The sequence below is a fragment of the Phenylobacterium sp. P4_E10 genome (assembly GCF_056401675.1).
In genome coordinates this window covers 55196-107064 of sequence record NZ_JBFUIW010000014.1, presented here as the reverse complement: position 1 = coordinate 107064, position 51869 = coordinate 55196, and the positions used below count along the sequence as shown (strand labels likewise).

Here is a 51869-nt window from a genome sequence, read left to right as displayed (position 1 = left end):
GCTCCAGGCCGATCTTGTAGAAGCTGACCGCGTCGCCCAGCGCCTCGACCGCGGCGCGCGCCTCGGCGACGGTGGGCAGGTCCAGCGGGACGATCAGGCGCGGATCGGCGGGGGCTTGCACGGCGCTCATGGCGGCATCCTTCCAGGCAGGCGCGCGGCCACCATCGCAGGTGGTCGGCGGTCGCAGCGAATTGGGCTAAGACCGCTGCATGAGCCAGTGGGACTTCGCCGTCAACTTCTTCGTCGCCCTGTTCGCCCTGATCGATCCGATCGGCAACGTGCCGCTGTTCGCGGCGGCGACCAACGGGGTGAAGAGCCGCGATAGCCGCTGGATCTCGGTCTACATCGCCCTCTTCATGCTCGGCTTCCTGACCTTCTTCTACTTCTCGGGTCTGGCGCTGCTGGAGTTCTTCGGCATCTCGCTGGCGGCGTTCCGCATCGCCGGCGGGGTGATCCTGTTCCTGCTCGGCCTGGAGATGGCCCGCGACGACTTCACCGCGACCTTCGCCGACGCGGCCGACGCGGACTCGCCGCCCGGCGAGGGCCGCGCCCACGCCCGTCGCCGCTTCGAGCGGATGATCGTCCCGTTCGGCATGCCGCTGCTGATCGGCCCGGGGGCGATCTCGACGGTGGTGATCTACGCCAGCGAAGCCAAGAAGTTCGGCCTCGGCGGCGCGGCGGTCGGCTTGGTGGTGATCGCCGGCATCTCGCTGGTCACCATGCTGATCTTCTGGGCCACCCCGCTGATCAGCAAGCTGCTCGGCCGCATCGGCCTGACCATCGTGGTGCGGGTGCTGGGCCTGATCCTCTGCGCCCTGGCGGTGCAGTTCATTCTCTCAGGCATCGGCGAGTCCACCGCCGGGGTGATCCTGCGCGAAGCGGCTGCGCCGTACACGAAGTAGGTCCACCTCAGTTCCTCCCCCGCTGGGGGAGGTGGATCGGCGCGCAGCGCCGAGACGGAGGGGGCCGACAACAGGAGGCAATTCCCCCTCAGTCAGCCATGCGGCTGACAGCTCCCCCAACCGGGGAGCATCGGCAAGGCCAGCCACCGGCAGCTTCCTGCGAGTCCGCGACCGGAAACCTGCCGACACCCCGCCCTATCGGCAGGATCCGCGGCGTTTTATCGGCAGAAACCGGCCTTATCGGCAGCGTCTCCGAGGCGCTCGGCCGATCAGACCTTGCCGCGGATCCGCGGTCCCTGCGAGGCCATCAGCGCCAGGGCCCACTCGTCCGGCAGCAGCTTGGCGGCGGCGGCGATGGCCTTGTTCGGCGCGCCGGGGACGCATATCGGCCGGTTTGCCTCGGCCGCCTCATAGCCGGCGGCGGCGACCTCGTCGGCTCCCAGCCACAGCCAGGGCGGCGCGGCGCGACTGATCTGGTCGCGGGTGTCGTTGACGTCGTGGAATTCCGAATAGGTGAAGCCGGGGCACAGCGCGGTGACGTGCACGCCCTTTTCGAGGTTCTCCAGGTGCAGGCTCTGCGAGGCCTTCACCAGATAGCTCTTCACCGCCCCGTAGAGCGTCGCGCCCGGCGAGCCGGGGATCAGTCCGGCCAGCGAGGCGACGTTGACGATGCGGCCGAACCGGCGCTCGGCCATGCCCGGCAGGACCCGATAGGCCAGCTGCGTCGGTGCGGTCAGCATCACGCGCAGGAGGGCCTCGTGGGTCTCCCAAGGGGAGTCGGAGAAGGCGCCGGGGACGCCGTAGCCGGCGTTGTTGACCAGGGCGTCGGCCGAGCGGCCATGAGCGGTCAGGTGATCGAGGATCTGGCCCGGCGCTTCGGGATCGGCCAGGTCGGCGGCGATCACCAGGGTCTCGACCCCGTGCTTGAGGCGAATCTCCTCGGCCACCTTTTCCAGGCGCTCGGCGCGACGGGCGGTGAGGGCCACGTCGTAGCCGTGGCTGGCGTAGATCTTCGCGAACGCCGCGCCGATCCCGGCCGAGGCCCCGGTCACCAACGCCAATCTGCGGTCCATTTAAGCCCCTTGCCCTGCAACCTGAGCCGAAGGTGGCGAAAGACTGGCGAAGGTCAAGCTGCGCGCCTTGGACGTGTCGCGGCGGCGTGACGCGGGCACGTGGCGATTGTACGTTGGTCGGATTGGGTGTACTCGCGCCCGCCGTTGCGGCATCGGGCCGCGTTTGGGAGCCGCATGGGTTCCCGGAGACCTTGAATGGCTGACTCAGCCGCCGTCGCTCAAGAAGCGACCGAGGAATCTCATTCTCACAAGCGGGAAAGCTTCGCAGCCCTGGCGCTCGGCGCCCTCGGCGTGGTGTTCGGCGACATCGGCACCAGCCCGCTCTATGCGATGAAGGAAGCCTTGCACCACTCGCGTTCGGGCGGGGCCAGCCAACTGGCCGTGCTGGGCGTGGTGTCCCTGGTGCTGTGGGCCTTGGTGTTGATCGTCACCATCAAATACGTCGTCTTCCTGATGCGGGCCGACAACAAGGGCGAGGGCGGCACCCTGGCGCTGATGGCCCTGGCCCAGCGCCATCTGCCCAAGCGCTCCACCGCCGTCTTCTTCCTGGGCGTGATCGGCGCGGCGCTGTTCTACGGCGACGGGGTCATCACCCCGGCCATCTCGGTGCTCTCGGCGGTCGAGGGCCTGAAGGACGCGCCGGGCATCGGCCGCGGCATCGAGCCGTATCTGGTCCCGATCGCCGCCGGGGTGCTGGTCGCGCTGTTCATGGTCCAGGCGCGCGGAACCCATCGCGTGGCCTTCTTCTTCGGGCCGATCATGGCCCTGTGGTTCCTGGTCCTAGGCGGGCTGGGCGTGCTGCACATCACCGACGACTGGTCGATCCTGCGGGCGCTGAACCCCTGGTATGGCGTGCGCTTCCTGCTGCACGACGGCCTGGTCGGCTTCGTCATCCTCGGCAGCGTCTTCCTGGCGGTCACCGGGGCCGAGGCGCTCTACGCCGACATGGGCCACTTCGGCCGCGGCCCGATCCGCGTGTCGTGGCTGACCTTCGCCCTGCCCTGCCTGGCGCTGAACTATCTGGGCCAAGGCGCCAATGTGCTGGCCCATCCCGAGTCGCGCTTCAATCCGTTCTGGGCGATGGTGCCGGAGCTGGCCTACTGGCCGGTGCTGGTGTTCGCCACCGCCGCCACCGTCATCGCCAGCCAGGCGGTGATCACCGGGGCGTTCTCGATGACCCAGCAGGCCGTGCAACTGGGCCTGCTGCCGCGCATCGACATCCGCCGCACCTCCGAGACCCAGGCCGGCCAGATCTACGTGCCGCAGGTGAACACCTATCTGATGATCGGCGTGCTGGTGCTGCTGTTCACCTTCCGCAACTCCTCCTCGCTGGCCGCCGCCTACGGCATCGCGGTCACCGGCTCGATGTTCGTCGACACTCTGCTGTTCTTCGTGATCATTCGGCACATGTGGAAGCGCCCGGTCTGGCAGGCGGCGCTGGGCGCAGGCGTGTTCGGCGTCATCGACGTGGTGTTTATCGGCTCGAACCTGTTGAAGATCCCGGATGGGGCCTGGCTGCCGCTGGTGATGGGCGCGCTGCTGGTGGTCATCATGTGGACCTGGACGCGGGGCGCTCAGATCCTCTCGGAGAAGACCCGGCGCGACTCCGTGCCGCTGATCGAGCTGTCCGAGATCCTCAAGGCCCGGGCGCCGCACCGCGCGCCCGGCACGGCGATCTTCCTGACCTCCGACCCCGACATCGCCCCGGTCGCCCTGATGCACAACCTCAAGCACAACAAGGTTTTGCACGAGAAGAACATCATCCTGACCATCGTCACCACCGAGACCCCGCGTGTGCGCGAGGACGACCGCATCCGCATCGAACCGGTCAACGACGACTTCAAAAAAGTCTTCATCTCCTATGGTTTCATGGAGAGCCCTAACCTGCCGAAAGCGCTGGGCCTGTGCCGCAAGCTCGGCCTGAAGTTCGACATCATGGCCACCAGCTTCTTCCTAGGCCGGCGCTCGATCATCCCGTCGGCCCAGTCGGGCATGCCGCTCTGGCAGGATAAGATCTTCATCTTCCTGATGAAAAACGCCGCCAATCCCACCGACTTCTACAAGATTCCCCCCGGCCGCGTGGTGGAGCTGGGCACCCAGGTAAGCGTCTAGATGAGTTTCCTAAGCATCGCCGCCGACGTCCTATGGATCATCGCGCTGTCGATAATGGCCGGCGGCGCGCGAGCGGCCTGGCGGCGGATCGACCCGCAGACCAAGGTGCCGATGCAGGGCAATTGGCGGCTGCCCCGCGACATCGCCCTGACCCTGCCGGTGGCCATCGCCTTCCTGTTCGGATTGGCCCTTCTCTGGGGCCACCGCAGCGCCCCGGACCTGACATACAGCGTCATCCTGTTCGGGCTACGCGCCACCTTGGCGGCGATGATCGCCGTCATGCATCTGCAGTGGCTGAAGGGTGCGCTGGAGACGCTGGAGTCGGAAGGCGCGCTTAAGCCCTGACGCTCAGGGCAGCGGGATCTCAAAGCTCCGCTTCACGGTCTCCATCGGTACGTCGGTCTTGACGCTCTGGACGCTCGGGATCCGCGTCAGGTGGTCGGCCTGGAAGCGCCAGTAGCTGTTCAGATCCGCGGTGACGATGCGCAGCAGGGCGTCGCACTCGCCGGTCGTCAGATAGCACTCGACCACTTCGGGAAAGCGCCGCACCGCCTCGGCGAACTGCTGGGTCACCTCGGCGTCCTGGGTCTTGAACCAGACCCGCGCGAAGACGGTAAGCCCCACCCCCAGCTTGGCTCCGTCGAGCACCGCCACATAGCGCTCGATGACTCCCGCATCCTCGAGCAGGCGAACCCTGCGCAGGCACGGCGAGGGCGAGAGCCCCACCTCTCTGGCGAGGTCGATGTTCTGCATGCGGCCGTCGCGCTGCAGGGCGCGCAGGATGCGCCGATCGATGGCGTCGAGTTTCATTGGCGCTGAATGCCTTCAGACAGACCCCACGTGGAATCTGGCGCCAATATCGCGCGGATTGTTGGCCAATTTGCAATCCAATTGTTTTGATCTTGGCGTAGTTTGCCGGCCATGAGCACGAGCAAGCCCCCCGTCAAAAAAGTCGTCCTGGCCTATTCCGGCGGGCTCGACACCTCGATCATCCTCAAGTGGCTGCAGACCGAGTACGGGGCGGAGGTCGTGACCTTCACCGCCGATCTCGGCCAGGGCGAAGAGATCGAACCGGCCCGCGCCAAGGCGATCGCTGCCGGCGTGAAGCCCGAGAACGTGTTCATCGAGGACGTGCGTGAGGAGTTCGTGCGCGACTTCGTGTTCCCGATGTTCCGCGCCAACACCGTATATGAGGGCCAGTACCTGCTCGGCACCTCGATCGCGCGGCCGCTGATCGCCAAGAAGCAGATCGAAATCGCCCGCAAGACCGGCGCTGACGCGGTCAGCCACGGCGCCACGGGCAAGGGCAACGACCAGGTCCGCTTCGAGCTCGGCTACTACGCCCTGGAGCCGGACATTCACGTGATCGCCCCCTGGCGCGAGTGGGACTTCAAGTCCCGCGAAGCGCTGCTGGACTTCGCTGAAAAGCACCAGATCCAGATCACCAAGGACAAGCGCGGCGAGGCGCCGTTCAGCGTCGACGCCAACCTGCTGCACTCCTCGTCCGAAGGTAAGGTGCTGGAAGACCCGGCGGTGGAAGCCCCCGAGTTCGTCCACATGCGCACCATCGCGCCGGAAGACGCCCCCGACGCGCCGACCGTCTTCACGATGGACTTCGAGGCCGGCGACCCCGTCGCCATCGACGGCGTGAAGATGAGCCCGGCCACCCTGCTGGCCAAGCTCAACCAGCTGGGCCACGACAACGGCGTCGGCCGCCTCGATCTGGTCGAGAACCGCTTCGTCGGCATGAAGTCGCGCGGCGTCTATGAGACCCCCGGCGGCACCATCCTGCTGGCCGCCCACCGCGGCATCGAATCGATCACCCTCGACCGCGGCTCCATGCACCTGAAGGACGAGCTGATGCCGAAGTACGCATCGCTCATCTACAACGGCTTCTGGTTCGCCCCGGAGCGCGAGATGCTGCAGGCCGCCATCGACCACAGCCAGAAGATGGTCACCGGCCAGGTTCGCGTGAAGCTCTACAAGGGCAACGTCGCCGTCATCGGCCGCACCAGCCCTTACTCGCTCTACGACCAGGACCTGGTCACGTTCGAGGAAGGCAAGGTTGCCTACGACCACCGCGACGCCGCCGGCTTCATCAAGCTCAACGCGCTGCGTCTGCGGGTGGCCGCCAAACGCGACCGTCGCGGTTAGGCGTCAAGCTTGTTGTAGGGATACTGGTCGCGGATTTCGTAGGCGAAGAACTGGCCTTTCGAGTCCGCGTCCAAGAAGCTGCGGTGCACCTCGCCCGGGACGCCGACATAGACGTAGAGATCGCCGTCATGGAACGTTACGAACAGCTTCGACTTCTCGGCATCGTAAGTGATCTCGCGGATAGCTTCGGAGTCGACCTGCATGGCGGGCCTCCTTTTCCGTGGGCCGCTAGATAGCGCCAACCGGCGGCAGGAGTTCCCCAGCACTGCGGCGCATGCCAAGCTGCGCCATAACCGCCGCGCAACGCGCAGGCGGGCAATTCAGGGGGAAACATGCAACCGCACAGCTACGTGGCGTTGGTCACCATTGCCGCTCTGCTCACCTATTTCTGGATGGGGATCCGGGTCGGCCAGGCCCGCACAAAGACGGGCATCGCCGCGCCCGCCATGTCCGGCGACCCAACGCTCGAGCGCGCCATCCGCATCCATTACAACACGCTCGAAGCCCTGCCGCTGTTCCTGGCCGGCCTGTGGCTGTTCGCCATCTATTGGAACGACCTGTTCGCTGCGGCCATGGGCCTGGTCTGGATCGTCGGACGGGTGGTCTACGCGCTCGGCTACGCCGCCGATCCTAAGAAGCGTGAAGTCGGCTTCCTGATCCAACTGGTCGCCACGGCGGTGCTGGTGTTTGGGGCCGCCGGGCGGATCATCTGGACCCTGGCCACCGTCGGAGCCTAGAGCCTGCCCCGGCCGCTGCCCCCGGCTGTCGCGCTCTAGCCGAACAGCACCAGGGCCTGCCAGGCGGCCAGCGCCGTCACCACCAGGCCGACGACCCAGGTCAGAGCCCGGATCGGCATGACCTTGGTCATCCAGCCAGCAATCGGGGCGGCGACCACGCCGCCCCCGATCAGCCCCAGCACAGACCACATGTGATCGCGTAGGCCCTCGGTCTCCCAATGGCCGGAGACCAGGGTAGCCAGGAACGCCGCCGACACCGCGGCGGCCACGAACGCCTCGGCGGCGTTGGTGGTGCCGATCGCCTTGCGGGGATCGGCGCCCGTGCCGAGCAGGGTCGAGGTCACCACCGGGCCCCAGCCGCCGCCGCCGACCGCGTCGAAGAAGCCACCGGTCAGGCCGAGCGGGAACGGCGACTTCCAGGAGAATGGCTTGGGCCGCGCGCCCTTCCAGGCGCGGTAGAGGATCACCAGGCCCATCAGGCCGAGCCAGGCGACCACGAACGGCTTGATCACCTCGCCGTCGATCGAGGTCAGCAGATAGGTCCCGGCCACGCCGCCCAGAACGCCGCCGAACGAAAGCAGCATCAGCAGCCGCCAGTCGATGTTGCGGTGGGCGATGTGTGAAGCGGCCGACGCAGCGCCGGTGAACACCTTGGCCGCATGCACGCTCGCCGAGGCGCTGGCCGGCGGCACGCCGTTGGCCAGCAGCACTGTGGTCGAGACCACGCCATAGGCCATGCCAAGCGCGCCATCGACGATTTGGGCGGCGAAGCCCACCGTGGCATACAGCCAGAACTCAGGCGGCATGGCCCCTCCAAAAAAGCGAAATCGCAGGTCGCAGAGCTATCCTGTTCGGGCAACGGGGATTAACTCGGGGCGGAGTCAGCATTTCTGCTTCGCCCAACCAAAGGCCGCCGATGGACCTGCCGGTCGATCCCGCACGCTACATCACGTTCCTTGGAGTCATGGCGGTCATGGCCGTCACTCCCGGCCCCGCCAACCTGTTCGCCATCGCGACCGGGGCGCAGCGGGGCAAGGGCGCGGCCTTGGTCGGCGTGGTCGGCATGAACAGCGCCACCTTGGTCTGGTTCGGCGCCGCGGCCCTGGGGCTGGGCGCCCTGGTGCTGGCCTTTCCGCAGGTGTTCCACCTGCTGGCCTTCGCCGGCGCGGCCTATATCGCCTGGCTGGGCCTGAAGTCGATAATTGGAGCCGCGCAGCACGACGCCGAGCCCAGCCACGGAGCCTTCCGGATGGGTCGATCGGCCTACCTTGACGGGTTCGCGGTGCAGATCGCCAATCCGAAGGCGATCTTGTTCTTCACCGCCGTGCTGCCGCCGTTCCTGGATCCGCGTCGGCCGCTGCCGGCGCAGCTGGCGATGTTCGCCTGCGCCACCATCCTGCTCGACGTGCTGGCCATGAGCGCCTACGGGCTCGGCGGGGCCGCCCTGGCTGCGAAGATGGCCGAACCGCGGTTCCGGCAAGGGTTTGCGATCGCCGTCGGCCTGTTGCTGCTAACTGCGGCGACGCTCATGGCGGCCAAGGCGAGCGGCGCCTGAACATTCGGCTATCCAGCCGCAACAAGCGCAACCATAATTGGTCCCAGGTGTTTTTTACTCGTGCGCCAACTTCCTCGGGGGACGAGGGATTTCAGGTCGAAAGCCATGTCACGTAAAACCGCAGCCATCGTCGCCAGCCTGGCCCTGTCAGGTCTGCTGGCCGCCTGCACGACCGCCACCCCCTACCAGCCCAACATTCAAGGCCAAAAGGTCTCCGGCGGTTATTCCGATCAACGGATCGAACCCAATCGCTTCCGGGTCAGCTTCGCCGGCAACAGCCTGACCTCGCGCCAGACGGTCGAGGGCTACCTGCTGTACCGCGCCGCCGAGCTGACCATTCAGGAAGGCTTCGACTGGTTCACGATCGTCGACCGCAACACCGAGGCCGACCGCCGAACCTACGTCGATTCTTTCGGCAGCCCCTGGTACGGGCCGGGCTACGGCTACTGGCGGCCATACTGGAGCTATTACGGCGCAGGCTATGGCTGGCGCGGCTGGGACCCCTATTGGGGTTCACCTTTCTGGGGCGACAGCATCGACGTGCGCACGGTCACCAAGTTCGAAGCCGCCGCCGAGATCGTCACCCAGCACGGCCCCAAGCCCGCAGACGATCCGCGCGCCTTCGACGCCAGGGCGGTGGTCGAGAACCTCGGCCCGCGGCTGATGCGGCCCGTCCCCTAGCCCGTCGCGGACTTGCGGTCGGCCTGCTCGGTCCAGTCTTCCAGTGACTCCAGCGGCGTCGGGCGGCCGATGGCGTAACCCTGCACCTCGGCGCACGCCTCGCCGCGCAGGAACTCCAGCTGCTCGGCCGTCTCCACGCCCTCGGCCGTGACCGGGATCTCCAGGCTGCGGCCCAGGCTGAGCACCGCGCGGACAATCGCGGTGGCGCGGTCGTGACGGTGGATGTTCTCCACGAAGCTCTTGTCGATCTTGATCTTGTCGAACGGGAACGACTGCAGGGTCGACAGCGACGAGAAGCCGGTCCCGAAGTCATCCATGGCGATCCGCACGCCCAGCGCCTTCAGCCGGCGCAGATTGTCCAAAGCCCGCTGGTAATCCTTGAACAGCGCGGTCTCGGTGATCTCCAACTCGAGCCGGCGCGGGGCCAGGCCGGTCTCCAGCAGGATTTCGTGGACCATGTTGGCCAGGTTCGCCTGGTGCAGCTGAACCGGGGAGAGATTCACCGCCACCCGTAGCGGCTTTTCCAGGCGCGCCGCGTCGGCGCAGGCGCGGCGCAGCACCCACTCGCCCAGCGGCAGGATCAGGCCGCTTTCCTCGGCGACCGGAATGAAGTCCATCGGCGCGACCATACCGCGGGTCGGATGCATCCAGCGGACCAGGGCCTCGAAGCCGCAGATCTCGCCATCCTCGGCGCGGGCCAGCGGCTGATAGTGCAGGACCAGTTCCTCGGCGACGATCGCTTGGCGAAGCTCCCGGGCCAGGGCGCGTCGCTCCCGGATCGTCTCGTCCATCTCGCGCTTGAAGAAGCAATAGTTCCCGCGGCCGTCCTCCTTGGCGCGGTAGAGCGCCATGTCGGCGTTGACCAGCAGCGCTTCGCCGCTGTCGCCGTCGTCCGGATAGAGGCTGACGCCCAGGCTGGCCCCGACCTGAAGTTCCTGGTCCTCGAAAGCCACAGGCGTGCTCATGAGCTCGAGAAGCTCGGCGCTGAGGGCGGCGGCGGCGGCGGGCTGCTGTCCGGCCCCGACCTGGACGACCACGAACTCGTCACCGCCCAGGCGGGCGGCGAACGACGGCGCGGCGACCGCGCGGCTCAGGCGGCGAGCCGTCTCGGCCAGCACCGCATCGCCGGCCATGTGGCCGTGAAGGTCGTTGGCTTCCTTGAAGTGGTCGAGATCGATGCAGATGACGGACAGGCTCTCGCCGGTGACCGCCACCCGCTCCAGCGTCGCCGCCAAGCGGGTCTGCATGACGTTGCGATTGGCCAGCCCTGTGAGGCCGTCGTGTTCGGCCAGGTAACGGATCTTCGCCTCGGCCGAGCGACGCTCGCGCAGGTCGCGCACCGCCAGGACCATCAGGTCGCCCTCGCCGCCGCGGCCCGTCTCGAGCACACGCGCATAGGCCTCGACCGGGATCTCGGCTTCGCCGGAGAACGGGCGCAGCCGGCCCTCGCGGCGGGCGCTGAGGCCGCCGGCCCCGTCCAGGACCAGCAGGTCGCCGGTCAACGCCTTGCCGGCAAGTTCGGAGACCTCGGCCCCGACCAGGGCGCAGAAGGCGGCGTTGGCGTCCTGAATGCGGTCGCCGCGGACCACGACGATGCCCTCATAGGCGGCGTCGGCCAGGCGGCGGATGCGCGCCAGAGCCTGGGCGTTGGCGCCGCCCTCGATCAGCACCGCACCTAGACCGCCGAGGATGATCAGGCCGACGATCAGCACCACCGACAGGGTCATCATGACCGACGACAGCAGCTGGGCCGGCACGTGGATCGAGGCGTCCGGTGAAATGGTGATCGCGCCCATGCCGGCGAAGTGCAGGCTGCAGATCGCGACCGTCAGCAGTAGTCCGGCGAGCAGCTGGCGGACGCGGGTGGCTGCGTCACGGGCGACGAACATCGCCACCGCCGCCACGGCGATCCCGACGACAATCGAGGCGACGACCACGCTGCGGTCCCAGCTGAGCACGCCCTCGGTCACATAGGCGCTCATGCCGGTGTAGTGCATCGCCGCGACGCCGAGGCCGGCCAGCATCCCGCCCGCCGCCTTGCCGGCGCGCTCGCCGCCAAAGGCTGCGGCCGCGAAGGCGGCGGTCATGAAAATCCCGGCGATCAGCAGGGAGGCCAGGGTGCCCAGCGGCATGAACCCGGCGCGCAGGCCGGTGTCGTAGGACAGCATGGCGATGAAGTGGGTCGCCCAGACCGAGCAGCCCGCGACCAGGCCGGTCAGCAGCACCCAGGCCGCGCGCACGCCGCGTCCGCTCGCCGTCCGCATCCTCGAATAGAGCCGGAACGCCGTGAAACAGCCGCCGAAGCAAACCAGGCCTGCAACGAGCACGAGCCGCAAGTCGTGCTCTGTCGCCAGGCACGTCAGAATCTTGAACACGGTGGGGGCCCGGGTTACGAAATGACTGATCCGGGTTCTATGCAGCCAGGGTAAAGAAACACCTCACGGTGGCGCCGGGTGCGACAGCTCGCCTCAGTGCTCCGCCGCCGCCCGCCAGCCCAGGCCGACCCCGAGCACCGCTGGCATGGCGCGCAGGCGCTCCACCAGATGCTCGGCCAATTCGATCCCGACGCCCGCCGCCTCAATGCGGATGGAGGTTCGGCCGGCGTCCTGGGCCGCCTCCATCAGGACGATCTGCGCGCCCTGGACGGCGAACGGGCCGAGCACTCTCAGCAGCACGTCGGCCTGGGGCCGCGCTTCGATCAGGAAGGTGCGCCGCTGCCGGGCGGCCAGATGCGATCCGTCAGCCATGTTTGACCCCTTTGCCGGGATAGGCGCGGGACAGCAGCAGGCGGCCTGCCCCGTCGAAGGCGCGCAGGCGCAGAGCCTGGTCGGCGGCCTCGGTCGCCCAGATCAGCTCGCAGGCCGGAGCGGCGCTGGGCCAAGCGAGGTCGAGGGCCTGTTCAATGGCGAACAGCGTCTCGAGGCCGCCGTCGGCCGCCAGGGTGGCCTCCAGGCGGGCCGTCTGCTCCACCAGGGCTTCGGCGGCCAGGGCGGAGGCGAACCGGCGCGCGGCGGCGCCGGCGCTGGCTGGATCGGAAACTTGGCTCATGGTGCTTGTGGTCCTTTTCGAGTTGGAGGACCGACGGCGCGCACAACAAAAAACCCCGCTGCCTGTTCGGGAGCGGGGTTCCTGATCTTGCGATCCGTCGGCGGCTTTTAGGTCGCGCGCGTTCGCCCCGTTCCAGCGGTGGGGGTGGTAATAATCATCATGGTGGTTTTCGAGACGCAGGCGGCCACACGCGCCGCAGTGGGCGCGTTCAGCAGGCCGACAAGGTCGAAAGCCAGGATCATCGCGGCGACCTATAGCTCAGGGGCGCGCAAAGCAAAAGGGCCGCCTTGCGGCGGCCCCTGCTGGGTTCGATTTCCGATTGGAGCGGGCGAAGAGATTCGAACTCTCGACCCCAACCTTGGCAAGGTTGTGCTCTACCACTGAGCTACGCCCGCACTCCGAAGCGACTTGGTTTCCCGTGCCGCCCGAAAATCGAGAGCGGGCTTATGGCAGAGCGCCCGCACGTTGGCAACACCCCTAACCACCTATTTTCGGACTCTTTAGGCGACGCTTGTTCACGTGGTCCTTCGGGGCCTCTCCGGTCTCCTCCGGGAACTCCCCGCGGAAGTAGTATCGCTGCCAGGCCTCCTTGGTCGCGTCGGGGTCTGCGCGGAAGATTCGCTTGTTGAACTCCGAGCGGTGCTTCTCCCAGGTGTCATACTGCTCGCGCAGCTCGGGATTGCGATCCATGCCGCGGATCACCGGCTGGAAGTCGGCCAGCTCGCGGTCCTTGGTCAGGGTGATGAAGCAGAACGGCTCGCCCTTTTCGAACCGGATTCGGCCCGGCCGGGTGAACATCCAGTTCATCGTGAAGGGGAACGGCAGCCAGTCGGTCTCGACCAGGCCGGCCAGCGGCTGGATGCCGTCCTTGATGTGGTTGGGCGGCCCTTGGGCGATCATCGACCAGCCCGGCGGGGTGCGGAACAGGTAGCCCGGATGGAAGGTCATCACCCCGTGGCTGAAGTGGCTCTTCACGAAGTCATGGAAGTCCGGGTGCGGCCGGTCGGGCGTCATGGTGATGTCGCCCTGCATCAGGCCGCCGTTCCACTCGGCGGTGAACGCCATCGGGCAGAGGATCTCCCAGCCGGTGGTGTTGGCCATGGTCAGCGGCAGGCAGCGATAGGGATGGCGCTCGGCGAAACGGTCCATCCACGCGCGCTGGGGCCGCCCAGGCACGATCTCGGGCGGCCGCATGGCGGTGGGATAGCACTCGAGCTCCATGGGGCTCCTCCAAACTTGGCTCTTTGCATCTGCTCTAGCGGCGAGACGGGCCGGCCGCTAGCGGGGAGAGCAGGCCATGGGCTAAGCAAGCGGCATGAAGACCCGTTCCGACCTGATCGCCTTCTTCGACGCCCATGGGATCGAGCACCACACCACCGACCACGAGGCGGTGTTCCGGGTCGGCGAGGGCGAGGGGATCAAGGACGACATTCCCGGCGCCCACACCAAGAACCTGTTCCTGAAGGACGCCAAGGGCCGGCTGTGGTTGATCTCGGCCCAGGACGACACCGCCATCGACCTGAAGCGCCTGCACACGGTCATCGGCTCGGCGCGACTGTCATTCGGCCCGGCCGAGCTGATGGAGGCGCACCTGGGGGTGACGCCCGGCTCGGTCACAGCCTTCGCTCTGATCAACGACGTCGAGCATCAGGTGAGCTTCGTGCTCGACCGCCGTCTGGCCCAGGCCGAGCGGGTCAATTTCCACCCGCTGACCAACACCGCCACCACCGGCGTTTCCAAGGCCGGGTTCGCCGCGTTCCTCACGGCGCTGGGCGTCGCGCCCCTTGTCGTCGACTTTGCGGCCATGGCTGTGGTCGAGGACGCCTGAACTGGGCCAAAGCCCCGTTGAAGCGCGGGCCGGAAGGGACCATTTTAGCGGCCGGGCGCGTTACGCCCGGATAGCCCCTGTTTCGGAAGACGCCTTATGAGCCTGATCGGCGAGACCCAGCCCCAAGCCGCCGCAGCCGATCTGATCAAGGACGGCACGGACGCTAGCTTCATCGCCGACGTCATCGAGGCTTCCAAGGAGACGCCGGTCATCGTCGATTTCTGGGCGACCTGGTGCGGCCCGTGCCGCCAGCTCGGCCCGTCGATCGAAAAGAACGTCCTGGCCGCCAAGGGCAAGGTCAAGCTGGTCAAGATCGACATCGACGCCAACCCCCAGTTCGCCGGCCAGCTGCGCGTGCAGTCGATTCCGGCGGTGTTCGCGTTCGTCGGCGGCCGACCGGTCGATGGCTTCATGGGCGCCCTGCCCGACAGCCAGGTGAAGCAGTTCGTCGACCGCATCGCCGGCCAGGCTCCAGCCAACGCCGCCGACGAGCTGCTGGCCATGGCCAAGGAGTCGCTGGACGTCGGCGACGTCGGCGGCGCAGCCCAGGCCTTCGCTCAGGTGTTGCAGGCCGAACCCGACAATGTGAGGGCCATCGGCGGGCTGGCCCGCTGCTATCTGCTCGGCGGCGAGCCGGAACGCGCGGCGGAGATCGCCGCCATGGCTCCGGAAGGCGCCAAGGACCCCGACCTCGACAGCGTGCGCGCCGCCCTGGCCCTGGCCGAGGAAGGCCCCAGCGAGATCGGGGAGTTCGAGCAGCGGCTGGCCAAGAATGCCGACGACCACGAGGCGCGCTTCGAGATCGCCAAGGCTATGGCCGCCCGTGGCGCCTGGGACGAGGCCGCCGACCACCTTCTGAAGATCATCGAGGCCGACCGCACCTGGAACGACGAGGCGGCGCGCAAGCAGCTGCTGACCATCTTCGAGGCCGCGGGCGCCGGATCCGACATCACCCGGGCGGGCCGCCGACGCCTGTCTTCCATCCTGTTCTCATGAGGAGAGGCCGTGTCATGCCGGCCGCAGTCTTTCGTAGAGCTTCCGATCTACCGCAGATGATCCCGGTGTTTCCGCTGGACGGCGCATTGCTGCTGCCCGGCGGCGACCTGCCGTTGCAGATCTTCGAGCCGCGATACCTGAACATGATCGACGACGTCATGGCGGGCGACCGGATGATCGGCATGGTGCAGACCCGCGCCGGCGGCGACCGCACCCGGCCCAATCTCGCCAGCGTCGGCTGCGCCGGTCGGGTCACTTCATTCTCGGAGACCTCGGATGGCCGCTACCTGATCAACCTGACCGGGGTGTGCCGTTTCCTGGTGCGCGAGGAGGTGTCGGTCTCCAGTCCCTATCGCCAGGTGCGGGCGGAATTCGAATCTTTCGCCGATGACCTCAGCGTCGAGGCCGCCGAGATCCCGGCCTTCGACCGCCGCCGCTTCGCCGGGGCGCTGAAGCGGTATCTGAACCGGCGCGAGCTCGACATCGATTGGGAGACCGCCGAGACCGCGCCGCTCGAGAGCCTGGTGACCAGCCTCTCCATGGGCTTGCCGTTCGATCCGCCGGAGAAACAGGCGCTGCTGGAGGCCCCGACCGTAGCCGACCGCTGCGACGCGCTAACCGCCCTGCTGGAGATCGACAGCCTCGAAGCGGACGATGACGGGCCACATTCGATCCAGTAGAAGCGGCGCATGACCGATACACCCGCGCCCCTCTCGCTGACCGCCGACGTCGATCCGCGCCTGCTCGAGATCCTGGTCTGCCCTGTGACGCATGGCCCGCTGGTCTATGACCGCGTCGCCGGCGAGCTGGTCAGCCAGGGCGCCAAGCTCGCCTATCCGATCCGCGACGGCGTGCCGATCATGCTGCCGGAAGAGGCCCGGGCGATCGACTGAGACTGAGGTGTGTGTTGCTCCCCCACCGGGGGAGCTGTCAGCCGAATGGCTGACTGAGGGGGACTTTGACTCCTTAGGTCGCTGGCCCCCTCCGTCTCGGCGCTCCGCGCCGATCCACCTCCTCCAAAAGGGGAGGATCTGACAGCTACAATGCTTCCCCACGCAGCAGCCGCGGCAGGTCGCCGGTGGCGCCGCCGGCGTCTTCCATGAAGAACCTCCGCGCCGGTCCGATCCGGTTGACCGCCGCCATGCCGGCGCCCCGCGCCAGCCGCAGCACCGGGTTGTCGTTGGAGAACAGCCGCGTGAACACGTCGGTGGCGGCCGCCAGCATCACTGTGTCGAAGCTGCGCCAGCGGGCGTAGCGCTCCAACACCAGTTCTGAGCCGATGTCCTCGCCCAAGCGCGCAGCTTCGACCAGAACCTCGGCCAGGGCCGCGGCGCCCTTCAGGCCCAGGTTCAGCCCCTGACCGGCGATCGGGTGGATGCCGTGCGCCGCGTCGCCCAGCAGCGCCGCGCGCGGCGCGGTCAGCCGCTCGGCCAATTGCAGCGACAGCGGATAGGTGAAGACCCCGCCATCCAGCGTCGCCTTGCCGAGGAACTCGCCGAACCGACGCTGCAGGTGGGCGTGGAAGGCCTGCGGTGAAGCAGCCTTGAGCGCCGCGGCCTTGGCGCGGCTTTCGGTCCAGACCAGGCTCGCCCGGTCGTCGGTCAGCGGCAGGATGGCGAATGGCCCGCCGGGCAGGAAGTATTCGTGCGCCACGCCCTCGTGGCCGCGCTCCAGCCGCACGGTGGCGACCACGCCGGTCTGCGGATAGTCCCAGCCGATGACTCCGATCTTGGTAGCTGCCCGCACCACCGAGCCGCGGCCCTCAGCCCCGACCACCAGCGGCGCCCGCAGCACCCGGCCGTCCTCCAGGGTCACGGCGGCGGCGGCGCGATCGAAAGCCACGCTCTTGACCCTGGCCGGCGCCTCGACCCGGATCTTGGCGCGCCCTACTCCGGCCGCCAAGGCCGCGCGCGTGCGGCGGTTTTCCAGCATGTAGCCGAGCGGTTCACCCGCCGACCGCTCGGCGATCTCGGCGGAATCGAAGCGCAGATAGAACGGGCTGGACTTGCGAGCGGCCGCCCCGGGCGCATAGCCGTCGGTCACCAGGATCTGCTCGATGCGCTGGGCATAGGGCTCGATCTCGGCGGCCAGTCCCAGGGTGCGCCACTGCCGGAACGAGGCGAAGGCGATCGCCGAGGCGCGGCCGTCGAAGGTCGGCGCCACCTGGTCGTCGAACACCACCGGGTCGATCAGGATCGGCTCCAGCCCAGCGCTCTTCAGCGCCAGCGCCAAGGTCGCCCCCGCCATCCCGGCCCCGGCGATGATCACGTCCGCATCGAAGGTCTCAGCCATGGCCGGGATATGCCGACGAATGGGAGCGAAGGTCCAGCCTCAAGCGCGGCAAGAGCAGTTGCATGGCGCCCGGATTGCGGGTGAACTGGCCGCTGCATCCTGCGGAGGCGTCCATGGCGGGCCTTGCACGACCGACCGTAGCTGGCGAGCTGCTGGGACCGGTCATGCTCCTGGTTCTGGTCTGCAGCATGCCGGCCTGGCTGATCTACGAGACCTGGTCGACCCAGCAGGCCGAGCGCGACGCTTGGAACGTTTCGGGGCCGGCCTGTGCGGTGATCGATAACCCGACACCGGCGCTGTTCGGCGCCAAGGCGCCGCGAAGCTTCAGCTATGGCGGCGCGAGTTTCAGCCGCCGGTTCGGGCATGCGAGCTGCGCTTCGCCGCTAGCCGAAGGATTGATCCCCGGCGCGCCCTACAGGGTCTGCCAGTTCAACGGGCCGGCGGCCGTGGCGGTCACCACGGCGGCTGGAACCTCGTATTTCAAACCCGGGGTCGGCTCCCCAGCAACGATCACCATCCGTGACGGCAAGGTGTCCTGCGTGGTCGGGGGCTGGTTCAGGGCCTAGTCGAGCTTCTCCGCCATCGCCGCGAGCATCGAGGTGGCCCGCTGCGATATAGCGGCGTTAATCGATTTTTGGACGTCTCCGTCCATTTTACCCATTGCGGAGTCCACGCAGCCGCCCTACTTGGGCCTTGATTGGACTGATGCGTCCATTTTTCAGCAATTTTCCAGGCCCTCCCATGGCGTTGTTGCCCAAGAAGTTCGTTCCCCTCGCGGTTGGCGGCGTGGTCGCCGTGGCCCTGGTCGTCGGCGGCGGCGCTTGGTGGGTGAACAAACAGAAGTTCGAGAAGACCGACAACGCCTTCATCCAGGCGGACAAGGTCTCGGTCGCACCTCAGGTCGACGGCTACGTCGCCGAGGTGCTGGTTTCCGACAACCAGCAGGTCCAAGCCGGGCAGGTGCTGGTGCGCCTTGACACCGCCCCGCTGAAGGCGGCGTTGGCCCAGGCCGAGGCGAACGCCGCGGCGCTGGACGCTGCGGTTCGCGCCGTCGATGATAAGGCTCGCCTTGAACAGGCGATGATCGCCCAGAAGGCGGCCGGGGTGGCTTCCGCCCACGCTCAATCGCAACTGGCCCAGGCCGAGCTGGCCCGCTACGGCTCGCTGGCCCAGCAGGGCTGGGTGTCGCCGCAGCGCGCCCAAACCGCCCGCGCCACCGCCAGCCAGGCCACCGCCGGCGTCGACCAGGCCCGCGCGACCCTAGAAGCCGAACGCCGCAGCGCCGACAGCCTCGGCTCGGCCCGCGACCAGACCCTGGCCCAGGCCCAGGCCGCCCATGCGGTGGTCGAACAGGCCCGCATCAATCTGGACCGCGCCGAGATCAAGGCGCCGGTCACCGGCGTCGTCGGCGCCCGCGCCGTGCGCCGCGGTCAGTACGTCCGCCCCGGCAGCGCCCTGATGAGCGTCGTACCGCTCGGCGACGCCTATATCGTCGCCAACTTCAAGGAGACCCAGGTCGCGCGCCTGCGTGTCGGCCAGCCCGTCACCATCCATGCCGACGCCTTCGGCAAGCAGGAGATCAAGGGTCACGTCGACAGCTTCGCGCCGGCGACCGGCTCTGAATTCGCTCTGATCCCGGTCGAGAACGCGGTCGGCAACTTCACCAAGATCGCCCAGCGCCTGCCGGTGAAGATTGCCGTCGATCCGAAGTCGCCGCTGGCCGGCGCCCTGCGCCCCGGCCTGTCCGTCGAGGTCAAGGTCGACGTGACCACCAACACCGGACCCAGCTTCGCTGAGGCCGCCCCCGCGGCGCAGTACGCCCGCACCGGCGTCTCGCGCTAAGGGCCCTGGCCGTGGCTGACGACGCCCTAGCCATCTCACCCGCCCAGGCGCCTCCGCGCCCGGCCCCGCCCGGCGGTCACGTGACCGCCTCGGGCGAGGTCGATTGGGTCAAGATCTTCCTCGGCTTCGGCGGGATGGTGGTCGGCCAGTTCATGGCCATCCTGGACATCCAGATCGTCGCCTCCTCGCTCAGCCAGATCCAGGCCGGGGTCGGCGCCAGCGCCGACGAGATCAGCTGGGTTCAGACCATCTACCTGCTAGCCGAGGTGGTGATCATTCCGCTCACCGCCTACCTGACCAAAATGTGGGGCACGCGAACCGTCTATGTGGCCGCCGCCGCCGGCTTCATCGTCACCTCGATCGCTACCGGCCTGTCGACCAACATCGAGATGATGATCGTCACCCGGGCCCTTCAGGGCCTGGCGGCCGGCGCCATGATCCCGGCGGTGTTCGCCACCGCCATGACGGTCTTCCCGCCCGAGAAGCGCGTGACGGCCAACGTGGTCGTCGGCCTGATCGTCACCCTCGCGCCGACCATCGGCCCGACGCTCGGCGGTCACCTGACCGAGGCGATGAACTGGCGCTGGCTGTTCTTCGTCAACGTCCCGCCCGGTCTGCTGGTGATGTTCCTGGTCGGCCGCTACGGCAATTTCGACAAGGGCGACCCGTCGCTGGCCAAGGGCATCGACTGGTTCGGCCTGGCGATCATGACGGTCTTCCTGCTGTCGATGCAGTACGTGATCGAGGAAGGTTCCGGCGAGGGCTGGTTCGACGACGACGTGATCCTGTGGCTGACGGTCACCGCGGTGATCGCCGGCGTGGTCTTCATCTGGCGCCAGCTCACCTATCGCCAGCCGATCGTCTCGCTGAAGCCCTTCACCGACCGCAACTTCACTCTCGGCTTCCTGATGAACGCCGTGTCGGGAATGAGCTTGTTCGGCGGCACCTTCATCCTGCCGCTGTTCCTGGGCCAGATCCGCCAGTTCTCGTCGGCCGAGGTCGGCACCACCATGCTGATCTCGGGCCTGACCATGTTCCTCAGCGCGCCGATCGCCGGCCGGGTGGTGCGCTACATGGATCCGCGTATTCCGTTGGTGCTTGGCTTCGCCCTGGCCGCCTATGGCGTCGGGCTGGGTGTCCGGGTCACGGCCGAATGGGGCTTCTGGGAGTTCGCCACGCTGCAGGCTGTCCGCGGCGTCGGGGTGATGATCGCCATGATCGCCGCCCAACAGCTCAGCGTCTCCACCCTGCCGCCGGAGATGATGAAGGACGCCTCCGGGCTGGTGAACCTGATCCGAAACATCGGCGGGGCCGTCGGTCTGGCCGTCCTGACCACCGTGCTCAGCGACCAGTCCGCGGTCCACCTGTCGGAGCTGTCGGCTGCGATGAGCGTCTCCAGCCTGCAGGGACAGGAAATGCTGGCGGGCCTGACCGCGATGATGGACGCCCAGGGCATCGCCAATCCGGAAGGCGCGGCCCACAAGTTCCTGGGCATGGGCCTGCGCCGCGACGCCATGGTGCTGGCGTTCGGCGACGGGTTCTACTTCCTGGCCATTGGCTGCGCCTTCGCCTCGCTGCTCGGCTTCATGGCCACCCCGGCCAAGAACCAGGCGCCCTCCGGCGGCGGCGGTCACTGATGCCAAGGGCAGTAGGGCAGATCGACCTGGCCAAGACCGAGGCCATCCTCGACGCCGCCGCCGAGGTGTTCGGCGAGCGCGGTCTCTCCGCCTCGATGGAGGAGATCGCCCGCCGCGCCTGCGTGTCCAAGCAGACGATCTACAACCACTATGGCTCCAAGCCCGAACTGGTCCGCGCCATCGTCGACCGGCGGGTGGCCGAGATCACCGCCCCGCTGGACCTGCCCGAAGCGGCCGAGCACCCGGAGGAGACGCTCGCCGCCTTCGGCCGCTCGATGCTCGCAGCGGTGATGATGCCGCGCGGAACCTCAATGCTGCGGATGACCGTCGAAAGCGCGGCCGACCAACCCGACTTGGCGCGCGCGTTCTTCGAGGCCGGCCCCGCGACATCACGCAGGCGCCTTGCGGCCTTCCTGCGGATGGAAACCGAGAACGGCCGCTTGGCCGTGGACGATCCCGACCTGGCGGCGGAGTTCTTCGTCGGCATGTTCATCGGCGCCCATCAGATCGCGCAGCTGCTGGGCGTCGATCGCTCGCTCGATCCTCCGGAGATCGAACGGGTGGCGGCCGAGGCGGCCCACCGCTTTATGAAAGCCTACTCAGCGTAGCGCAGGCGCCGAGACTTCAACCAAAGTTCACGGAACCGAGATCGCCGCGCCACGCTGGCGCGGCATCTGCCCTCGAAAGCTTAATTCGAGGGTAACCATGTCCACCAAATTCCTGGGCTTCGCAGCCCTGGCCGCCGCTGCCGCGATCTTCGCCTCCCCGGCTGAAGGCGCCGTGATTACCCCGGTCGGGGTCACCGCTTCCAACACCTTCCCGTTCTGGGGCGAGTACAACGCCGAGAACCTGATCGACGGCAGCGGTCTGTCGGGCGGCAAGCATGACGCCAACTACACCAACATGTGGATGACCGACCTCGGTGTCGACAGCGCCACCCTGACCTTCGACCTCGGCGGCGCCTATCAGCTGAGCAGCCTGGACGTCTGGAACTACAACTTCGGGACCGAGGGCTACGCTTCGACGCTCGACCGGGCGGCCAAGGCCTTCACGGTCTCGCTCTCCACCGACGGGGTGAACTTCACCCAGGTGCTGGCCGGGCAGTTCTCGCGCGGAACCGGCCAGGCTCTGGGCGCCGAAACCTTCGGCCTGTCGGGCCTGGGCCGCTATGTCCAGATCGGGCTGTCGGGCAACCACCAGCAGGACCCGGCGACCTACGGCTATTCGCCGGTCGGCCTGTCCGAGGTCCGCTTCGCCGGCTCTGCAGTGCCGGAGCCGGCCACCTGGGCGATGATGATCGCAGGCTTCGGCCTGGTCGGCGGGGCCCTGCGCTCGCGCCGCCTGCAGCTGGCCTAGGCTTCGCTGTCGGCGGCCAGGCCCATGATGTGGAAGCCGGCGTCGACGTGAACCACCTCGCCGGTGGTGGAGAAGCCGAGGTCGGACAACAGCCACAGGGCGCAGCCGGCCACGCCCTCCATCGAGGTGTCTTCGCCCAGGGCCGACATGGCGCGGCCTTGGGCGAGCATTGAGCGGCCGCCGCTGATGCCGGCCAGCGACAGGGTCTTCATGGCCCCCGCTGAGATGGCGTTGACGCGGATGCGGCTGGGGCCGAGGTCGCGCGCCACGTAGCGGGTGGCGGCCTCAAGCCCGGCCTTGGCCACGCCCATGGTGTTGTAGTTCGGGATCGCCCGCTCGGCGCCGAGATAGGTCATGGTCACGATCGACCCGCCGTTCGGCATCAGCTTGGCGGCGCGGCGGGCGCAATCGACGAACGAGAAGACCGAGATGTCCATCGCGCGCAAGAAGCTGTCGCGCGTGGTGTTCTCGACGAACGACCCCTTGAGCTCGTCCTTGTTGGCGAAGGCGATCGAGTGAAGGAAGAAGTCGATCGTGCCGTGCGCCTTCTCGATGGCCTCGAAGGCCGCATCCATCGAGCCGTCGTCCTGGACGTCGGCAGGAACGATGGCCTTGGCGCCGACGCTCTCGGCCAGCGGCTGAACCCGGCGCTCCATGCCGGGCAGGTGCAGGAAGCTGAGCTCAGCGCCCTGCGCGGCCAGCTGCGAGGCGATTCCCCAGGCGATCGACTGGTGGTTCGCGACCCCCGTGATCACGCCCTTCTTGCCCTTCATCAGCTCGCCCTTGGGCATCTGATAATCTTCGGCCACGGGTGGTCTCCTAGGTCTCGTATTGCGCGAAGACGCGAGTCAGACCCGCGCCATCACCAGGCAGCCGTTGGTGCCGCCGAAGCCGAACGAATTCGACATCACCGTCTCGAGCTGAACCTCCTGGCGCTGGCGCAGGATCGGCAGGTCGGCGAACTCGGGGTCGAGGTTCTCGATGTGGGCGCTCTCGGCCGCAAAGCCGTTGTTGAGCATCAGCAGGCTGTAGATCGCCTCCTGCGCCCCGGCCGCGCCGAGGCTGTGGCCGGTCAGCGACTTCGTCGACGAGATCAGCGGCACGTTCGCCCCGAACACCTCGCGCACCGCGCCCATTTCCTTGCTGTCGCCGACCGGGGTCGAGGTGCCGTGCGGGTTCAGATAGTCGATCTTGCGGCCGCCGAGGTCGGCCATCGCCAGGCGCATGCAGCGCACCGCGCCCTCGCCCGAAGGGGCGACCATGTCGAAGCCGTCCGAATTGGCCGCGTAACCGACGATTTCGCCATAGATCTTGGCCCCGCGGGCCTTGGCATGCTCGTACTCTTCCAGCACCACGACGCCGGCGCCGCCGGCGATCACGAAGCCGTCTCGATCCTTGTCATAGGCGCGGCTGGCGGTGGCCGGGCGGTCGTTAAAGTTCGAGCTCATCGCGCCCATGGCGTCGAACAGCACGCTCAGCGACCAGTCGAGCTCTTCCGTGCCGCCGGCGAACACCACGTCCTGCTTACCCATCAGGATCTGCTCGTAGCCCGAGCCGATGCAGTGGGTGGAGGTGGCGCAGGCCGAGGAGATCGAGAAGTTCAGGCCCTTGATCTTGAACCAGGTGGCCAGGGTCGCCGAGGCGCCCGAACTCATCGCCTTGGGCACAGCGAACGGGCCGACCCGCTTGGGGCCGCGGGTCTTGGCGGTCTCGGCCGCCTCGATGATGGCCTTGGTCGAGGGGCCGCCCGATCCGACGATCAGGCCGGTGCGCTCGTTGGAGACCTCGGCCTCCCCCAGGCCGGCGTCGGCGATCGCCTGTTCCATGGCGATGTGGCCATAGGCCGTGCCCTGGGCCAGGAAGCGCGCCGCGCGGCGGTCGACCATGGCTTCCCAGTCGACGCCAGGCGAGGCCTGGACCTGCGAGCGGAAGCCCAGCTCGGCGTATTCCGGCGCAAAGCTGACGCCGGATTTGGCCTCGCGCAGCGAAGCTAGGACCTCATTGGCGTTGGAGCCGATGGAGGAGACGATACCGATCCCGGTGACGACGACGCGGCGCATGAACTAGCTCCGGCTTCTCAGACCAGGTCCTTGGCGTCGAACAGTCCGACGCGCAGGTCCTTCGCCTCATAGATGGGCTTGCCGTCGGCTTCGAGCACCCCGTCGCCGATCCCCATCACCAGTTTGCGCATGATCACCCGCTTCAGGTCGATCTTGTAGACCAGCTTGGAGACCTTCGGCGTCACCTGGCCGGTGAACTTCACCTCGCCGACGCCGAGCGCACGGCCCTTGCCGGGCGCGCCCGACCAGCCGAGGAAGAAGCCGACCAGCTGCCACATGGCGTCCAGGCCCAGGCAGCCCGGCATCACCGGGTCGTTGATGAAGTGACACTGGAAGAACCAGAGGTCGGGGTTGATATCGAGTTCTGCCTCGAGATAGCCCTTGCCGTGCGCGCCGCCGCCTTCCGTGATCTGGGTGATCCGGTCGAACATCAACATTGGCGGCACCGGCAGTTGGGCGTTGCCCGGGCCGAACATCTCGCCTCTGCCGCAGGCCAGCAGCTCTTCGAGATTGTAGTGGTCCTTGGCCTTGGCGCCCTGGATCATGCTTGGCTTTCTTGGCGACGGCTCATTTTTGGAGCCTCAGGAATCATGAATTTCAGGCCCTAGCAGAGCAGGACCTCGGGCTCAACGGCTGCGCGTGGCGCGCACACCGCCCACCTTGCACTGAATAGCGTCCGAAACGCCCCACAGTTCAGCCGCCTGAGCCCAGCCGGAAACACCCTGGCTGCGCACCTTGCACCAGCCCTCGTCGCAGTCCTTCACCAGCTCGGCGATGGAGCGCGGATTGAGGTAGGCGACGATCTCCGCCTCTGCGCGGGGCTTTTTGTGCAAGCCAAGTCGCGTGGGTTTGACTCGCATCACCGTGGCCTCGCCGCTGGTCAGCCGGCGGTGCACCCAGGCCATGCCGCCGTCAGGATCGCAGATCCGGCGCCACTCGGTGTTTTCGGCCACCACCTGCACCGGCAGGCCCTTGGCTTCGTACACCCACAAAAGCTTGTGATCTTCCCCCGGACCGGCCCGCGCATAGACCTTGTCGAACTTCAGCGATACGTAGCGCGGCACCGGCTGTCCGGAGGGCGTCAGCCGCGGCGCCGCCTGCGCGGCGGGCGCGCAAACGGCAAAAATCAGCGCCAGCGTCAAAAAAACGGGCGTTGCGGCTCTGCGCCGTGCAATCGATTGAGGCTCGCCTTGGCCGTCCATAGGGGCTTTGCTAGAGGTTCTTGGTTACACAACGCAAGGCGCGCCGCGCGCAGTTAAAGATTCCTTTCGAACGCTCATGGCCCCTCGCAAACCCAAAGTCATCGTCACCCGCCGACTACCCGACCAGGTAGAGACCCGGATGCGCGAGCTGTTCGACACCGAGCTGAACCTCGATGACGCGCCCATGGACCGCGAGTCCCTGATCAAGGCCGTGCAGCGCGCCGACGCCATCGTCCCAACCATCACCGACCATATCGACGCCGACCTGATCGCCGCGGCCGGCGACAAGCTCAAGCTGATCGCCAATTTTGGCGCCGGGGTCGATCACATCGACGTCGCCGCCGCCAACGACCGCGGCATCGCCGTCACCAACACGCCCGGCGTGCTGACCGAGGACACCGCCGACCTGACCATGGCGCTGATCATGGCCGTCTCACGCCGGATCGTCGAAGGCGCCAACGTCGTGCAGGCCGGCCACTTCACCGGTTGGACACCGACCTGGATGATGGGGCGCCGGGTCAACGGCAAGCGGCTGGGGATCATCGGCATGGGCCGCATCGGCCAGGCTGTGGCGCGCCGCGCCCGCGCCTTCGGCATGCAGATCCACTATCACAACCGCAAGCCGGTCAGCCACGTGATCGCCGAGGAGCTGGAGGCCACCTACTGGGAGAGCCTCGATCAGATGCTCGCCCGCATGGACATCATCTCGGTCAACTGCCCGCACACGCCGGCCACCTACCACCTGCTGTCGGCCCGGCGGCTGAAGCTGCTGCAGCCGCACGCCGTGGTGGTCAACACCGCCCGCGGCGGGATCATCGACGAGGCGGCCCTGGCCGACCTGCTGGCCGCCGGCGCGATCGCCGGCGCCGGCCTGGACGTGTTCGAGTTCGAGCCGGCCATCAATCCCAAGCTGCTGACCCAGCCGAACGCCGTGCTGCTGCCGCACCTGGGCTCAGCCACCGTCGAGGCCCGCATCGACATGGGCGAGAAGGTGATCATCAACCTGAAGACCTGGATGGACGGCCACCGCCCGCCCGACCGCGTCATCCCGTCGATGCTGTAGGAGTCGGCGGCTTAGCCGCCTCCACAGACCTCGCACTCCGGGTCGGCCCCGATGCGCACCGTTCGGCTCTCGCCAGCCAGGCCGTCGTAGATCAGCAGCCGGCCGGCCAGGGGATCTCCGGCGCCAGCGATCAGCTTGATCGCCTCCAGGGCCATCATCGAGCCGATCACGCCGGCGAGGGCGCCGACCACGCCGACTGCGACGCAGGTCTCGGCGTCGGGTGGTGTCTCGGGCACGAGGCAGCGATAGCAGGGCCGGCCGCGAAACACTCCGACCTGGCCGGTCCAGCGGCCGATGGCGCCGGAGACCAGGGTCCGCTCGTGCTTCACGCAGGCGGCGTTGACGGCGAAGCGGGTGGCGAAGTCGTCCGTGCCGTCCAGCACCATGTCCACGCCGGCCACCAACGGCCCGACATTGCACGGCTCCACGTGCACCGGCGCACAGTCGACATGGACGTGCGGGTTCAGGGCGCGCAGGTGGTCGGCGGCGGCCTCGACCTTGCGGCGGCCGACATCGGCGTCGCGATAGATCACTTGCCGCTGCAGGTTCGACGTATCGACTACGTCCGCGTCCGCCAGCACGATCCGCCCTACCCCGGCAGCCGCCAGGTAGAGCGCCGCCGGCGCGCCCAGCCCGCCCGCGCCGACGATCAGCACGCTGGCCGCCCGCAACCTCTGCTGGCCCTGGCCGCCCACTTCCCGCAGGACTAGGTGGCGGGCGTAGCGCTCGACTTCGTCGTCTGTGAAGCTCATCGTTCGATCGTCCGTTCTGGGCGCATCGTCGTCATGCCTGATCGCACCATGCTTGACCTCGCCCGTCCCCCTGGCCACATCGGAACCCATGACGACAAGCTCGAACTTTCCGGATTGGCACGGCACCACCATCCTCGCGGTACGCAAGGGCGGCAAGACCGTGATCGCCGGGGACGGCCAGGTTTCGATGGGCCAGACGGTGGTCAAGGGTAACGCCCGCAAGGTGCGCACCCTCGCGGGCGGCAAGGTTCTGGCCGGTTTCGCGGGGGCGACGGCTGACGCCTTCACCCTGATCGAGCGCCTCGAGGCCAAGCTGGAACAGTATCCCGACCAGTTGGCCCGGGCCTGCGTCGACCTGGCCAAGGACTGGCGCACTGACCGCTATCTACGTCGCCTGGAGGCCATGCTGCTGGTCGCCGACAAGGATTCCATCTTCACCGTCACCGGAGTCGGCGACGTTCTGGAGCCGGAAACCGGCGTCGCGGCCATCGGATCCGGCGGCAACTACGCCCTGGCCGCGGCTCTCGCCCTGGCCGACACCGAACTTTCCGCAGAGGAACTGGCCCGCAAGGCCATGGCGATCGCCGCCAAGATCTGCGTCTACACCAACGGAGAACTAACGGTTGAGAGCCTCTAGCCTTCTGGCTGCCGCTCTCCTCTCCGCCACACCCGCCTTTGCCGAAACTGATCCCTCCGCGGTTGTCGCCGCGGAACGGACTTTTGCGGCCGACGGTCTGGCGCTGGGGATCAGGCAGTCCTTCCTCAAACATTCCACCAAGGACGCCATCGTCTTCGGGCCAGAACCGGTGAACGCGCAGGCGACCTACGGCGCGCGGCCCGACAAACCGCACCCGCCGCTCGTCTGGTGGCCGCTCTGGGCGGGCATCGCCCGCTCGGGCGATCTCGGCTTCACCACCGGTCCGTCGACCTTCGACGGCAAGGCGAACGGCTGGTACTTCACCGTCTGGGTCCAGCAACCGGACGGCAGCTGGAAGTGGGTCTATGACGGCGGCGCGGCAAGCGCCCATGGCGACGCCCCGCCGCAAGATTCTGCGCCGGTCTATCTGCCCGCTTCCACCGGACCCAAGGCCAGCCGCGACCAGGCGATGAGAAAGGTGCGAGCCGCCGAGGCCAGGCTGGCCGCTGGCGCCTCCACCAACGCTCAGCGCGCCTACTTGTCGGTGCTCGGCGCCGATGCCCGCGTCACCGGCTCGGCGGCCGTTCCGGCGACCACGCCTGAAACTATCGACAAGGAACTGGCCACCCGCGCCCCGTCCATCGCCTTCTCGCCGCTCGGTGGCGCCGCTTCGGGCGCCGGTGATCTGGCCTGGACCTATGGCGAGGCGCGCTGGACCCGCGATGGCGTTACCCAGCGCGGCCACTATGTCCGCATCTGGCAGAGCCGGGCGGAAGGCTGGCGGCTTGTCTTCGATCAGATTCTGCCTGTCCCGAAGACCAGGTCGTGACTATCTAGCGGGGCATGACTGAGTTTTCCCCCCGCGAGATCGTCTCCGAGCTCGATCGCTATATCGTCGGCCACCCGGACGCCAAGAAAGCGGTGGCCGTCGCGCTGCGCAACCGCTGGCGCCGCCGACGGGTGCCGGCCGAGCTGCGCGACGAGGTCACGCCTAAGAATATTCTGATGATCGGCCCGACCGGGGTCGGCAAGACCGAGATCGCCCGCCGCCTGGCGCGCCTGGCCCAGGCTCCGTTCCTGAAGGTCGAGGCCACCAAGTTCACTGAGGTCGGCTATGTCGGCCGCGACGTGGATCAGATCGTCCGCGACCTGGTGGAAAGCGCCATGGCTATGGTCCGCGACAAGCGCCGCGCCGCCGTGCGGGCCCGCGCCGAGGCGGCGGCGGAAGAGCGCTTGCTCGACGCCCTCACCGGCCCCGGCTCCACCGCCGCCCGCGACGCCTTTCGCAAGAAGCTGCGGGGTGGCGAGCTCGACGATAAGGAGGTCGAGCTGAGCCTGGCCGACACCGGCGGCGGCATGCCGGTCTTCGACATTCCGGGCCAGCCCGGCGCCCAGATGGGCATGCTCAATCTCTCCGAGATGATGGGCAAGGCCTTCGGCGGCCGCACCAAGACCCACAAGACCACAGTCTCGGGCGCCTGGGCGCCACTGATCGCCGAGGAGAGCGACAAGCTGCTGGACCAGGAAGCCCTGACCCAGGAAGCCCTGGAGCTGGCCGAGAACAACGGCATCGTGTTCCTGGACGAGATCGACAAGGTCGCGTCCAACCGCGAGCGCGCCGGGGCCGACGTCAGCCGCGAAGGCGTGCAGCGCGACCTGCTGCCGCTGATCGAGGGCACCACCGTCTCGACCAAGTACGGGCCGGTGAAGACCGACCACATCCTGTTCATCGCCTCGGGCGCCTTCCACGTCGCCAAGCCCTCGGACCTGCTGCCCGAACTGCAGGGCCGCCTGCCGATCCGTGTCGAGCTGAAGGCCCTGAGCCGGGACGACTTCCGCCGGATCCTCACCGAGCCGGAGGCCAACTTGATCCGCCAGCACCAGGCGCTGCTGGCCACTGAGGGCGTGACGCTGAACTTCAGCGAGGACGCTGTCGACGCCCTGGCCGACGCGGCGGTGACCGTGAACGGCAGCGTCGAGAACATCGGCGCGCGGCGGCTGCAGACCGTGCTGGAGAAGGTGCTGGAGGAAGTCAGCTACACCGCCTCCGACCGCGGCGGCGAGACCGTCAACATCGACGCAGCCTATGTGAAGGAGCGGGTCGGCGGCCTGGTCCAGAACACCGATCTGAGCCGCTTCATCCTCTGAGGCTTGCGCGGGCCGCCACGGCGGCCGCCAAACAACCCTTGCCACCGCGTCGCATTCGGCTCTCAAATCGATTGCATCGCCGCAAGGGAGCGCGCGCATGCAGGTCGAACTCGCCGAAGAGCGGATCTTCCGGATGGCCGACCGCTTCAGCCTGGAGCACGCAGAGGGTCGCGCCTGGTCAAAACGCATCGAGGCCTTCGGGACCCTGGCGCGGATGTCGGGCCTGTTCAACCAGCCCAAGGACGACGAGTTCGCGGTCATCTATCGCGAGCGGCGACTGCAGCCGTTCTGGCGGATCGCGGTCTCCACCATCACCGCCTATGAGCGCCGGCGTTCCTACGCCGTGAAGGTGCCGCCCGAGGTGCGGGAGGTGACCTTGGACGGAAAGGCGCTCCCGACTCCGGACGGCGAATTCGTCCTGGAGGGCCTGGAATCCTGCCGCGAGGAAGCTCGCCGAGAAAGCTTCGTCGATGGCCTGAGCAAACAGCCGACCCCCGGCTTGGCCGCCTATCTGCAGCACGACGCCGTGGAGATGGACGCCGACGCCCTGGCCAAGGCGACCGCCGAGGGCATGGTGGTAGTGCCGCCGGAGGCCAAGTCCTCGATCGTGGTGCGTGACGTGCTGGCCGGAGCGATCGGCAAGATCGACGCCGACCGGGTGCTGGAGGAAACCGTGCGGGTTGAGGCGGTCGACCTCTACTACCGGCCGATCCACGCCTTCCGCTACCGGCGCGCCGACAAGGAGGCGGTGGTCGAGTTCGACGCCGTCACCGGCGAGGTCAAGGTCGGCGGGGCCACCTTCGAACAGCACCTGGGCAAGGTGCTGGAGCCACGCTTCCTGCTCGACGTGGGGGCCGAGACGCTGAACTTCGTGGTGCCCGGCGCGAACCTGGCCAAGCTGATCATCGTCAAGGGCATGGAGATGCGGGCGAGCCGCTAGGGCTTCCTAGCCGCGGCGGGCGTCGTAGATCGCGCGTTCCAGGGCGCGGGCGAAGTCGGCCCGTTCGACCGGGCTGAGCGCGGCGGCCACCGAGGCGTGGCGACCGGACATGGCCAGGCGCACGGCGTGCACCACCTCGTCCTCGTCAATCTCCAGAGCCACGCGGGTGAAAGCGGTCGGGCTCTCCCAGACCACCTCGCTGGAGCCCGGCGTCTCGCGCACTACCCGCACTTCCCGCGAGGTGACCCGCACCCGTTCGATCCGCTTGGCCGCGGCGTAGCTGGCCAGGAAGGCGGCGATCACTGCGGCCACGTCGAGGCCCAGGAACAGCGGGACGAGCGTCGCTCCCATCGACAGGAAGACCGCCGCAGCCGCGCAGTTGAAGAAGGTGACGATGCTGATCAACACCACGAAGCCCCGCTGCGACAGCGAGCGGTTCGGGGTGATCACAGCGTCCATGTAGACGAGGCCATCCATGCAAATCGCAGTCTAGTGCGGAAATCGGCCGTGCACAGTCCGCAGCTCTTGGCGCGCGGCGCGACGCGGGCGATGGTCGCGGCGATATGGCCAAGTCCGTTCCGAACAAGACCAAGCGCCTCAGCCCCGCCGAGAAGGCGCGGATCGAGGAGCTGTTCCACCGCTTCCTGTCCCTAAGCGACGACCCGCGCACCGAGCTCAACTACGACAGCCCCTACACCCTGGTCGTCGCCGTCGCCCTCTCGGCCCAGGCGACCGACGTCGGGGTGAACAAGGCCACCGCCAAGCTGTTTGCGGTCGCCGACACGCCGCAGGCGATGCTGGAGCTCGGGGAGGACGGGCTGATCCCCTACATTTCCTCGATCGGTCTCTTCCGGACCAAGGCCAAGAACGTGATCGCGGCGGCGAAGATGATCATGGAGCAGCACGGCGGCGAGGTGCCGCTGAACCGCGAGGCGCTGCAGGGCCTGCCGGGCGTGGGACGCAAGACCGCCAGCGTGGTGCTGAACGAGCTGCGCGTGGAGCCTGCCATCGCGGTCGACACCCACGTCTTCCGCGTCGCCCATAGGCTGAAGTTGTCCTCCGGCAAGACCCCCGACCAGGTCGAGGCGGACCTGATGGCCATCGTGCCCGAGCCATATCTGACCCGTGCGCACCACTGGCTGATCCTGCATGGCCGCTACACATGCGTGGCGCGGCGGCCGAAATGCGAGGAGTGCCCGGTGGCGGATCTCTGCCCCTCCAAGGCGATGTTCCTGGCCGCATGAACGCGCGGCTGCCGCTCAATGCGCTGCGCGTTTTCGAGGCCTGCGCGCGGCACGGCAGCTTCCTGAGCGCGGCCGACGAGCTGGCCATCACCCCCGGAGCCGTCTCGCGCCACATCAAGGGATTGGAGGCCGAGCTCGAGGTGCGGCTCTTCGATCGCTTCAATCGCGCCGTGCGCCTGACCGAGGCCGGCGAGCAATTGGCGGTCGGCGTGCGCCAGGGCCTCTCGACCCTGCAGTCGGCGGTGGACGCCGTGCGCTCCAAGCGCGATGCGCCGCTGGTGGTGACGGTGCTGCACTCGCTGGCCGCCCGCTGGCTGGTGCCGCGGCTGCACGACTTCCAGCGCCGCTATCCGGACGTACAGATCATGGTCGCGGCCTCCGACCTGCCGGCCGATCTGGCGCGAGACAATATCGACGTGGCGATCCGACTGGGGCGCGGCCCCTATCCCGGCCTCGACGCGACCCTGCTGTTCAAAACCGTGATGTCGCCGGTCTGCAGCCCGGGCTTCATCCAGAGATACGGCCCGTTCAACCATCCCAACGATCTGGCCGGCGTCACCCTGCTGCACGACGTGCTGATGCTTCCTGATGAGCCGGACTGGGCCGCCTGGCTGGCGGCGGCGGGCGCCGACAAGGTCGATCCCAATCCGGGACCGCGGTTCTCGAACACCTACCTAGCGGTGGAGGCCGCCCTGTCCGGTCGCGGCATCGCCTTCGCGCACCGGGCCATGGTGATCGACGATCTGGCTAGCGGCCGGCTGGTGCAGCCGTTCGCGATGTCGATGCCCAGCCCGTTCAGCCACTGGATCCTGTCGCTGCCGGAAAAGGCCGAGCAGCCGAACATCCGCCGTTTCCGCACCTGGCTGCTGCAACAGGCCCTGGCCGACGGGCTGCGCGAACCCAGTTGATCTGAAGTCACTTGATGGGCCTTAAGCTCGTTTGTCGGCGACGCTTGAAAGGCCGATTTTGTGGAGGTTCACCGCGGTAGGAGCCCCCCATGACCTACACCTACGCTCAATCGAGCACCCGACCGGCCCACGCCTCGCGCCATCTTCGCCTCAGCGACGTCGTGCTGGTCGTCGCCGTCGCGATCATCTTCTGCCCGGTGGGGTTGATCGTCCTGGGCGCCGTCTAGAGCACGGGCCGGCGCCCCCGCAGCCGGCCCGCGCCGGGACTCCTGGCGCGCTGCTTGCAATGATCTGGCTTTGGAACCTGCCGCGCTCCGTCGTGGCCCGACCGGATCGCGACCCTGCCCTCCCCGCCCACCAGCTTCGTCACCCGCAGCGCCCAAAGCGCGTGGCGCGTCGTGGTCGGGATCAACTGGCCCGCAGCCCTCTGCTCGGCCCTGCTGATGGCGACCCTCGTGCTCGGCGGCCGGCTGGCCGTCGACCGCGTGTTCCTACGCGATCTGCCGCCGATCCCCAGCAAGGAGGCGCTGTGGTCGATCGGACGGCCGCCGGGCATGACCTTCGTCGGACCGGACGGGCAGGTGATCGGTCGCCGCGGCCCGCGCCACGGCCCGCCGGCCCGTCTGGCCGAACTTCCCGCCCACGTGCCCCTGGCCTTCCTGGCCATCGAGGACCGCCGCTTCTACCAGCACGGGGCGATGGACGCCCGTGGGGTGCTGCGCGCGGCCGGCGTCAATCTGCGGGCCGGCCACATCGTCCAGGGCGGCTCGACCATCAGCCAGCAATTGGCCCGCAACCTGTTCCTCGCCCCCGACCAGACGCTGCGCCGCAAGGTGCAGGAGATCCTGCTGGCCGCACGGCTCGAACGGATCCTGACCAAGGACGAGCTGCTCGAGCTTTATCTGAACCGCATCTACTTCGGAGAGCGCGCCTACGGCATAGCCGCCGCCGCCGAGACCTATTTCGGCAAGTCGCCGCGCGATCTGACCCTCTCGGAAGCCGCGGTGCTGGCCGCCCTGCCCCGCGCGCCAACCAGGCTCTCTCCGTCCAACGACCCTGCCGCCGCCTGGGCGCGCGGCCAGATCGTGCTGCGCCGGCTGGGCGATATGGCCTGGGTCGATCCGACACTCGCCGCCAAGGCCGCGGCCGGCCCGCCCCCGTCGCTCACCCGGCTCGCTTCGCCGGCCGAGGGCGACATGGCCTGGGCTTATGACGCCGCTGTCGCGGAAGCTGCCCTGCGGGTTGGAAACTCGACTCCGGACCTGGTTGTCCAGCTGACCGTCGATCCGGCGTCCCAGGCCATCGCCGGCTCCATCGTCCGCCGCGCGATCGCCCGCGAAGGCCGCGCCCGCGGCGCGCGTCAGGCGGCCCTGGTCGCCCTGGCCCCGGACGGCGCCATCCGCGCCATGATCGGCGGGGTCAGCCACGACGCCAGCCCGTTCAACCGCGCGACCCAGGCTCGGCGTCAGCCCGGCTCGGCCTTCAAGCCGATCGTCTGGGCGGCCGCGCTCGACAGCGGCGTGCGACCGATGGACTGGCGCGATGACGCGCCCGTGCGGATCGGCAGCTGGCGGCCGCTCAACTACGGCGGCGGCTATCACGGTCTGGTCTCCGTGCAGCGGGCCCTGCACCTCTCTATCAACACCGTCGCCGTACGGCTGGCGCGGGAGGCTGGTCTGGATGAAGTCGCCGCCCTCGCCCGCAAATTTGGCGTCACCGGGCTGCCGCAGCATCCCGGCGGCTCGATGGCCCTCGGCGCCTACGAGGTCACGCCGCTGGAGCTGGCCGGCGCCTATCAGGTTCTGCAGTCGGGCGGCGCGAAGACCCGGCCCTATCTGGTCGCCAAGATCACCGACGCTCGCGGCAAGGTGCTTTACTTCCGACCGCCAAGCGCGTCGGTCCCGGTCTATCCAACCTATCAGGCCGCCCAGATGGTGCAGATGATGCGCGGCGTCATCCTGGCCGGCACCGGCAAGGAGGCCGCCTTCGGCCGCCTCGCCGCCGGCAAGACTGGCACCAGCCAGAACCACCGCGACGCCTGGTTCGTCGGCTTCACGCCGGACTGGCTCTGCGCCGTCTGGGTCGGCAACGACAACGGCCGGCCGATGGCGCGGGTGACTGGGGGCCAGATTCCGGCCCACATCTGGCGCGACTTCATGTCGGCCGCGCACCGCGGCCTGCCGGATCAGGAATTTGCGTGGTTCCCGGCCCTGCCTCCGCCGCTCTATGTCGAGGAACCGGAGCCGCCGGCCCCCCTCGGCGACGCTTTTGGCGCGGTGCGTCGAAACGCCATGGCCACGGAAGTCGACCTGCCGGCGGCGGCCGAGCCCAACTGGGATGAGGTCCCCTACTAGGTCAAGTGATCCGCTTGACGCTGACCGGATCGCTGCTGGGGAAGCTCTCTTCCAGGCCTTCATCCAACAGTGCTTCCTGCCGATCCTCGGCGGTCTTGGCCTTTTCGGCCAATTGGTCGTGCTTTTCGTTGTCGCCCAAGGGGGCGGCGGGCCGCGCGTGCGGCGCTTCGGGCCGATGGTCGGCCATCTGCGGTCGCCCCTCGACAGCGGCGTCAGCGGCTGCGGCGCCGGATCCGGCGGCGATCGGGCGATCGGCGGTCTTCGGCTTCTCGTGCTTCAGAATTCCCATATCGATCCTCCAAGGTGCCTAGCAAGAACACCTAGGCGCAAAGGCGGTTGCTGGGAGCGGCGGCGCGTTGCCCCGTCAGGCCTTTCCCTGTAGGAGGCTGGCCCTGTCCTCCGCGAAAGTCCCCGCATGACCGAGCTCTACGACGTCGCCGCAATCGGCAACGCCATCGTCGATGTGATCGCCCCGGCGAGCGACGAGTTCCTCGTCGCCCAGGCGATGGACAAGGGCGCCATGATGCTGGTCGACGAGACCCGCAGCGCCGCGCTCTATGCGGCGATGGCTCCGGGCGTCGAGGCCTCGGGCGGTTCGGCGGCGAACTCAGTCGCGGGGCTGGCCTCGTTCGGCGGTCGCGGCGCGTTCCTCGGCAAGGTCGCCGACGACCAGCTGGGCAAGGTCTTCACCCACGACATGCGCGCAATCGGCGCCCATTTCGACACCCCGCCGCTGCTAGGCGGCAAGGCCACCGCGGTGTCGATGATCAACGTCACGCCCGACGGCGAGCGGACCATGTCCACCTTCCTCGGGGCCTCTACCGAGTTCGCTTCCGAAGACATCGATCCCGCGGTCATCGAAGCGGCCAAGATCGTCTACCTGGAAGGCTACCTGTTCGACGCCGAGGCCGCCCGCCGCGCCTTCGCCAAGGCCGCGGGCCTGGCCCATGCGGCCGGCCGCATGATCGCCATCACCCTCTCCGACGGCTTCGTGGTCGAACGCCATCGCGAGGCGCTGCTCGGCTTCCTGGAAACCCAGGTCGACCTGGTGTTCGCCAACGAGACCGAGATCACCTCGCTGTTCCAGACCGCCAACTTCGACGCCGCAATCGACGCGCTGCGCTCAAAGGTGAAGATCCTCGCCGTCACCCGCAGCGCGGCCGGCTCGGTCATCGCGGCCGGTGGCGAAACCTTTACCGTTTCAGCCTATCCCGTCGAGAAAGTCGTGGACACGACCGGCGCTGGCGACCAATACGCAGCCGGATTCATGTACGGCCTCGCCACGGGTCGGCCGCTCAATGTCTGCGGTCAACTCGGCTCGCTGGCGGCGGCGGAAGTGATCTCGCACTATGGCCCGCGCCCTCAGGTCAGCCTGAAGGTCCTGGCGGCGTCGAAAGGACTCTGACGGATGGCCCGCACGGCGGAAGTGGTCCGCAACACCAAGGAGACCCAGATCACGGTTCGCGTGGATCTGGACGGCTCCGGCGTGGCTGATGTCGAGACCGGCATCGGCTTCTTCGACCACATGCTCGACAGCTTCGCCCGCTTCGCCGGCGTCGACCTCCATGTCCGGACCAAGGGCGACCTGCACATCGACTTCCACCACACCGTGGAAGACACCGGCATCGCCGTCGGCCAGGCGATCAAGCAGGCGCTGGAAGGCTTCAAGGGCATCCGGCGCTTCGGTCACGCCTATGTCCCGATGGACGAGACCTTGACCCGCTGCGCCCTCGACCTCTGCAACCGGCCCTACCTGATCTGGAAGGTCGCCTTCAAGACCCAGAAGATCGGTGAGTTCGACACCGAGCTCTTCAAGGAGTTCCACCAGGCGTTCGCCATGCACTCCGGCGCCTGCATCCACCTCGAGACCCTCTACGGCGACAATAGCCACCACATCGCCGAAAGCGGTTTCAAGGCCCTGGGGCTCGCCCTGCGCGCGGCTGTCGAACTCGATCCCAAGACCCATGGTCACGCCCCGTCGACCAAGGGCGTCCTGTAGGAAGTATTCCCATGCAGAGCGTCGCCCTGATCGACTACGGGTCGGGCAACCTTCGCTCGGCCGAAAAGGCCCTCGTCCGCGCCGCCGCGGGAACGAGCAAAGTGATTGTCACCAGCGATCCTGAAACGGTGGCCAGCGCCGATCGCGTCGTGCTGCCCGGCGTCGGCGCCTTCGCCGCCTGCATGAGCGCGCTGACTGAGCGTCCCGGCCTGATCGAAGCCATGACCGAGGCCGTCCAGGCCAAGGGTCGCCCGTTCATGGGGGTCTGCGTCGGCATGCAGCTGCTGGCCAGCCGCGGCCTGGAGTTCGGCGAGACCGCCGGCCTTGGCTGGATCCCTGGCGACGTGCGCCGCGTCGAGCCGAGCGACCCGCACGCCAAGATCCCGCACATGGGCTGGAACACCCTGATCGACCCGCACGGCCCAGAGCCGATCGCCGGGGTCGGCCAGTCTCCCATGTACTTCACGCACTCGTTCGCATTCTACCCGACGGACGAAGCCGACGTGGCGGCCTATGTCGATCATGGCGGCCGTTTCCCCGCCGCAGTCGCCAGAGGCAACGTGGCTGGCGTACAATTCCATCCTGAAAAGTCGCAAAGCGCCGGCATTGCACTGCTGGCGCGTTTCCTGGAGTGGCGACCGTGATCCTCTATCCGGCCATCGATCTGAAAGACGGCCAGTGCGTCCGTGTCCTGCACGGCGACCTCAACACCGCCACGGTGTTCAACACCTCGCCCGCGGCCCAGGCCGCCAGCTTCGTCGAAGCCGGCTTCCACTGGGTCCACGTGGTCGACCTGAACGGCGCCGTTCAGGGCAAGGCGGTCAATGAGAAGGCGGTCGAGGCGATCCTCGAAGCGGTCTCGATCCCCGTCCAGCTCGGCGGCGGCATCCGCAGCCTGAAGGACATCGAGCGCTGGATCGAGGCTGGCGTCAGCCGGGTCATTCTGGGCACCGTCGCGGTGACCGAGCCGCAGATCGTCCGCGAAGCCGCGCGTCTGTGGCCCGAACAGATCGCCGTCTCGGTCGACGTTCGCGGCGGCAAGGTCGCAACCCAGGGCTGGACCGAAAGCTCCGACCTCGACGCCGTCACCGTGGCCAAGCGCTTCGAGGACGTCGGGGTCAGCGCCTTGATCATCACCGACATCGACCGCGACGGCACCGTCATGGGCTTCAATGTCGAGGCGTTCGGGGCCATCGCCGACGCGGTAGCGATCCCGGTGATCGCCGCCGGCGGCCTGGCCAGCATCGACGACATCATCAAGATCAAAGCCCGCAAGGGCGTGCCGATCGCCGGCGCCGTGCTCGGCCGCGCGCTCTACAACGGCGCGATCTCCCCGGAAGAAGCCCTGAAGGTCGCCGCCTAGATGTTGAACGTCCGCGTCATTCCGTGCCTGGACGTCAAGGACGGCCGCGTGGTGAAGGGCGTGAACTTCGTCTCGCTGCGCGACGCCGGCGATCCGGTCGAACAGGCCACCGCTTATGACGCCGCCGGCGCCGACGAGCTGATGTTCCTGGACATCACCGCCAGCCACGAACGCCGTGGCGCGATCCTCGATGTCATCGCCCGCACCGCCGATGTCTGCTTCATGCCGCTCAGCGTCGGCGGCGGCATCCGTCAGGTCGAAGACGCCCGCCGGCTGCTGCTGGCCGGGGCCGACAAGATTTCCGTCAACACCGCGGCGGTCGAAAATCCTGACCTCATCAGCGGCTGCGCCGACGCCTTCGGCTCACAAGCTGTTGTCGTCGCCATCGACGCCAAGCATGGGCCGACCGTCTCGGGCGGCGCGGGCCGCAACGACGGCTGGCGGGTGTTCACCTATGGCGGCCGCAACGACACCGGTCTCGACGTGGTCGAATACGCCGTCAACGCCGTGAAGCGAGGGGCAGGGGAGATCCTGCTGACTTCGATGGACCGCGACGGAGCAAAGATCGGCTACGACCTCGATCTTCTCAAGGCCGTGACCGACGCCGTCAACGTGCCGGTGATCGCCTCCGGCGGGGCCGGCGCCGCCCAGCACATGGTCGACGCGGTCGTGAAGGGCGGGGCCGACGCGGTGCTCGCCGCCTCGATCTTCCACTTCGGCGAGGTCTCGGTCTCCGAGGTCAAGCAAGCCATGGCCGCCGCCCGCATCCCGGTCCGCATCACGGAGGCCGCATGAGCCGCTTCTCCGAGACCCTGGAGCGGCTCGCCGCGACCATCGAGGCCCGCAAGGGCGCCGATCCGGCCAGCTCCTACACCGCCAAGCTGCTCAGCGAAGGCGTCGAGCGCGCCGCCAAGAAGTTCGGCGAGGAAGCCGTCGAGGCGGTGATCGCGGCCGCCCAGGGCGACCAGGACGGTCTGGCCGCCGAAAGCGCCGATCTGATCTATCACTGGCTGGTGCTGCTGGCCCGCGCGGGTGTCAGCCTCGACGAGGTCGCCGCCAAGCTCGAGGCCCGCGAGGGGACCTCGGGCCTGGCTGAAAAGGCCAGCCGGCCCTCCTAGATCCTCCCGCTCTGGGGGAGGTGGCTCGCCGCTTGCGGCGAGACGGTGGGGGCCTGCTGACTCAGCAAACCCCCTCAGTCAGCCATTCGGCTGACAGCTCCCACGCGGGGGGGCAACTGACGAACCTCACGCCTTCGCCGGCGTCGTCCAGAGGGCGTTCGCCGACTTGCCCAGGACCTTGGCCGCCGCCGGATGCAGCACCTCGGGCGCGAGCTTGCCGCTGTTGGCCGCCGCTAACATCCAATCTGAGAGATTGCCGCCGGTCCGATCGTAGCCGTCGGCCTTCAGCAGGCCGTAGAGGCCGGCCGCCAGCACGTGCATGCCCTGGTCGCCCGTGCTCCAGCGCTCGGCGGCCGGCTTGTTGGCGTATCCCAGTCGCTCCTGGATGATCTGGTCGAGGGCCTGGGCCGTGTCCTCGTTGAGGATGCCCTCGAGGCTGTTGTAGCCGGTGCCCCTGTCCTTCTCGGCCAGGATCCTGGTGAACAGCGGATCCTTGCCCAGCACGTCGAGGCAGGCCCTTGCCGTAGGGCCGGCCATGTCGAACGGCGGATGCAGGATCTCGTGCGCGGCGGTCAGCACCACGATCTGGTCACGGGCGCCGACGAAGGTCAGGAACCGCTGTCCCTGCACCTTTACCCCGTGCGGCTTGCAGAACCACAGCAGGTCGATCTGGATCAGCGGGTCCAGTTTGCGCCCCAGCAGTCGCTCCTGCTCGGCGATGATGTCGAGCTTGGGCAACAGCTGGGCCAGCTCGACCTGGCGCTTGGTTAGGGTTCCGTCGATCAGCCCGCGCCGGAACTCCGCGAAACCCGCCTCGCGCAGGGCGACGAGCACCGTCAGCAGCCGCTCGCGTCCGGCGATGAAGCGGTTCCAGTCGGCCTCGTCCCAGTAGGCGCTGGCCTGATAGGCCGGCTTCAGCGTGGCCTCGACCCGGGTCAGGCTGTCGATCACGGCCGCCAGGCTGTCGGTCGGGCCGCCTGAGAATATCACCGAGATCGACGGCCACAGCAGGCTGCCGGCCGCGTCGGACTCGGCGTGCAGGCTGGCCAAAGCTTCGAGCGCCTCGGGATTCAGCCGCGGCCTGAACGTCGCCAACTCGGCCTCGTAGTGGCGCGCATAGAACTCCTTCCCGGACAACGGCCCAAGGAAGGCGATCGCGTCCAGCCCCTCGCTAGGGCCGACCTTCCATTGCGTGCGGATCGGAGCGGGGAGGGCGGGGAGGGGTGCCGCCAGCAGAGCGGCGGCGGCGAACAGGGTGCGACGGTCGATCATGCCCCAAAGGTGCCTGGACTTCAGACCCCCGTATTGTCTCCACTTGACCTACGCCGCCACTCGCCTGGCGAGATCCCGGTGACCGAGCTCAGCGCCCGGTTCATCTGCGCCTGATCGGCGAACCCAGCGTCCAGCGCGACCTGGGCGAGGGGCGCCTGGGCGCCGATCGCGCCGCCGAGCGCGTTGCGCATCTTCACCTCGAAGCGGAACCGCTTTGGCGAAACGCCGAAGGCGCGGCGAAACCCGCGCGAGACGGTCTCAGACGCAAGTCCGCGAGCCTGGGCCCAATCGCCAAGCGAGATCTGCGGATCGGCGCCCAGGGCCGCGGCCAATTCGTCGGGCCAATCCAGGGTCTGGGCGTCCAGCAAGGTCATCTGCCGGCGGACCTGGGTGGCGGCGGCCAGGGTGTCGGTCTCGGCCAGCCGCGCGACCGCGTCGATGTCGGCGATCTGGCCGAACGCGCCAGCCACCGCCCGGGTCGGAAGGTTGAGGACGATCGCGCCCTGCGTCGAGACGCTGTTGCGATGACAGGAGAACAGGCCGTGCACCGCCACATCGCCCGGCGCCAGCAGCCGCCGGCCATGCTCGCCGGCTTCCTCGTACGAGCCGCTCAACACCACCGACACATAGGCGCTGTCGTGCCGGTGACAGGCGATCTGCAGGTTGGGATCGAGGGTCTGGCGCGGCGGCGGCGAGCTCATGGCCAGGGAATTTAGGAGACTAGTGCGGCAACACCAGGGTGTAGCGCACGCCTGGTCCCGCGCCGCGGGTCAGAATGGCCCCGGACTGGCGTGAAAAGCTCTCGACCAGTTTGCGGCCGAGGCCCTCGCGCACCGGCTCGGCCGGCATGCCGACGCCGTCGTCGGCGACGGTCAGTTCGCAGCCGTCCTCGACGTCACGCAGCGACACCTGGATGCGGCCGGCCCGCCCGTCGGGAAAGGCGTACTTGGCGGCGTTGGTGACCAGTTCGTTGACCACCAGGCCGACGGCCACCGCCCGGTCGCGGGTTACGGCGCAGGGAACGAGCCAGCTGTCGAGCCGCACCTGACCGGTCAGCAGCAGGCTGTCCGACAGGTTTTCGCACAGGTCGCTCAGATACCCCGCCAGATCGATCGTCTCACCGGTGTCGTCAGGGGTGTAGAGATAGGAGTGCGCCTGGCCCATCGAGTGAACCCGCCGCAGGGCGTCGTCCAGGGCCTGCTGCGAGCGGACATCGGGCGCGCGCCGCCGCTGCATGCCGAGCAGGCTCTCGACCATCTGGAAATTGTTCTTCACCCGGTGGTTCAGTTCCTTGAGCAAGAGCTCGCGGGTCTCCAGCTTGGCGGCGCGTTCTGCCTCGGCGGTGCGGTAGGCGGTGCGGAAGGCCTGGGCCACGGTGATCACCGCCAGCCCGCTCAGCCCATTGAGCACCAGGGCCGCGCCGTCGCTGGCGCTCAAGGGTCCGAGCCGGGCCGGATTGAGCACCATGTACCAGATGCCGAGCACGATGATCGCCAGGCAGATCACCCCCGAGCGCCATCCGGCCAGCAGGGTGGCGAGCAGGGCGAACGGATAGAGAAAAAGGTAGGGCGGGGCGTGCGCGACCAGCAGATCGACCAGCAGCCGCAGCAGGCCGGCGAGGGCGCCGCAGACGCTGGCGCATACCCACTCGGTCACCCAGGTGGGCACATTCGGCGCGAGCCGTTCCCGCAAATTGAGGTCACCGAGCCCTAGCATGGGCGCAACAACGGCCCCATGTGACGCAGCGGTCAAGCTGGTAATCGCGTTTAAGGCGAATATTTACTGAAAACACGCACAATGGGTCGCCCATCGGCTGCAACCGGCCATGGCGCTCCGTCGCGGCCACGCGCATAGTCGCACCCGTGACCACCGCGAATTTCCCCTTCCTCCAGGCCGTCACCGAGCGCGACCGTCGCTGGCCGCGGATCGCCGCCATGGTCGCAATCATGCCGGTCGCGGTCCTGGTCCTAACCCTGGTGTTCGTGATCGTGCTGGGCACGGTCACCGACGGCGCGATGTTCGAGAGCACCGGCGGGCCGAGGCTGCTGCAATCGGCGGCTTTCGTGCTGCAGCTGGGCGCGGCCCTGGGCTCCATGGCCCTCGCCGTGATGCTGGCCGCCCGCTACGTCTTCGCCCGGCCGCTTACCACCTGGTTCACCGCCGCCCCGCACTTCCGCTGGAACCTGATGCTGTCGGGCGCGGCGATCACCGCCGTCGGGGTCGCCGTGCTGATGGTCGCCGACGCCGTGACCCTGAACGGCCGCTTCGAGCTGCCGATCTTCGACCCCGGCGCCGACTTCGCCACCAAGCTCGCCTACGCGGTCACGGTGCTGATCGGCCTGATGATCGCCGCGACGGCCGAGGAGGCGGTGTTCCGCGGCTACCTGCTTCAGCAGACCGCCGCCTTCACCCGCAACACCTGGGTGCTGATCGGGATCAATGCGGCGGTGTTCGCCCTGGCGCATCTGGAGTTCGACCCCGCCGCCCTGGCCTCCCGGGCCTTGGCCGGCGCCGCGTTCGCCTGGGCGGCGCTGCGGCTGGGAGGATTGGAGTTCGCCATCGGCGCGCACGTGGCGACCAACCTGATGATCGCCTTCTTCCAGGCCCCGATGCTACCCGACGATCCGGTCGCCACCGGCGGTCTGGACGACATGGTCGGCGAAGTCCTGTTGGCCTTCTACACGGTCTGGGTGGTCGAGCAGGTTCGCAAGTCCCCGCGCCTGATGGGGACTATTTCTTCTCCAGCATAAGCTGGCCTTCCTTCTTCAAACGGCCCTTCACCTTGTCGGCGATCATCGCGAAGAACGGCGGCAGCTCGACCTCCATGCGCACGGCGTCCTCCAGAACGTCGAGCTTGCCGGCCACCGCCTGGCCAACGACCTTGGCCGAGAACGACAGCTGATCGCCAGTCCAGGCCTTGGTCAGCTTCACCCCTTCGCCGAACTGGTGGGTCATCCGCGTGACGCCATCCTCAATGCGCTGACGCGCCTCCGCCTTGCCCAGCTCGTGGGGAATGGTGACGACGATAGGCTTGGCCATGGGCAGATCCTCCAGCCGCCTATAACGGTCGGGCCGCGCAAGCGCTCCCGACCGCCTCCAGCCGTGACGGCCTTAGGCCTCCTGGATCGCCGAGAGCTTCCAGCCCTCGCCCGGGCTGCGCACGAAGGTCCAGAGCTCAGTGGTCTCGGTCGGACGGTTGAGGTCGCCCTCGACGACCTTGCCGGTCTGACGGTCGACCATCACGTCGATGCTCGAATAACGCAGGGCCGCGGTGGCGTATTCCAGCGCGCCTTCGCGCCAGGCCTCGGCCACGTCGCCTTCCAGCATCTTGACGTCGGAGACCTGGTTACGGACACCCTTGGTGGCGTTCTGGCCCAGTTCCTCAGCGAGATAGCTCATGATCTCAGGCGTGGCGCGTTCGCGGATCGCACCGTAGTCCTCGCGCCCAAACGCTTCCTGCACTTCGCGCAGCAGACGCTCGAAGGCCTCGCGGTCGGCGCCGGTGACGGCGAAGTCCTGGCCAAGATCCGGGCTCAGGTCGGGCTGGGCGTAACCGTAAGCCTGCGGGCTGGCCGGCTGCTGCACGTCGAACGGCGAGCGGAAGCTGGCGTTGCTGGTCGCCGCCTCGGCCGGGCGGCGGCGCGAGGCGAAAAACCGGAAGGCCAGCATCGCCACCAGGGCGATCAGCGCCACTTGCAGCAGGCCGCCGAGCATCCCGGCCATGCCAGCGCCGAAGCCGTGGCCGAGCAGCAGGCCTAGCACGCCGCCCAGCATCAGGCCGCGCACCAGCGGGTTGCCGAAGAAGCCCGGCTTGCGCGGAGCGTTCATCGGGTTGGCGGCGTTGGGCCGGGCCGGCGTCGCGGCCGTCGCGCCCGGCTGGCGCTCGGTCATTGAGCGCTGCACCGGCGCGGCCTGGGTCGGGGCGGTCTTGGTGGGCGGCGGCGCGTGATAGGTCCGCGCTCCACGGCTTCCGAAGCTGCCGCCGCGGCGGGCGTCGGCTTCGGAAGCGAGCGACAGGCCCATCGCGAGCGACAGGCCCATGACGGCGAAAACCTTCGGAAGTCGGGAAGTCAAAACGGCGTTTCCTTATCTACTTACGCGCTATGTCGGGGTTCGGCGCCGCTTTTTCCAGGCGCCAACGGGAATTTGACGCGGCTCAGCCGCGCGGTTTGCGCTTCAGCGCCACATATAGCGCCCCTTCGCCCCCATGCCGGCGGTGCGCCTCGGAGATGCCGGCGACCACGCCGCGCAGGGCCATGTCGCCCAGCCACTCCGGCGCGCGGCGGCGCAGCACGCCGTCGCCCAAGGTCCCCTTGCCGGTGATCACGAGCACCGCGCGGAAGCCGTCGTCCCAGGCGCGCAGCACGAAGGCCTCGAGCGCCGTCCTGGCCCGCACCTGGTCCATGCCATGCAGGTCGATCCGCGCGCCGATCGGATCGCGCTCCTTGGCGATGCGGTGCTTGCGGCGCGGCTCGATGCCCTCCGGGTCGGTGCGGGGCAGGACCAGCGGGGCGGGGCGGACCTCGGCCAGCGGCAGGCGCGCGGCCGGATCCTTGACCCTGCCGCCGCCCTTCGGCTTGACCATCGCGTCCAGACCGGTGGCGGGCGCCGGCGCGGAACCGGGCTCGACCTTGCGGCCGGGATGGGGGTGGACGGTCGCGGCCACCATCGCCCAGAGCCTGTGCTCGTCAGGGCGGATTGGACGTTTCATCTATAGGCGCCGACCTTCGGCACGAGGCGATGCATGCGAAGAGTGTGGCGCACGCGGCCGGCTTCGGCCCCCGCCTGCGGGCCCAGGCCCAGATAGAGGTCGGCGCGGACCGCGCCCTTGATCGCCCCGCCGACGTCCAGGCCCATGACCAGGCGGCGATAGGTCGGGAAGGCGCCGTTCAGGGTCGGGGCGACCCCGTCGACGAAGAACAATTCTCCCAGCGTGTTGCGGCTGCTGTCGATGGCGATCGCCCGCCCCGGCGGCAGCGGCACACCCGCCGCCCCCACCGGCTGGCGGCCGTCGTCCGGCGCCAAGGTGAAGAACACATAGCGGGGGTTCATGCGCATGATCTCGTCGGCCCGCGGCCCGCGGTTGTCGGCCAGCCATTCGCGGATCGCCTCACCGGACGTGTTGTTGGCCGGCAGCAGGCCGCGGTCGCGCATCGGATTGGCGATGCCCATGAAATTCCTGCCGTTGGTGGCGGCGAACACCGCCTTCATACGCCGGCCGTTCGGATAGGTCAGCACGCCTGATCCCTGGATCTGCAGGAAGAACAGGTCCTCGGGCCGCATCCAGGCCAGGGCCATCGGCGGCGGCAAGGCCTCGATGTCGGCGCGCGGCGGGTAGGCGACAGAGGCGCCGTTCGGAGAAAGCTGCAGCGCCTCCTTGCCGCCGACCCCGTTGCCGACCAGGTCGCTGGGCTTGGGCCGCACCGGCGCGGAGAACTCGGCGTCGGGCCGTTCACGCGCCTCGTAGACCGGCGAGAAGTAGGCGGTCAGGACGCCTTCGCCGACGATCCGTTCGGGGCGGAAGTTCGCTTCGAAGAACTCCCTGGCGCGCGGACCGTCGAGCGGCCCGATCGCCCGGGCCCGTCGGCAGACTTCGCCCATGGCCGGATCGCGCGTCACGCCGCAGGTGGTGCGGAAGGCCTCGAAGCCGGCGGCGTGGTCGTCGCCGGCCCAACCGGGAAGCTCGGCGAAGCTTTCGGGCTCGGTCGGCGCGGGCGGCGGCTGGGTCGGGGTCGGCCGCGGTGGAACAGGATGCGGGCCGGGCGGCGTGACAGCCTTGGGCGTGGCGCAGGCCGCGACGAGCAGGGTGAGGATGAGCGCCGGAAGCAGGCGGCCCGCGTGTCGTAGATCCAAGATCGCCCCCTCGAAGCTTCAGTGCCGAAAAAGGCCCCGGCGCAAATCACGCCGTCGCCTTTTCATAGTCCGGCCTTGGGGGCGGGAAAACGGCTTAAGGGTTAACAAACCCTTGCCGCGCTTGAGTGCGACTGCTGCAGGTAGGCAGTAACTAGGCCTCGGCGGCGTCGACGTGGACGAGGATCCAGTTTGGGTCGCGACTCTTCAGGCTGCGCTCGAACGTCCACAGTTCTGCGGTGCGTTTATCATCCACCGCCTCGCCCTCGGGCCCCTTGGAGCGGCTGCGGAATTCGGCCAGGAAGCGGACGGTGATCCGGGCGATGTCGCCGTGCAGGTCGGCGCGCTCCAGGTCGGCGCGCGGTGGGTGCAGGAACTCGACGGTCTCGGTGCCCCCATGCGCCTCGCGGTCGCCGATGGCGCTTTCGAAGCTGGCCAGCACGTTGGGGGCCAGCAAGTTGCGCAGAGTCTCGCGGTCGCCACTGGCGAAGGCGCGGACCACCATCTCGTAGGCGCCTTTGGACCCGGCCAGGAACCGGGAAAGATCGAAGCTGGGATCGCGGTGCTTGATCGCCGGCAGCCCGGTCAGATCAACCCCGTCGTCCGCCGGATCAAGGGCTGGACCCTGGTGCTGCGCGGCCGCTACCGAGTCCGCCGCAGGGCTGTCCTCCGGCTGCCGGCCTACACGCCGGCCGAGCACGGCGTAGAGCTGGTAAAGCACGACACCGGCCAAACCGGCGAAAATGATCAGTTCGAGGACTTGCAACTTCTTGGGGCTCGCTGGTCGTAGGCAGCTTCAATATAGGACAGCGTAACGCCCGCGTCAGGGGCGACGTTGCCATGCTTTGGGGCGCATGATAGCAGCCCTGGCGACAACAGGACGTGAATGTACGTCCAAGCAACCGGAATCTCCCAAAAATGACCGATACCGACGCCGCCGGCCCCGAGACCAATGGTGCGGGCGCCCCCGAGCCCGGCATCCGCATCCTGGCCCAGTTCATCCGCGACCTGTCGTTCGAGAATCCGCGCGCGCCGGAAAGCCTGCGCGCCCAGAACGTTGCTCAGCCTCAGATCGAAATGGGCGTCGAGATGAACGCCCGCGGCCGCGAAGACGGCTTGTTCGAAGTTGATCTGAAGCTGTCGGCCCGCGCCACCCGCGACGATGGCCCCGTGTTCCACGTCGAGCTGCTCTATGGCGGCGTGTTCCAGATCGCCGGCGTCCCGCAGGAAGAGCTTGAGCCGGTGCTATTGGTCGAATGCCCGCGCTTCATGTTCCCGTTCGCCCGTCAGATCATCGCCTCGGTGACCTCGGACGGCGGCTATCCGCCCTTCATGCTCGATCCGATCGACTTCGCCGGCGTCTACGCCGCGCGCAAGGCCCAGGCCATGGGCGGCGAGCCGGTCGGCAACGCCTAGCCAACGATTTCCCGCAAGGGAGCAAGGGGGCCGCAGCGTTCAGCGCCGCGGCCCCTTTTGCGTCAGGGCGACCGCCGTCCGACGACCGCTCTCCGTAGTACGCTGAGCGCCACCACCGGCAGGGCGCACAGCCCCCAGATGCCGCCGACGCCAATCGCGGCGGCCGGCGCCGTGGCCCGAAACTGCGCCATCCGGCCCGGATCGACGCCGAGCAGGTGGCCTGCGATCGCCAGGAACGGCCAGAGGCAAACGGCCAGGACCAGCCCGCCGAAATAGACGCTAAGCGCGCCGCGCACCCCCCAGCGCCAGGCCGCCCCGGCTGTCAGCACCAGGCCGGCGGCCCCTGCGCTCCAGATCAACGGCGTCGCGGCCATCTCCGCCCCCTTAGCGTGCAACGCTATAGATCTGCCACCTTAAGGACGTGTTGCATAGGCGCCGTCAAGGGCGTGTATGGTCGCGACCATGCAAGGCCAAGTCACGGCGGTCGCCAGGTCACCTGAGCACGGCTTCTCCAAACCGATCGAAGCGCAAATCTCTTTGCTCGCCGGACTTGGCGTCGAGGGCGACGCCCATTGCGGCGCGACGGTGAAGCACCGCTCGCGGGTCGCTGCCGATCCGACACAACCGAACCTGCGCCAGGTGCACCTGATCCACATCGAGTTGATCGAGGAGCTGACCGCGGCCGGCTTCGATGTCGCCGCGGGCGTCATGGGCGAGAACGTCACCACCCGGGGGCTGGACCTGCTGGCGCTGCCGCGGGGAACACGCCTGCGCCTTGGCCCCGCTGCCGTGATCGAGGTGACCGGCCTGCGCAATCCCTGCGCCCAGCTCGACAACAATCAGCCGGGCCTGACCCGCGCCGTGCTGGACCGCGGGCCGGACGGCGAGCTGATCCGCAAGGCCGGGGTCATGGCCATTGTCGTCGAAGGCGGGACCGTGCGGCCCGGCGACGTGATCGGCGTCGAACTCCCGCCCCTCCCGCACCTGCGATTGGAGCGGGTCTAGGGGTTCGAACCCAGCGCGATCCCCTCGACGGGCGCGCTCAGATGGGCTCATCTAAGGCTGGTTGAGCTATCGAAAGCACGCCTCGCGTGACGTCGCCGCAGACCACCGCCCCGCACGCCTCCGCCAAGGAAGAGCAACTTCTGGCGACTTCGATGGCCACCACCATCGTCTTCGCCGTGGCGAGCATCAGCTTCGGCCTGTGGCTGGGCTCGAAGTCGGTGACGTTCGACGGCTTCTACGACCTGATCGACGCGGCCATGACCGGGATCGCCCTCCTGACCGTGCGCCTGATCGCCCGTGGCGACGACCGCCGATTCCAGTACGGCTACTGGCACCTGGAGCCGATGCTCGCCCTTCTCAACGGCTTGGTCCTCAGCTTCGCCTGCATCTACGCCTTCCTGGACGGACTGAACGGCCTGCTGGGCGGCGGGCGCGACGTGCAGTTTGGGCTCGGCGCGATCTATTCGGCTTTCAGCAGCGTCTTGAGCTTCGGCATGTTCGCCTATGTGCGCCGCTCGGCGCGCCATCTGGAATCCCAGATGCTCGACGTGGATTCCCGCTCCTGGCTGATGGGCGGCGTGCTCAGCGCCGGCCTCTGCTTCAGCTTCGTGATCGGCGGGGCGCTGGCTCATTCCGGCGCGGCCTGGCTGGCGCCCTATGTCGACCCGATGATCCTGGTGATCGTCGCTGTCTGCCTGGCGCCTTTCCCGGCCATCACCCTCTGGCGGGCCAGCCACGACATCCTGATGATCGCGCCGACCGAACTCGACCAGCGCATCCGTGAACTCGCGTCCGAAATCGCCCGGCAGTACGGCTTCTCCGACTTCAGTTCGCACGTGGTCCGGTCAGGTCGTCAGCAGTTCATTGAGATCGGCTTCGTGGCGCCCTCGGGCGACACCACCATGAGCTTCGAGCAGCTCGACAACATCCGCCGGGAGATCGCCGTCGCCATGGGCGGCCTCAGCCCCGGCTATTGGCTGACCGTCGACTTCACAGCGGACGAGCGGTGGATCTAGAGCCCGTACTTTCCCCAGAGCTCGTCGTTCTTCACGACCTCGCGCACGAACTTGGCGTGCAGTTCGCGCTCGGCCTCGGTTGAACGGAAGGGCAGGGGTCGGGGCCGCGCGCCATAGGCCGCGGACTTGGCGATCGCGACGGCCTGGGCCGCCATCTCGCGGGTGGTCAGTTCGAGCGTCAGGGCGCGGCCGCCCTTCAGCTCCAGATAGACCCCGGCCAGCAGCCGGGCGTCGATGAGCGCCCCGTGCTTCTCACGCTCGCTGAGCGAGATCTTGAAGCGCTTGCAGAGCGCGTCGAGCGAGTTGTGCATCCCCGGGAAGCGCTTGCGGGCCAGGGCCAGGGTGTCGATCCAGCGCTCTTCGGGGATGCCGGCAAGGCCCAGCCCCTCCAGCTCATAGTTCACGAACGTCCGGTCGAAGGTGGCGTTGTGAGCGATGATCGGGGCGTCGCCGACGAAATCCAGGAAGTCCTGGTGGATCTCCTTGTCGCGGAACTTTGGCTTACCGGTCAGGAAGCCGGCCGACAGACCGTGCACCTTCTCAGCCTCCGGCGGCATGTCCCGCTCGGGGTCGATATAGACATGGAAGCTGCGCCCGGTGGGCAGGTAGTCCTCGATCTCGAGGCAGGCCAGTTCGACCAGCTTGTGGCCGAGGTGCGGCTCGAAGCCCGTGGTTTCGGTGTCGAGGACGATCTCACGCGCCATAAGCTTTACTTCGTCTGGTTCGCGGCGGCCTTCAAGCCGGCGACTTGTCGCGAGACGGCCTCCGCTGTGGATCACGCAGGATAGAGATGATTTCCGCGACCTGCTCGCGGGCCGGCTCGAGGCCACGACCTGTGTCGACGACGAAATGAGCGCGGGCGCGCTTCTCCGCATCGTGCATCTGGCGGGCAAGGATGGCGTCGAGGCGTTCGGGCGTCATGCCGGGCCGGGCCAGCACGCGCTCGCGCTGTTGGGTCTCGGGCGCCGAGGCCACGACCACCGCGTCCATATTGGCGTGGCCGCCGGTCTCGTAGAGCAGGGGGATGTCCAGCACGACCATGTCAGCGCCCGCCGCCTCGGCGTCCTTGAAGAAGTGGATCCGGTCGGCGCCGACCAGCGGGTGGACGATGGCGTTGAGCCGGCCCATCGCCTCATCATTGCCCAACACCCGCTGGCGCAGGGCTTCGCGGTCGACGGCCCCGTCCTTGGTTACGCCGGGAAAGGCGGCCTCCAGCGGCGCAACCGCCGCACCCCCCGTTTCGTAGAGATCGGCGACCGCGGCGTCGGCGTCGTAGACCGGGATGCCGGCCTCGCGGAACATCTTGGCG

General features: G+C 68.1%; 62 protein-coding genes, 1 tRNA gene and 2 pseudogenes (2 of these 65 running past the window's edge). 36 read left to right on the top strand and 29 right to left on the bottom strand.

Annotated elements, in window-relative coordinates; genetic code table 11:
• Positions 1-130: the beginning of an orotidine-5'-phosphate decarboxylase gene (gene pyrF, locus AC1DQJ_RS16445; RefSeq protein ID WP_477605201.1), read on the bottom strand. Its footprint begins 578 nt before the window's first position; the window shows 130 of its 708 coding nt (coding positions 1-130); the start codon lies at positions 128-130; its stop codon lies beyond the left edge, outside the window.
• 79 nt (positions 131-209) lie between these two features.
• Here pyrF and AC1DQJ_RS16440 point away from each other — a divergent pair, with 79 nt between their 5' ends.
• Entirely contained in the window at positions 210-902 is a 693-nt protein-coding gene (locus tag AC1DQJ_RS16440; RefSeq protein WP_477605199.1) for a MarC family protein, read from the top strand.
• 269 nt (positions 903-1171) lie between these two features.
• Here AC1DQJ_RS16440 and AC1DQJ_RS16435 read toward each other — a convergent pair whose 3' ends face one another.
• Complete coding sequence (locus AC1DQJ_RS16435; protein WP_477605197.1) at positions 1172-1975, bottom strand: SDR family NAD(P)-dependent oxidoreductase; 804 nt, start codon at positions 1973-1975, stop codon at positions 1172-1174.
• 195 nt (positions 1976-2170) lie between these two features.
• Between AC1DQJ_RS16435 and AC1DQJ_RS16430 the strand changes: the two genes are divergently transcribed.
• Positions 2171-4087 (top strand): potassium transporter Kup, encoded by a 1917-nt coding sequence (locus tag AC1DQJ_RS16430; RefSeq protein ID WP_477605195.1) that lies wholly within the window; start codon positions 2171-2173, stop codon positions 4085-4087.
• Positions 4088-4432, top strand: a complete 345-nt coding sequence (locus tag AC1DQJ_RS16425) for a hypothetical protein (protein WP_477605193.1) — start codon at positions 4088-4090, stop codon at positions 4430-4432.
• 3 nt (positions 4433-4435) lie between these two features.
• Here AC1DQJ_RS16425 and AC1DQJ_RS16420 read toward each other — a convergent pair whose 3' ends face one another.
• On the bottom strand, positions 4436-4897 hold the full coding sequence (locus tag AC1DQJ_RS16420; protein WP_477605192.1) for an Lrp/AsnC family transcriptional regulator: 462 nt from the start codon (positions 4895-4897) through the stop codon (positions 4436-4438).
• 111 nt (positions 4898-5008) lie between these two features.
• Between AC1DQJ_RS16420 and AC1DQJ_RS16415 the strand changes: the two genes are divergently transcribed.
• Positions 5009-6241 (top strand): argininosuccinate synthase, encoded by a 1233-nt coding sequence (locus AC1DQJ_RS16415; protein ID WP_477605190.1) that lies wholly within the window; start codon positions 5009-5011, stop codon positions 6239-6241.
• On the opposite strand, the gene AC1DQJ_RS16410 is transcribed toward AC1DQJ_RS16415, so the two are convergent.
• Positions 6238-6444: a KTSC domain-containing protein gene (locus tag AC1DQJ_RS16410; RefSeq protein ID WP_477605188.1), complete on the bottom strand. Its 207-nt coding sequence runs from the start codon at positions 6442-6444 to the stop codon at positions 6238-6240. The two genes, AC1DQJ_RS16415 and AC1DQJ_RS16410, sit on opposite strands and share 4 nt — an antisense overlap.
• A gap of 129 nt (positions 6445-6573) precedes the next feature.
• Here AC1DQJ_RS16410 and AC1DQJ_RS16405 point away from each other — a divergent pair, with 129 nt between their 5' ends.
• The gene (locus AC1DQJ_RS16405) at positions 6574-6978 is read left to right on the top strand and encodes an MAPEG family protein (RefSeq protein WP_477605186.1); all 405 of its coding nucleotides are present in this window, start codon (positions 6574-6576) and stop codon (positions 6976-6978) included.
• A 35-nt stretch (positions 6979-7013) separates the two neighbouring features.
• Here the strand turns inward: AC1DQJ_RS16405 and AC1DQJ_RS16400 are convergent, their stop codons facing one another.
• Positions 7014-7784 (bottom strand): sulfite exporter TauE/SafE family protein, encoded by a 771-nt coding sequence (locus AC1DQJ_RS16400; protein WP_477605184.1) that lies wholly within the window; start codon positions 7782-7784, stop codon positions 7014-7016.
• 110 nt (positions 7785-7894) lie between these two features.
• On the opposite strand from AC1DQJ_RS16400, the gene AC1DQJ_RS16395 reads away from it, so the two are divergent.
• On the top strand, positions 7895-8533 hold the full coding sequence (locus AC1DQJ_RS16395) for a LysE family translocator (RefSeq protein ID WP_477605182.1): 639 nt from the start codon (positions 7895-7897) through the stop codon (positions 8531-8533).
• 105 nt (positions 8534-8638) lie between these two features.
• Positions 8639-9214 (top strand): CC0125/CC1285 family lipoprotein, encoded by a 576-nt coding sequence (locus AC1DQJ_RS16390; RefSeq protein ID WP_477605180.1) that lies wholly within the window; start codon positions 8639-8641, stop codon positions 9212-9214.
• Here AC1DQJ_RS16390 and AC1DQJ_RS16385 read toward each other — a convergent pair.
• The 5 genes from AC1DQJ_RS16385 to AC1DQJ_RS16365 all read right to left on the bottom strand — a co-directional run bounded on the left by AC1DQJ_RS16385 (position 9211) and on the right by AC1DQJ_RS16365 (position 13483).
• On the bottom strand, positions 9211-11589 hold the full coding sequence (locus tag AC1DQJ_RS16385) for a bifunctional diguanylate cyclase/phosphodiesterase (protein WP_477605178.1): 2379 nt from the start codon (positions 11587-11589) through the stop codon (positions 9211-9213). The genes AC1DQJ_RS16390 and AC1DQJ_RS16385 overlap by 4 nt on opposite strands.
• Positions 11590-11682: 93 nt before the next feature.
• Positions 11683-11961 (bottom strand): hypothetical protein, encoded by a 279-nt coding sequence (locus AC1DQJ_RS16380; RefSeq protein WP_477605176.1) that lies wholly within the window; start codon positions 11959-11961, stop codon positions 11683-11685.
• Positions 11954-12262, bottom strand: a complete 309-nt coding sequence (locus AC1DQJ_RS16375) for a hypothetical protein (protein WP_477605174.1) — start codon at positions 12260-12262, stop codon at positions 11954-11956. Before AC1DQJ_RS16375 ends, AC1DQJ_RS16380 begins: the two co-directional genes overlap by 8 nt.
• Before the next feature lie 320 nt (positions 12263-12582).
• Positions 12583-12657, bottom strand: a tRNA-Gly gene (locus AC1DQJ_RS16370).
• 82 nt (positions 12658-12739) lie between these two features.
• Positions 12740-13483, bottom strand: a complete 744-nt coding sequence (locus tag AC1DQJ_RS16365; RefSeq protein ID WP_477605172.1) for a DUF6065 family protein — start codon at positions 13481-13483, stop codon at positions 12740-12742.
• 94 nt (positions 13484-13577) lie between these two features.
• Here AC1DQJ_RS16365 and AC1DQJ_RS16360 point away from each other — a divergent pair, with 94 nt between their 5' ends.
• From AC1DQJ_RS16360 to AC1DQJ_RS16345, 4 genes are all read left to right on the top strand, one after another.
• Positions 13578-14090: a prolyl-tRNA synthetase associated domain-containing protein gene (locus AC1DQJ_RS16360; protein WP_477605170.1), complete on the top strand. Its 513-nt coding sequence runs from the start codon at positions 13578-13580 to the stop codon at positions 14088-14090.
• 96 nt (positions 14091-14186) lie between these two features.
• Positions 14187-15086 carry a tetratricopeptide repeat protein gene (locus tag AC1DQJ_RS16355; protein ID WP_477605168.1) on the top strand — a complete coding sequence of 300 codons (900 nt, stop codon included), beginning with the start codon at positions 14187-14189 and terminating at the stop codon, positions 15084-15086.
• A 14-nt stretch (positions 15087-15100) separates the two neighbouring features.
• Positions 15101-15766, top strand: coding sequence for an LON peptidase substrate-binding domain-containing protein (locus tag AC1DQJ_RS16350; protein ID WP_477605166.1), 666 nt, complete (start codon positions 15101-15103; stop codon positions 15764-15766).
• Between the two features lie 9 nt (positions 15767-15775).
• A complete protein-coding gene (locus AC1DQJ_RS16345) occupies positions 15776-15979 on the top strand; it encodes a Trm112 family protein (RefSeq protein WP_477605164.1) in 204 nt (67 codons plus the stop codon).
• 145 nt (positions 15980-16124) lie between these two features.
• On the opposite strand, the gene AC1DQJ_RS16340 is transcribed toward AC1DQJ_RS16345, so the two are convergent.
• The gene (locus tag AC1DQJ_RS16340) at positions 16125-17378 is read right to left on the bottom strand and encodes a UbiH/UbiF/VisC/COQ6 family ubiquinone biosynthesis hydroxylase (protein WP_477605162.1); all 1254 of its coding nucleotides are present in this window, start codon (positions 17376-17378) and stop codon (positions 16125-16127) included.
• A 62-nt stretch (positions 17379-17440) separates the two neighbouring features.
• Between AC1DQJ_RS16340 and AC1DQJ_RS16335 the strand changes: the two genes are divergently transcribed.
• The 6 genes and pseudogenes from AC1DQJ_RS16335 to AC1DQJ_RS16310 form a co-directional block, all read left to right on the top strand.
• The gene (locus tag AC1DQJ_RS16335; RefSeq protein WP_477605161.1) at positions 17441-17944 is read left to right on the top strand and encodes a hypothetical protein; all 504 of its coding nucleotides are present in this window, start codon (positions 17441-17443) and stop codon (positions 17942-17944) included.
• Positions 17945-18119: 175 nt separating this feature from the next.
• The gene (locus AC1DQJ_RS16330; protein WP_477605159.1) at positions 18120-19220 is read left to right on the top strand and encodes an HlyD family secretion protein; all 1101 of its coding nucleotides are present in this window, start codon (positions 18120-18122) and stop codon (positions 19218-19220) included.
• Between the two features lie 11 nt (positions 19221-19231).
• Positions 19232-20857 (top strand): DHA2 family efflux MFS transporter permease subunit, encoded by a 1626-nt coding sequence (locus tag AC1DQJ_RS16325; protein WP_477605157.1) that lies wholly within the window; start codon positions 19232-19234, stop codon positions 20855-20857.
• Entirely contained in the window at positions 20857-21465 is a 609-nt protein-coding gene (locus AC1DQJ_RS16320; RefSeq protein ID WP_477605155.1) for a TetR/AcrR family transcriptional regulator, read from the top strand. Before AC1DQJ_RS16325 ends, AC1DQJ_RS16320 begins: the two co-directional genes overlap by 1 nt.
• Positions 21466-21562: 97 nt before the next feature.
• Positions 21563-22039 (top strand): annotated as a pseudogene (locus AC1DQJ_RS16315) (discoidin domain-containing protein); the annotation flags it as partial.
• Between the two features lie 72 nt (positions 22040-22111).
• Positions 22112-22213, top strand: a pseudogene (locus AC1DQJ_RS16310) (PEPxxWA-CTERM sorting domain-containing protein); the annotation flags it as partial.
• Here AC1DQJ_RS16310 and AC1DQJ_RS16305 read toward each other — a convergent pair.
• The 4 genes from AC1DQJ_RS16305 to AC1DQJ_RS16290 all read right to left on the bottom strand — a co-directional run bounded on the left by AC1DQJ_RS16305 (position 22210) and on the right by AC1DQJ_RS16290 (position 25475).
• The gene (locus AC1DQJ_RS16305) at positions 22210-23022 is read right to left on the bottom strand and encodes an enoyl-ACP reductase FabI (protein WP_477605153.1); all 813 of its coding nucleotides are present in this window, start codon (positions 23020-23022) and stop codon (positions 22210-22212) included. The pseudogene AC1DQJ_RS16310 and the gene AC1DQJ_RS16305 overlap by 4 nt on opposite strands.
• Before the next feature lie 39 nt (positions 23023-23061).
• On the bottom strand, positions 23062-24273 hold the full coding sequence (gene fabB / locus AC1DQJ_RS16300) for a beta-ketoacyl-ACP synthase I (protein WP_477605151.1): 1212 nt from the start codon (positions 24271-24273) through the stop codon (positions 23062-23064).
• Positions 24274-24290: 17 nt separating this feature from the next.
• Entirely contained in the window at positions 24291-24818 is a 528-nt protein-coding gene (gene fabA / locus AC1DQJ_RS16295; RefSeq protein ID WP_477605149.1) for a 3-hydroxyacyl-[acyl-carrier-protein] dehydratase FabA, read from the bottom strand.
• Between the two features lie 81 nt (positions 24819-24899).
• Positions 24900-25475: an SH3 domain-containing protein gene (locus AC1DQJ_RS16290; RefSeq protein WP_477605147.1), complete on the bottom strand. Its 576-nt coding sequence runs from the start codon at positions 25473-25475 to the stop codon at positions 24900-24902.
• A gap of 76 nt (positions 25476-25551) precedes the next feature.
• Here AC1DQJ_RS16290 and AC1DQJ_RS16285 point away from each other — a divergent pair, with 76 nt between their 5' ends.
• On the top strand, positions 25552-26538 hold the full coding sequence (locus tag AC1DQJ_RS16285) for a 2-hydroxyacid dehydrogenase (protein ID WP_477605145.1): 987 nt from the start codon (positions 25552-25554) through the stop codon (positions 26536-26538).
• An 11-nt stretch (positions 26539-26549) separates the two neighbouring features.
• On the opposite strand, the gene AC1DQJ_RS16280 is transcribed toward AC1DQJ_RS16285, so the two are convergent.
• Entirely contained in the window at positions 26550-27290 is a 741-nt protein-coding gene (locus AC1DQJ_RS16280; RefSeq protein ID WP_477605143.1) for a HesA/MoeB/ThiF family protein, read from the bottom strand.
• Between the two features lie 88 nt (positions 27291-27378).
• On the opposite strand from AC1DQJ_RS16280, the gene hslV reads away from it, so the two are divergent.
• The 4 genes from hslV (at position 27379) to AC1DQJ_RS16260 (ending at position 31015) form a co-directional block, all read left to right on the top strand.
• Positions 27379-27927 (top strand): ATP-dependent protease subunit HslV, encoded by a 549-nt coding sequence (gene hslV / locus AC1DQJ_RS16275; protein WP_477605140.1) that lies wholly within the window; start codon positions 27379-27381, stop codon positions 27925-27927.
• On the top strand, positions 27914-28756 hold the full coding sequence (locus tag AC1DQJ_RS16270; RefSeq protein WP_477605138.1) for a nuclear transport factor 2 family protein: 843 nt from the start codon (positions 27914-27916) through the stop codon (positions 28754-28756). The genes hslV and AC1DQJ_RS16270 overlap by 14 nt, the downstream gene beginning before the upstream one ends.
• Before the next feature lie 14 nt (positions 28757-28770).
• The gene (hslU, locus tag AC1DQJ_RS16265; RefSeq protein WP_477605136.1) at positions 28771-30075 is read left to right on the top strand and encodes an ATP-dependent protease ATPase subunit HslU; all 1305 of its coding nucleotides are present in this window, start codon (positions 28771-28773) and stop codon (positions 30073-30075) included.
• Positions 30076-30172: 97 nt separating this feature from the next.
• Positions 30173-31015, top strand: a complete 843-nt coding sequence (locus tag AC1DQJ_RS16260; protein WP_477605134.1) for a hypothetical protein — start codon at positions 30173-30175, stop codon at positions 31013-31015.
• A 6-nt stretch (positions 31016-31021) separates the two neighbouring features.
• Here AC1DQJ_RS16260 and AC1DQJ_RS16255 read toward each other — a convergent pair whose 3' ends face one another.
• Positions 31022-31492, bottom strand: coding sequence for a DUF2244 domain-containing protein (locus AC1DQJ_RS16255; RefSeq protein ID WP_477605132.1), 471 nt, complete (start codon positions 31490-31492; stop codon positions 31022-31024).
• Between the two features lie 86 nt (positions 31493-31578).
• On the opposite strand from AC1DQJ_RS16255, the gene nth reads away from it, so the two are divergent.
• From nth to AC1DQJ_RS16235, 4 genes are all read left to right on the top strand, one after another.
• Positions 31579-32259 carry an endonuclease III gene (gene nth, locus AC1DQJ_RS16250; protein WP_477605130.1) on the top strand — a complete coding sequence of 227 codons (681 nt, stop codon included), beginning with the start codon at positions 31579-31581 and terminating at the stop codon, positions 32257-32259.
• Positions 32256-33167: a transcriptional regulator GcvA gene (gcvA, locus tag AC1DQJ_RS16245; RefSeq protein WP_477605128.1), complete on the top strand. Its 912-nt coding sequence runs from the start codon at positions 32256-32258 to the stop codon at positions 33165-33167. The genes nth and gcvA overlap by 4 nt, the downstream gene beginning before the upstream one ends.
• A gap of 89 nt (positions 33168-33256) precedes the next feature.
• Positions 33257-33394: a hypothetical protein gene (locus AC1DQJ_RS16240; RefSeq protein WP_477605126.1), complete on the top strand. Its 138-nt coding sequence runs from the start codon at positions 33257-33259 to the stop codon at positions 33392-33394.
• Between the two features lie 171 nt (positions 33395-33565).
• Positions 33566-35521 (top strand): transglycosylase domain-containing protein, encoded by a 1956-nt coding sequence (locus AC1DQJ_RS16235; RefSeq protein WP_477605124.1) that lies wholly within the window; start codon positions 33566-33568, stop codon positions 35519-35521.
• Between the two features lies 1 nt (position 35522).
• Here AC1DQJ_RS16235 and AC1DQJ_RS16230 read toward each other — a convergent pair whose 3' ends face one another.
• On the bottom strand, positions 35523-35810 hold the full coding sequence (locus AC1DQJ_RS16230; protein WP_477605122.1) for a hypothetical protein: 288 nt from the start codon (positions 35808-35810) through the stop codon (positions 35523-35525).
• A 126-nt stretch (positions 35811-35936) separates the two neighbouring features.
• On the opposite strand from AC1DQJ_RS16230, the gene AC1DQJ_RS16225 reads away from it, so the two are divergent.
• The 6 genes from AC1DQJ_RS16225 to AC1DQJ_RS16200 are packed head-to-tail and all read left to right on the top strand — an operon-like array spanning position 35937 to position 40001.
• Positions 35937-36926: an adenosine kinase gene (locus AC1DQJ_RS16225; protein WP_477605120.1), complete on the top strand. Its 990-nt coding sequence runs from the start codon at positions 35937-35939 to the stop codon at positions 36924-36926.
• 3 nt (positions 36927-36929) lie between these two features.
• Positions 36930-37520, top strand: a complete 591-nt coding sequence (hisB, locus tag AC1DQJ_RS16220; protein ID WP_477605118.1) for an imidazoleglycerol-phosphate dehydratase HisB — start codon at positions 36930-36932, stop codon at positions 37518-37520.
• Positions 37521-37531: 11 nt separating this feature from the next.
• Positions 37532-38164, top strand: a complete 633-nt coding sequence (gene hisH, locus AC1DQJ_RS16215) for an imidazole glycerol phosphate synthase subunit HisH (protein ID WP_477605116.1) — start codon at positions 37532-37534, stop codon at positions 38162-38164.
• Complete coding sequence (hisA, locus tag AC1DQJ_RS16210) at positions 38161-38883, top strand: 1-(5-phosphoribosyl)-5-[(5-phosphoribosylamino)methylideneamino]imidazole-4-carboxamide isomerase (protein ID WP_477605231.1); 723 nt, start codon at positions 38161-38163, stop codon at positions 38881-38883. Before hisH ends, hisA begins: the two co-directional genes overlap by 4 nt.
• Positions 38884-39678 carry an imidazole glycerol phosphate synthase subunit HisF gene (gene hisF, locus AC1DQJ_RS16205; RefSeq protein WP_477605114.1) on the top strand — a complete coding sequence of 265 codons (795 nt, stop codon included), beginning with the start codon at positions 38884-38886 and terminating at the stop codon, positions 39676-39678.
• Positions 39675-40001, top strand: a complete 327-nt coding sequence (locus AC1DQJ_RS16200) for a phosphoribosyl-ATP diphosphatase (protein ID WP_477605112.1) — start codon at positions 39675-39677, stop codon at positions 39999-40001. Before hisF ends, AC1DQJ_RS16200 begins: the two co-directional genes overlap by 4 nt.
• Before the next feature lie 126 nt (positions 40002-40127).
• Here AC1DQJ_RS16200 and AC1DQJ_RS16195 read toward each other — a convergent pair whose 3' ends face one another.
• From AC1DQJ_RS16195 to AC1DQJ_RS16185, 3 genes are read right to left on the bottom strand one after another with little or no spacing between them, the layout of a single operon-like run.
• Positions 40128-41273, bottom strand: coding sequence for a hypothetical protein (locus tag AC1DQJ_RS16195; protein ID WP_477605110.1), 1146 nt, complete (start codon positions 41271-41273; stop codon positions 40128-40130).
• A gap of 20 nt (positions 41274-41293) precedes the next feature.
• On the bottom strand, positions 41294-41974 hold the full coding sequence (locus AC1DQJ_RS16190) for a helix-turn-helix domain-containing protein (protein WP_477605108.1): 681 nt from the start codon (positions 41972-41974) through the stop codon (positions 41294-41296).
• Positions 41975-41993: 19 nt separating this feature from the next.
• A complete protein-coding gene (locus tag AC1DQJ_RS16185) occupies positions 41994-42941 on the bottom strand; it encodes a sensor histidine kinase (RefSeq protein ID WP_477605106.1) in 948 nt (315 codons plus the stop codon).
• Between the two features lie 194 nt (positions 42942-43135).
• On the opposite strand from AC1DQJ_RS16185, the gene AC1DQJ_RS16180 reads away from it, so the two are divergent.
• A complete protein-coding gene (locus AC1DQJ_RS16180; RefSeq protein ID WP_477605104.1) occupies positions 43136-44023 on the top strand; it encodes a CPBP family intramembrane glutamic endopeptidase in 888 nt (295 codons plus the stop codon).
• Here the strand turns inward: AC1DQJ_RS16180 and AC1DQJ_RS16175 are convergent.
• From AC1DQJ_RS16175 to timA, 5 genes are all read right to left on the bottom strand, one after another.
• On the bottom strand, positions 44004-44312 hold the full coding sequence (locus tag AC1DQJ_RS16175; protein ID WP_477605102.1) for a polyhydroxyalkanoic acid system family protein: 309 nt from the start codon (positions 44310-44312) through the stop codon (positions 44004-44006). The two genes, AC1DQJ_RS16180 and AC1DQJ_RS16175, sit on opposite strands and share 20 nt — an antisense overlap.
• A 72-nt stretch (positions 44313-44384) precedes the next feature.
• Positions 44385-45314 (bottom strand): Tim44 domain-containing protein, encoded by a 930-nt coding sequence (locus AC1DQJ_RS16170; RefSeq protein WP_477605100.1) that lies wholly within the window; start codon positions 45312-45314, stop codon positions 44385-44387.
• 115 nt (positions 45315-45429) lie between these two features.
• Entirely contained in the window at positions 45430-45984 is a 555-nt protein-coding gene (locus AC1DQJ_RS16165; RefSeq protein WP_477605099.1) for a Smr/MutS family protein, read from the bottom strand.
• The gene (locus AC1DQJ_RS16160) at positions 45981-47126 is read right to left on the bottom strand and encodes an MltA domain-containing protein (RefSeq protein WP_477605098.1); all 1146 of its coding nucleotides are present in this window, start codon (positions 47124-47126) and stop codon (positions 45981-45983) included. The genes AC1DQJ_RS16165 and AC1DQJ_RS16160 overlap by 4 nt, the downstream gene beginning before the upstream one ends.
• A 151-nt stretch (positions 47127-47277) precedes the next feature.
• Complete coding sequence (timA, locus tag AC1DQJ_RS16155) at positions 47278-47889, bottom strand: TIM44-related membrane protein TimA (protein WP_477605097.1); 612 nt, start codon at positions 47887-47889, stop codon at positions 47278-47280.
• Between the two features lie 152 nt (positions 47890-48041).
• On the opposite strand from timA, the gene secB reads away from it, so the two are divergent.
• The gene (gene secB, locus AC1DQJ_RS16150) at positions 48042-48539 is read left to right on the top strand and encodes a protein-export chaperone SecB (protein ID WP_477605096.1); all 498 of its coding nucleotides are present in this window, start codon (positions 48042-48044) and stop codon (positions 48537-48539) included.
• Positions 48540-48601: 62 nt separating this feature from the next.
• On the opposite strand, the gene AC1DQJ_RS16145 is transcribed toward secB, so the two are convergent.
• Positions 48602-48913: a hypothetical protein gene (locus AC1DQJ_RS16145; RefSeq protein WP_477605094.1), complete on the bottom strand. Its 312-nt coding sequence runs from the start codon at positions 48911-48913 to the stop codon at positions 48602-48604.
• Between the two features lie 88 nt (positions 48914-49001).
• Between AC1DQJ_RS16145 and AC1DQJ_RS16140 the strand changes: the two genes are divergently transcribed.
• Both AC1DQJ_RS16140 and AC1DQJ_RS16135 read left to right on the top strand, forming a co-directional pair.
• Positions 49002-49544 carry an MOSC domain-containing protein gene (locus AC1DQJ_RS16140; protein ID WP_477605092.1) on the top strand — a complete coding sequence of 181 codons (543 nt, stop codon included), beginning with the start codon at positions 49002-49004 and terminating at the stop codon, positions 49542-49544.
• 86 nt (positions 49545-49630) lie between these two features.
• Complete coding sequence (locus AC1DQJ_RS16135) at positions 49631-50560, top strand: cation diffusion facilitator family transporter (protein WP_477605090.1); 930 nt, start codon at positions 49631-49633, stop codon at positions 50558-50560.
• Here AC1DQJ_RS16135 and dnaQ read toward each other — a convergent pair.
• Positions 50557-51264 (bottom strand): DNA polymerase III subunit epsilon, encoded by a 708-nt coding sequence (dnaQ, locus tag AC1DQJ_RS16130; protein ID WP_477605088.1) that lies wholly within the window; start codon positions 51262-51264, stop codon positions 50557-50559. The two genes, AC1DQJ_RS16135 and dnaQ, sit on opposite strands and share 4 nt — an antisense overlap.
• 31 nt (positions 51265-51295) lie before the next feature.
• Positions 51296-51869, bottom strand: the 3' portion of a protein-coding gene (coaE, locus tag AC1DQJ_RS16125) for a dephospho-CoA kinase (protein WP_477605229.1). The gene runs 50 nt beyond the window's last position; the window shows 574 of its 624 coding nt (coding positions 51-624); its start codon lies off the right edge, out of view — the gene reads right to left on this strand; its stop codon occupies positions 51296-51298.

What these genes read in the sequence shown, in the direction of transcription:
- AC1DQJ_RS16440 (WP_477605199.1), top strand. Translation starts at nt 210, where the DNA reads ATGAGCCAGTGGGACTTCGCCGTCAACTTCTTCGTCGCCCTGTTCGCC.
- AC1DQJ_RS16435 (WP_477605197.1), bottom strand. Translation starts at nt 1,975, where the DNA reads ATGGACCGCAGATTGGCGTTGGTGACCGGGGCCTCGGCCGGGATCGGC.
- AC1DQJ_RS16430 (WP_477605195.1), top strand. Translation starts at nt 2,171, where the DNA reads ATGGCTGACTCAGCCGCCGTCGCTCAAGAAGCGACCGAGGAATCTCAT.
- AC1DQJ_RS16425 (WP_477605193.1), top strand. Translation starts at nt 4,088, where the DNA reads ATGAGTTTCCTAAGCATCGCCGCCGACGTCCTATGGATCATCGCGCTG.
- AC1DQJ_RS16420 (WP_477605192.1), bottom strand. Translation starts at nt 4,897, where the DNA reads ATGAAACTCGACGCCATCGATCGGCGCATCCTGCGCGCCCTGCAGCGC.
- AC1DQJ_RS16415 (WP_477605190.1), top strand. Translation starts at nt 5,009, where the DNA reads ATGAGCACGAGCAAGCCCCCCGTCAAAAAAGTCGTCCTGGCCTATTCC.
- AC1DQJ_RS16410 (WP_477605188.1), bottom strand. Translation starts at nt 6,444, where the DNA reads ATGCAGGTCGACTCCGAAGCTATCCGCGAGATCACTTACGATGCCGAG.
- AC1DQJ_RS16405 (WP_477605186.1), top strand. Translation starts at nt 6,574, where the DNA reads ATGCAACCGCACAGCTACGTGGCGTTGGTCACCATTGCCGCTCTGCTC.
- AC1DQJ_RS16400 (WP_477605184.1), bottom strand. Translation starts at nt 7,784, where the DNA reads ATGCCGCCTGAGTTCTGGCTGTATGCCACGGTGGGCTTCGCCGCCCAA.
- AC1DQJ_RS16395 (WP_477605182.1), top strand. Translation starts at nt 7,895, where the DNA reads ATGGACCTGCCGGTCGATCCCGCACGCTACATCACGTTCCTTGGAGTC.
- AC1DQJ_RS16390 (WP_477605180.1), top strand. Translation starts at nt 8,639, where the DNA reads ATGTCACGTAAAACCGCAGCCATCGTCGCCAGCCTGGCCCTGTCAGGT.
- AC1DQJ_RS16380 (WP_477605176.1), bottom strand. Translation starts at nt 11,961, where the DNA reads ATGGCTGACGGATCGCATCTGGCCGCCCGGCAGCGGCGCACCTTCCTG.
- AC1DQJ_RS16375 (WP_477605174.1), bottom strand. Translation starts at nt 12,262, where the DNA reads ATGAGCCAAGTTTCCGATCCAGCCAGCGCCGGCGCCGCCGCGCGCCGG.
- AC1DQJ_RS16365 (WP_477605172.1), bottom strand. Translation starts at nt 13,483, where the DNA reads ATGGAGCTCGAGTGCTATCCCACCGCCATGCGGCCGCCCGAGATCGTG.
- AC1DQJ_RS16360 (WP_477605170.1), top strand. Translation starts at nt 13,578, where the DNA reads ATGAAGACCCGTTCCGACCTGATCGCCTTCTTCGACGCCCATGGGATC.
- AC1DQJ_RS16355 (WP_477605168.1), top strand. Translation starts at nt 14,187, where the DNA reads ATGAGCCTGATCGGCGAGACCCAGCCCCAAGCCGCCGCAGCCGATCTG.
- AC1DQJ_RS16350 (WP_477605166.1), top strand. Translation starts at nt 15,101, where the DNA reads ATGCCGGCCGCAGTCTTTCGTAGAGCTTCCGATCTACCGCAGATGATC.
- AC1DQJ_RS16345 (WP_477605164.1), top strand. Translation starts at nt 15,776, where the DNA reads ATGACCGATACACCCGCGCCCCTCTCGCTGACCGCCGACGTCGATCCG.
- AC1DQJ_RS16340 (WP_477605162.1), bottom strand. Translation starts at nt 17,378, where the DNA reads ATGGCTGAGACCTTCGATGCGGACGTGATCATCGCCGGGGCCGGGATG.
- AC1DQJ_RS16335 (WP_477605161.1), top strand. Translation starts at nt 17,441, where the DNA reads ATGGCGCCCGGATTGCGGGTGAACTGGCCGCTGCATCCTGCGGAGGCG.
- AC1DQJ_RS16330 (WP_477605159.1), top strand. Translation starts at nt 18,120, where the DNA reads ATGGCGTTGTTGCCCAAGAAGTTCGTTCCCCTCGCGGTTGGCGGCGTG.
- AC1DQJ_RS16320 (WP_477605155.1), top strand. Translation starts at nt 20,857, where the DNA reads ATGCCAAGGGCAGTAGGGCAGATCGACCTGGCCAAGACCGAGGCCATC.
- fabB (WP_477605151.1), bottom strand. Translation starts at nt 24,273, where the DNA reads ATGCGCCGCGTCGTCGTCACCGGGATCGGTATCGTCTCCTCCATCGGC.
- fabA (WP_477605149.1), bottom strand. Translation starts at nt 24,818, where the DNA reads ATGATCCAGGGCGCCAAGGCCAAGGACCACTACAATCTCGAAGAGCTG.
- AC1DQJ_RS16290 (WP_477605147.1), bottom strand. Translation starts at nt 25,475, where the DNA reads ATGGACGGCCAAGGCGAGCCTCAATCGATTGCACGGCGCAGAGCCGCA.
- AC1DQJ_RS16285 (WP_477605145.1), top strand. Translation starts at nt 25,552, where the DNA reads ATGGCCCCTCGCAAACCCAAAGTCATCGTCACCCGCCGACTACCCGAC.
- AC1DQJ_RS16280 (WP_477605143.1), bottom strand. Translation starts at nt 27,290, where the DNA reads ATGAGCTTCACAGACGACGAAGTCGAGCGCTACGCCCGCCACCTAGTC.
- hslV (WP_477605140.1), top strand. Translation starts at nt 27,379, where the DNA reads ATGACGACAAGCTCGAACTTTCCGGATTGGCACGGCACCACCATCCTC.
- hslU (WP_477605136.1), top strand. Translation starts at nt 28,771, where the DNA reads ATGACTGAGTTTTCCCCCCGCGAGATCGTCTCCGAGCTCGATCGCTAT.
- AC1DQJ_RS16260 (WP_477605134.1), top strand. Translation starts at nt 30,173, where the DNA reads ATGCAGGTCGAACTCGCCGAAGAGCGGATCTTCCGGATGGCCGACCGC.
- AC1DQJ_RS16255 (WP_477605132.1), bottom strand. Translation starts at nt 31,492, where the DNA reads ATGGATGGCCTCGTCTACATGGACGCTGTGATCACCCCGAACCGCTCG.
- nth (WP_477605130.1), top strand. Translation starts at nt 31,579, where the DNA reads ATGGCCAAGTCCGTTCCGAACAAGACCAAGCGCCTCAGCCCCGCCGAG.
- gcvA (WP_477605128.1), top strand. Translation starts at nt 32,256, where the DNA reads ATGAACGCGCGGCTGCCGCTCAATGCGCTGCGCGTTTTCGAGGCCTGC.
- AC1DQJ_RS16240 (WP_477605126.1), top strand. Translation starts at nt 33,257, where the DNA reads ATGACCTACACCTACGCTCAATCGAGCACCCGACCGGCCCACGCCTCG.
- AC1DQJ_RS16230 (WP_477605122.1), bottom strand. Translation starts at nt 35,810, where the DNA reads ATGGGAATTCTGAAGCACGAGAAGCCGAAGACCGCCGATCGCCCGATC.
- AC1DQJ_RS16225 (WP_477605120.1), top strand. Translation starts at nt 35,937, where the DNA reads ATGACCGAGCTCTACGACGTCGCCGCAATCGGCAACGCCATCGTCGAT.
- hisB (WP_477605118.1), top strand. Translation starts at nt 36,930, where the DNA reads ATGGCCCGCACGGCGGAAGTGGTCCGCAACACCAAGGAGACCCAGATC.
- hisH (WP_477605116.1), top strand. Translation starts at nt 37,532, where the DNA reads ATGCAGAGCGTCGCCCTGATCGACTACGGGTCGGGCAACCTTCGCTCG.
- hisF (WP_477605114.1), top strand. Translation starts at nt 38,884, where the DNA reads ATGTTGAACGTCCGCGTCATTCCGTGCCTGGACGTCAAGGACGGCCGC.
- AC1DQJ_RS16200 (WP_477605112.1), top strand. Translation starts at nt 39,675, where the DNA reads ATGAGCCGCTTCTCCGAGACCCTGGAGCGGCTCGCCGCGACCATCGAG.
- AC1DQJ_RS16195 (WP_477605110.1), bottom strand. Translation starts at nt 41,273, where the DNA reads ATGATCGACCGTCGCACCCTGTTCGCCGCCGCCGCTCTGCTGGCGGCA.
- AC1DQJ_RS16190 (WP_477605108.1), bottom strand. Translation starts at nt 41,974, where the DNA reads ATGAGCTCGCCGCCGCCGCGCCAGACCCTCGATCCCAACCTGCAGATC.
- AC1DQJ_RS16175 (WP_477605102.1), bottom strand. Translation starts at nt 44,312, where the DNA reads ATGGCCAAGCCTATCGTCGTCACCATTCCCCACGAGCTGGGCAAGGCG.
- AC1DQJ_RS16170 (WP_477605100.1), bottom strand. Translation starts at nt 45,314, where the DNA reads ATGGGCCTGTCGCTCGCGATGGGCCTGTCGCTCGCTTCCGAAGCCGAC.
- AC1DQJ_RS16165 (WP_477605099.1), bottom strand. Translation starts at nt 45,984, where the DNA reads ATGAAACGTCCAATCCGCCCTGACGAGCACAGGCTCTGGGCGATGGTG.
- secB (WP_477605096.1), top strand. Translation starts at nt 48,042, where the DNA reads ATGACCGATACCGACGCCGCCGGCCCCGAGACCAATGGTGCGGGCGCC.
- AC1DQJ_RS16145 (WP_477605094.1), bottom strand. Translation starts at nt 48,913, where the DNA reads ATGGCCGCGACGCCGTTGATCTGGAGCGCAGGGGCCGCCGGCCTGGTG.
- AC1DQJ_RS16140 (WP_477605092.1), top strand. Translation starts at nt 49,002, where the DNA reads ATGCAAGGCCAAGTCACGGCGGTCGCCAGGTCACCTGAGCACGGCTTC.
- dnaQ (WP_477605088.1), bottom strand. Translation starts at nt 51,264, where the DNA reads ATGGCGCGTGAGATCGTCCTCGACACCGAAACCACGGGCTTCGAGCCG.